This is a genomic window from Derxia gummosa DSM 723, from assembly GCF_000482785.1.
GTDB classification, from domain to species: Bacteria; Pseudomonadota; Gammaproteobacteria; order Burkholderiales; family Burkholderiaceae_E; genus Derxia; species Derxia gummosa.
Genome location: NZ_AXWS01000014.1, coordinates 113,268 through 170,938 on the forward strand (window position 1 = coordinate 113,268; position 57,671 = coordinate 170,938).

The following is a 57,671-nucleotide window of genomic DNA, read 5'->3' on the forward strand; positions in this document are numbered from 1 at the left end:
CGCGCCGGCAGCACGATCTCGAGCGTGTCGGCGAGCGGCAGATCGGCCAGTTCGGCGCGGCCCTGGCGCGTGGCGCCGCCGCGCTCGACGAGCGCGAATTCGAAGAGGGTCCGGGGAGGATCGCCGTGTTCCCAGGCTTCGGCGGCATCGGCCCCGAAGCGCAGTCGCAGTAACGCCATGTGATCAGTCCTCGCGGCTCCAGAGCACGCGTGTGGTGCGCGCGGAGCCGCTTTCGCGGTAGACGAGCGCCTCGGTGAGCAGCAGCGCGCGTTCGTATCGGACCCGGCCGGTCACGCGGAAGAAGCTCGACTTCACGTCGAGCGCCGCCGCGTTCTCGGGCGCCTTGTCGGGCAGCGTGCACTGGCTGGTCTGCACGAAGGGCGTGCGCTGGCGCAGTGCGACGAGCCGGGCGGCGTCCGAGGCCGAGTAGTTGTCGATTGTTGCATGCAGCACCTCGGCGCTCGCCGTATTGCAGTTGACCTGGGTGACCGCCTGGGTCATGCGCGGCAGCACCGTGACGAAGGGCCGCAGCTTCTCGATCGCCGCCGAATCGACGCCCGACAGCCGGCCCAGGTCGTCCACGCCGAGCCAGGGCAGCTGCGTCGGCTGGCGGGTCTGGCCGGTGCTGGTGTCGGTCACGGTCTGGGTCGCGGTGAGGGCCTCGGCGGCGGCGGCGGCCAGTCCGCCCGACAGGCCTTCCAGCACGAGCAGGCGCTGGAAGCGCGCGATCCAGGCGGTGTCGGGCCTGCCGGCCGCGTCCAGCAGATTGAGCAGGTTGAATTTCGCTTGTTCGTCCGCGATGGCGCCGGACAGCCAAGCTTCGCGGTCGCGCGAGCCCTGGGCATCGGAGATGCGCGTCTCGGCGATCGGCACCGCCCAGACCTCGCCGAGGTGGTCGTGCGAATTCTTGTTGTCTTCCTTCAGCACGAGGCGGGCCCAGTCGATCGCGGCGCGCGCGAGCCAGCGATCCTGGCCGAGCGCGAGATGGTTCTCGACCATGCGCGCCTGCACCTGCTGGCGCCAGAGCAGCCCGGTCACGGCGATGGTGGCGAGCGCGACGATGAGCAGCGCGGTGATGACGGCGACGCCGCGCTGCGACGCCGCGCGCCGCGCTCCGGCCGGGGTGCGCCGGCCCGCCGCGCGCATGCCGGCCATGTCCGCTCGCCGCCCGCTCATTCGCGCACCATGACCGCGCGCCGGAAGCGCTCGCCGTTGCCCAGCTCGATCGTCAGCAGCATCGCGCTGCCCTGCTGGCTCTGCTCGCGCGGGGTGAGTTCGCTCATCGCGGCGGCGTATTGCAGCCGACGCAGCAGATCGCCCTCGGGCTGGACCCAGAGCGAGGCATTCCAGACCTCGAAGCGCAGAAAGCTGACCGACCCGAGCAGGCGCTGGCGGATCGCGTCGGGCCAGTCGCTCGCCACCGCGACGCGGCGCGCCTCGTCGGGCGTCGCGACCGGCCGCGTCTCGCGCCAGACGGTGTCGCCATCGAGCCGGTAGCGCACGAACTGCCAGCGCACCGGCCCGCCGAGGGCGGCCGGCAGCTGGCGCAGGATGCGCAGCTCGCCGCGCCCGAACAGGATGCCCGGCAGCGTGCTGGCCGTGCCCGGCGTGGCGACGTTGCCGGTGTCGCGCGCCGCGAGCCGCAGATCGGTCTCGAACTGGCCGAACAGCGCCTCCAGCGCGCGCTGCTGGGCCAGCTCCTCGGTGAGCTGGGCACGCGCGCGCACGACCGAGTCGATCGCCCGCCACGACAGCAGCGAGATGACCGCGAGAATGGTGATCGCCACCAGCATCTCGATCAGCGTGAAGCCCGCGCGCCGCCTCACATGTCGCTCCCGTTGGCCAGCACGGTCGACACCGTGGTGAGCCATTCGCGCCGCGAGGCGTCGCTGTACACGGTGATCTCGACCCGGCGCATGTAGCGGTTGCCGGTCGCCTTGACATCCTCGTCGCAGACCAGCTCCAGCCGGCCCTGCGGACACTGGAAGCTGCGCTGGCCGATGGCCGGCTGGACCCGGGTCGCGCGCAGTTCGGCGATGCGGTTGCTCGCGCTCCAGCCGGCATAGAGCTTGGCGCGCAGCACCTCGTTCTGGCGCGCCATGCCGCCGACCGCGCGCAGGCTCGCGCCGAGCGCGACGCCCACGATCACGAGCGCGACCAGCACCTCGACGAGGGTGAAGCCGCGCGCGAACCCGACGGCGCGGCGCGTCATCGCGGCACCTCGTCCACCGAGAAGCCGCCGAGGCCGTCGCCGCGCACGGTGGCGGTGGCGCCGCCGTATTGCAGCGTGGCCACGATCGGCTCGGCCAGCGTCGCGCGCGAGAACTCGATGCGGATCTGGCTCGTCTGCGGGCCGTTGGCGGTCAGGCCCAGCACGCTCACGCGCAAGGGCGTGAACGGCCAGGGCCGCGCGCGCAGGGCGGTGTCGCGGTCGAGCGCGCGCCAGCGGCGGCCGTCGCGCACCGCGAATTCATAGCCTTCGGTGGTCGCCTGCCAGAGCACCGGCGTGCCGCGCACGACGGCCTCGTCCTGGGCGATGGTCCAGAGCTGGGCCAGCCGGTCGGCCTCCTCGCGCAGCTTGCTGCGGTCGTCGGGGAAGGCGCTGATGCTCACCATCGCGAGCATCACGCCCGCGAGCACGACCACGACCATCAGCTCGATGAGGGTGAAGCCGCGCGCGATCCGACCACCGCGGCCATGCGGCGCCGCCGGACGCGCCCCGGCGCCGCACGCGGGCCGGGATGCAAGCGCCTGCAGGAACGCGCGGACCTGCGCTGCCGTCATGGCGAACCGCCTCGCGCCCGCGACGCGTGGCGTCAGAGATCCCAGGAACCGATGTCGGCGTCGATCTCGGTGCCGCCCGGCTTGCCGTCGGCGCCGAACGAGAAGACGTCGATCTCGCCGCGCACGCCGGGGTTCAGGTACTGGTAGGGACCCTTCCAGGGGTCGGCGGGCATCTTCGACAGATAGCCGCCGCTGCGCCAGTTGCCCGGGATCGGGCCGCTCGTGGGCTTCTGCACCAGCGCCTTGAGGCCCTGTTCCTGCGTCGGGTAGCGGCTGTTGTCGAGCTTGTAGAGATTGAGCGCCTGCATGACCTGGGCGATGTCCTGCCTGGCGGCGGTGACGCGGGCGTCGTCGGCGCGGCCGATGACCTTGGGCACGACGAGTGCCGCCAGGATGCCCAGGATCACGATGACGACCATGATCTCGATGAGCGTGAAACCGCGGCTGCGCGAGTGGAAATGAACGGGCTTCATGATGGTGTCTGGGACGGCCGCCTGACGGCCGGATTTGGGACGATTCGCCGGCTCCGGGGCCCCGGAGCGGCGTGCAATACTCGCACGATCATGTTGACCGCCTTGTTTCGTGGCCTGACGCACCTGCTGGCCTTCTCCGTGCTCTGCGCCGCGACCGCGTACTGGTTCGTGCAGCTGCGCGCGCCGATGCCTCCCATCGTGGCCGTGCCGGCGCCGCCGATGCAGTCGGTGTTCGATACCGGCGCCCAGCCGCGCCTGTTCGGTGGACCGGTGGTGACGACCGCGCTGTCGAACGTGCAGCTCGTGGGCGTGATCGCGCCGCGCGAGGGCGAGCGCGGCGGCGTCGCGGCGCTGGTGGTGGATGGCCGTCCGGTGCGGGCCTACCGCGCCGGCCAGAGCGTGGCGCCCGGCCTGCTGCTGGCCGAGGTGCATGCCAACCGCGTGGTGTTCGACCAGAACGGCGCCCGCGCCGAAGTCGCGCTGGCGCGCGCCCCGGCCGCCGACAGCGGCGTACCGTCGGGCGACGGCGGTGGCATCGCCCGCACCATCTCCGATCCGCGCGTGGCGCGCGGCGCCGACGGCATCCTTACCTTCGAGAACCGGCCCGGTCCGGGCGGCACCTTCGTCGCGCCACCGCCGCAGCAGTTCATGCAGGCGCCGGGCAGCGTCGCGCCCCAGCCCATGCCGCCCGGCGCGGGCGAGGACGCGGTGATCGACGACCCGTCGGCGGGCGGCATTCCGCCGGGCCAGCGCGGCCCGGCCATGCGCGGCGGCCGCGCGCGGCCCAACTACAGCATGCCGCCGGGCGAAGACAGCAACTGAGCGCGGCGCCGGCCGCCGAACCCGCGCCGAATGTCGCCGCACCGGTCGCCCGGCCGGCGGCGGACCTCGTGTCGTCAGCCTCGCCGCCGCGCCGCGCCTTACTCCCGCACCAGCTCGTAATAGACCGTCGCGCCGTCGCCGGCGAGGTTGTCGAGCAGCACCGAGCCGTCCGCGCCCACCGGCCGCGCCTCGCGCCGGCTGCCGTCGAGGTTGAGCGCGTACAGCTTCCAGCCCGCGCCGTCGATGCCGAGCTTCAGCATCGCCACGCCGCCGCGCAGCGTGACCGGCCAGTGGCCCCAGTTCGTGACCGTCTTCTGGTCGGGGTCGGCGAAGCGCATGTCGGTCGGACGCGCGTCGGTCAGCTGCACCAGCAGCAGCCGCTTCGACGACGCGAGCGGCGCCGCATCCACCGCGAACACGCCGATCGTCTGCTCGGCCGTCGCCCGATCCACGCGCAGGAAGCGTCCGTCGAGCGGCCGGTCCCGGAACATCACCAGCTCCGACCTCGGCGTCACGACGCGCGCCCGATGTCCGGGCAGGTCCACCATCACCTGCCCGGTGTCGCTCTCGATCACGCCCGCCGCCGCGTCGGTGGCATTGGCCTTGTCGAGCAGGCCGCCCTCGCGCAGCCGCGCCACGCGCTCCAGCCAGGCGCCGTTCTGCGCGCCGGCCTTCATCAGCAGCTGCGCGCGCGCTGGCGGCGCCATGTCGGCGCCATTGCCGCCGAAGGGGTCGAGCACGAGGTCGGGCGTGGCGCCGGCCAGCTTCGCGGCGGCGGCCGGCTTGCCGGCGCCATCGACCGCCGCCTCGGGCATCCAGCCGACCCGGCTGATGAAGCCGAGCCGCGCCAGCGAGGGATCTGCATTACGCACATAGGGCACCCAGCCCGTCTGCGCCGGTCCCTCGCGGTAGACCATCGCCACCGCGCGCTTCGCCGGACTGACGTCGCCGCGCCGGAACAGCAGCGCGTTGATACGGTCGGAGGCCGCCGCGATCGGGTCGTCCCAGACGTAGAACGGGTACTGGGTGGAATAGCGGCCGAACTTCTTCTGCGCGTCGTAGCGCAGCTGGGTCGCGTTCTCGCCGTACTGGCAGATGCCGTCCCAGCCCTGGAGCGCGGCGTAGGCGCCGAACAGCACGTTGCCCTCGCGCCGGTTGCGGTTCCAGTACACATCGCCGAACTCGCTCACGTAGAAGGGCTTGCCCCACACGCGCGTCGGCAGCAGCTGGCGGATGAACTTGAGGTCGTTGTCGAACACGCTCTCGTGCTTCACCGTCATCGGCGTCTCGAACGAGCCTTCGGGCAGGTCGTTGTACATGTGCAGATCAACTGCGCTCAGCGCCGAACGCGAGGCCACCTTCTGCACCGCCGTCTCGTTGTTGATGGCGGTGATCAGGCCCTTGTAGCCCTTCGATTGCAGATAGGCCGTCATCCAGCCGAAGGTGGCGCGCTCCTGGTCGGTGAGGAAGCGCGCGAAGTCTTCATTGCGCGGATTGACGTTGCGCGCCATGTACACCGGCAGCTCGACGGTGCCGCGCTTCGGGTCCTCGTCATTGCCGGCCTCGGCCTGCCAGGCCTTCTTCAGGCCGTCGGCGTCGCCGTACTTCTTCGCCAGCCAGTCGTTGAAACGCGGGCGCACCAGCTGCGGAAAGGTCTGGCGGTTCATGAGCGAGGTGAAGGCGATGCCGCCCTCGTTCACCAGCGCCACCACCTTCAGGGCCGGATCTTCGAGCAGCGAGTGGCCGAGGTAGGGGTTCTTGCGCGCGAACACCTTGTCCACCAGCGTCTTCCAGTGCTGCCTGGCCTCGGGATCGTCGAGGTTGAGCCTGAGCTTGAGCTGGGTGTCGCTGCGCCAGCGGTTGGGAATGTTCCCGTAGGCGCCCGAATCGAGCGTGAGGATGTCGCTCATGATCCCGATGCCCGCCTTGCTCAGCTCGGCGGCGAAGCGGTCGAAGTCATCCTGCTTCTGCGGGTCGAAGTCGAAATCCTTCGTCGCCTTGTCCATGAGCGCCGCGTCCACCGCATGGAATCGCACGAGGTTGTAGCCGCTGCGCCGGAGCTGGGCCAGATAGGCCGGCATCTCCGCCTTCGACGGCGCGAGGCTGTTGAGCCCGCCCAGCACCGAGGTGGCGCAGAGCTGCCGCTGATCGGCGCCCGCCAGCGTGGCCGAGAAGTCGAGCGCGCTGCCCGCGACCACCGCCAGTTCGGGGCTGGCCGGCTCACGCCAGCGCGCGGCAGCATTTCTGAGATATGTCGCATCGGGCGCGGCCGGCTCCACCGGTGCCGCGTTCGTCGGCTCGCTGGTGGCGATAACCAGCGCGAGGGCCAGAATCGATTGGGTGTTCTTCATGCGATGAGTGCGCTCCGATGACGGTCCCAGACGGGTCATTGCCCGGCCGACAGGCTGGACAGACCGCGAAGATATGCGCCCCGGTCTTGCAAAGCCGCCACAGCCGGCGCGTGGACGGGGTGGCCCGCGACCAGGCTCGCGGTCGTCGCCCCCCGCCTGCCGTTGCGCCGGAAACCGGGCGTTTTACTGGTGGTCATTGCCAGCTTTCGCTTACTAGCGTTCGTGATTTCCTCCACGCTGCCACGGTGCCATACGGGATAAGCCTGTCCCATCCTTTGCCGTCAATGCAGTTGCCGGCGCTTGTCGCGCAACCTTGCGCGCATCCGGTTTCCGCCACTCGCCCGCCCCCGACATGACGCAAACGCCTTCGTCACCGCCCAGCCAGCCGACCGGTCCGGCCGAAGGTCCGCGCCTGCTGTACCTGATTCCCGACGGCTTTCCGACCCACCGGCCCGACGTGACGGTGCTGTTCGGCCAGGAGTTGCCGCGCCACGGCATCTCGACCGATCTCGTGGCCCAGCAGGCGCCCAATTCCGATCTGAACGCCGGCTGGGGCGCCGGCCGACTCGACCTCGCGCCGCGCTGCGGCAGCGCGGTACGCAACCAGGTCACGTCCTTCTTCCACGACCTGCGCCGGCTCTGGCGCGCCCGTCCTGGCGACTACGCCGCGATCCAGGTGCGCGACAAGGCCTTCGCCGGCCTGTTCGGGCTGATGCGCGCGCGCATGCTGGGCGTGCCCTTCTTCTACTGGGCCTCGTTCCCGATCTGCGAGAGCTTCGTCGCCATCGCGCGTCAGCAGGGGTTGCGCCTGGGGCTGCTGCGCTGGGCCTTCCTCACGCTCAAGGGCCATATCGGCAAGCGCCTGCTCTATCGCTGGCTCATGCCGCGCTGCAATCACGTGTTCGTGCAGAGCGACCGCATGAAGGAAGAGCTGGTCGCGCGCGGCATCCGCCCCGACCGGCTCACGCCGGTGCCAATGGGCGTCGATCTCGACCGCGCGACCCGCCGCACCGAGGTGCGCATCGACGCCTCGCGGCTCGCGAGCCGGCGCGTGATCGGCTATCTCGGCACGCTCGAACGCGCGCGCCGCATCGACTTCCTGTTCGAGGTCGTGGCCGAGCTGCGCAAGACCATCCCCGACATCTGCCTGCTGCTCGTGGGCGATGCCGAGGAGGCGGAGGACCGCCGCTTCCTGGTCGAGCGCGCCGCCGAGATCGGCGTGACCGACTGCATCGTCCATACCGGCTGGGTGCCGTCCGATGCCGCCTGGGCCTGGATGCGTCGCGCCGAGATCGGCCTGTCGCTGTTTCCGCGCGGCGAGCTGCTCGACAGCGCCTCGCCGACCAAGGTCGTCGAATACCTCGCGCTCGGCATTCCGGTGGTCGGCAACGACCAGCCCGACCAGCAGCAGGTGCTGCGCGACAGCGGCGCCGGCCTGTCGGTGCCGATGGAAGTGGGCGGCTTTGCCGAGGCGATCAGCAGCATCCTCGCCAGCCCCGAGCGCGCCGCCGCGATGGCCAAGGCCGGGCCGCCCTTCGTGCGTGCCCACCGCACCTACGCCGGCCTGGGCCGCGAACTGGCGGTCGTCTATCACCGTCTGCTCGGCACCAGCCTCGCGGTGCCCGGCTTCGGCGACACCGGCCTCGGCCGACCGACGCGCGCCGGCGGTGTGTCTACCGTGGTCGGCCCCAACACGCTGTCGGCCGCGAGCCTCGGACCGAGCACGCTGTCGGCGCCGAGCGTGATCGGGCCGTGCACCGTCGCCGCGGCCAGCGTCACCCCGACCGCCAACACTCACACCACGACGACACGGGTGCAGGTCGGCCCCCACTCTGCACGCGGCTGATCGGCGCCGCGCTGCGGCCGCTACCTCACGGCAGCCATTCATCGCCCCGAGCCCCCCTCCGGCGATGAGTGCGCGGGGGGCGTGTCTAGAATCGTTTCGCTTCCTGATCGCAGTGCAGCATTCCGGTAGATGAAAGTCGACTTTTCTCTCCGGAATTCGCGCGATCGGCGGCATACCCACAAGACCCGGCAGGCGCGTTCCGCGCCGAGCCCGCTTCCTCCTTCGGACCATCAGGATGACCCAGGCCAGCGCAGGCGCCTATTCGACCCAGCGGGTCAGGCGGAGCCTGCTCCATTTCGCGATCGGCAAGTCGGCGACCGCTGTGCTCGGCGCGGCGCTGCTGCTGGTGCTCGTGCGTGCGCTCGACCGCAACGACTACGGCATCTACGTAGCGCTGCTGGCCGCGTTCGAGATCGTGAACATGGTGAGCAATACCGGCGTGCTGCCGGCGCTCATGCGCTACACGCCCGAGTTGCGCTCGCGCGGCCAGGGCCGCGCGCTGCAGACGACGATCGGCGGCCTCTCCATTTGGCGGCTCGCGTCGCTGGTGATCGCGGCGGCGGCGCTGGTGCTGTTTCCGGGGCCGATCGCCGAGCTGATGGGCGTGCCCGGCCAAGCGACGGTAGTGGCGCTGTACGCGGCCGTGATCGTGGCCGAGGGCTTCGCGCGCTACACCGACCTCATCTTCGAATCGCTGCTGATGCAGGGCGCGACGCAGGTGTCGGTGCTGCTGCGCACTGGCATCCGCCTGGGCGGCTTGGCGCTGCTCTGGCACGCAGCCGCCGACAAGGTGGCGCTCGTCGACTGGGTGAAGGTGGAAATCGCCGCGAGCGGCGCGGGCAGCCTCGCCGCCGCCGTCATGATCTGGCGCCACCTCGGCCAGCTCGCCGCCGCCGAACCGGGCACCGAAGGCAAGCCCGACCGCGCGCGCGTGCTGCGCTACGCGCTGCCGAGCTGGCTGGCGCAATCGGTCTATCAGATGCAGGGGCCCGAGGTGGTGAAGCTGCTGCTGGTACGGCTGGCGGGCGCGGTCGAGGCCGGCGCCTTCGGCTTCGCGACGGCCATCGGCGGCATCGTCCAGCGCTATCTGCCGATGGTGCTGCTCATCGGCATGCTGCGGCCCATCTTCGTGGCCCAGCGCACCCGGCATGACGATCCTGCGCGGCTGGTGGCGCTGGCCAACCTGATCCTCAAGCTGAACGTGTTCGTGATCGCGCCGGCCACCACCTTCTTCGCGGTGGGCGGCAACACGGTGGCGTCGACGCTGTCGGGCGGCGCGTTCCCGGAAGCGGGGCCGTATCTGGTGGCCTTCGGCTTCCTGCTCGCGGGCCAGACGCTCAATCTCGTGCTCGGCCTGCTGGCGCTGGCGGTGGAAGACAGCCGCTCGGTGCTCGTTGGCACGATCTGGGGCCTGGGCGGCATCGTCGCCGGGCTGGTCGGCTACCGCGTCGCCGGGCCGCTCGCGCTGTGCGCGGGTCTGGTGCTGAGCGAGCTGCTGCGCGGCTTCGGCTGCTCGCGCGTGCTGCGCGGCCACGGCATCGTCTTCAGCTTCGACTGGCCGGGTCACGCCAAGCTCTGGGCTTTCGCCGGCATTTCAGCGCTTTGCGCGCTGCCGGTGGTGACAGCATTGCCGGGCAAGCCGGGCGTGCTCGCGGGGCTTGCGCTGGCAGCCGTCGTCTATCTGGTCGGCACGCGCATCGTGCGGCCGTTTTCGCAATTCGAGCGCGACACGATCAATCGCGCCCTGCCCAAGCCGCTGTTCACATGGTGATGACCGCTATCCGCCGCCGGCCGGAGGCCGCATGGCACTGAGCTTCTTCGACGACCTGAGCGTCTATCGCGAAGGCCTTCTTTCGCAGGGCTTCTGGGCGCTGCAGGTGTACCGCTTCGGCCATCTGCGCTTCCGCTACAGGAGCAAGCTCATCCGCATTCCGCTCGGGATCGCGCACGTGATCCTGTCGAAGCTGGTGGAAATCCTCTCGACCATCACGATCGGCGTGTCGGCCAAGATCGGCGCGCGGCTGATCATCGAGCACCCGGGCGCCATCGTCGTGCACGGTCATACGGTCATGGGTGACGACTGCATCATCCGGCAGGGCGTGACCTTCGGGATCAAGAACATCGACCGGCCCTTCGACGCGCCGGTCCTGGGCAACCGCGTCAATGTCGGCGCGGGTGCCAAGCTGCTCGGAAAGATCCACATCGGCGACGACGTCGACATCGGCGCGAATGCCGTCGTCGTCACCGACGTGCCGAGCAACCACATCGCGGTCGGCATCCCCGCCGTCATCAAGCCGAAGAAGACCCCTCCCATCACAGGAACGCCCACGAAATGAAGCTCTATCTCGCCGGCCAGAACAATTTCGGCAACCGCGGTTGCGAGGCGCTGGTGCGCTCGACCACGTGGATGCTGCGTCAGCGCATGGGCAACGACGTCAAGGTGGTCTGCCCCTCGTTCCGCCCCGACCTCGACGGCCCGCAATGGCCCGACGCCAAGGCCAACGGCATCGAGTTCACCCAAGCGCCGGTGCTGCCGGACGGCCTCGTGTGGTGGTGGCGCGCCGGCAAGATCCTGCCCTTCCTGCGCAATTCCAAGCCGCCGCTGTTCGACACCGATGCCAACTCGCGCGCCCGCGTGGCCGAGAGCGACGCGGTCATCATGACCGGCGGCGACGTCATCTCGCTCGACTACGGCCTGGTGTCGCTGTACGAGTGGAGCGGCTTCATCGAGAACGCCGCGCGCCAAGGCAAGAAGACCGTGCTGTGGGCGGCGTCGGTCGGCCCGTTCAAGGCCAATGCGGCGGTCGAGAAGATCATGGTCGATCACCTCAACGCCTATGACGCGATCACCGTGCGCGAGACCGAGACGCTGGCCTATCTGCGCGGCATCGGCGTCAACAAGTCGGTGCTCGTCGCCGACCCGGCCTTCAACCTGCAACCGCAGGCCGTCGATTTCGAGAAGTACCTGCCGCCAGGCGACCAGCCCGTGCTGGGCCTCAACGTCAGCCCGCTGATCCGCAAGTTCCGCCCCACGCCCGAAGCCGTCGAAAGCCTCGACGCCGACGTGGTGCGCTTCATCGAGAAGCTGGTGGACGAAGGCAAGTACCGCGTGCTGCTCGTGCCCCACGTCGATCCGCTCGACGGCGTGGCCGAGAACTCCGACTCGCACTACATGCGCGGCCTGAAGGCGCGCCTGGGCGACAAGGCGAACAAGGTCGGCATGCTGCCGCCCACCTTCAACGCCTCGCAGCTCAAGCATGTGATCTCGAAGCTGGCCGGCTTCATCGGTGCGCGCACTCACGCCACCATCGCCGCGATGTCGATGGGCGTGCCCTGCATCTCGATCGCTTATTCGGTGAAAGCAAAAGGTCTTAACAAGGACTTGTTTGGGAACACCCGCTACGTGCTGGAAACTCCCAAGGTCAGTCTCGCCACTTTGTGTGACGCAGTCGCTCTTCTGGAGCAGGACGATGCGGTGATCCGCGCCTGCCTGGCTGACCGCATCCCGGTCTGGCGGAAGAATGCGTTCGGTTCCATCGACGCGCTCCAGCAAGTGCTGGCCGTCACCGCCTGACCCCCCAGATCGCGAAGGACATACGAGGTAATCAGCCATGGTCCGTGTGAGCGTCATCATCAAGGCCCTCAACGAGGAGAAGGGCATCGCGCGCGCGATCGAAAGCGCGCTCGCGGCGGTCGCCCCGCTCGGCGGCGAGGTCATCCTTGCCGATTCGCTGTCCACCGATCGGACCGTGGAGATCGCCTCGCGCTATCCGATCCGCATCGTCCAGCTCGAATCGCCGTCCGACCGCTCCTGCGGCGTCGGCGCCCAGCTGGGCTACCAGTACGCGCGCGGCGAGTTCGTCTACATCCTCGACGGCGACATGATCATGAAGCCCGACTTCCTGGTCAGGGCCGTCGCGGCGATGGCCGACCGGCCCGAGGTCGCGGGCGTGGGCGGCATCGTGGTCGAGTGCAATACCGAGAGCCTCGAATTCCTGGCCCGCAAGAAGCGGGCGCCCAAGAACATGTCGCCCGGCGAAGTCGACCGGCTCGACATGGGCGGCCTGTACCGCCGCAGCGCGCTGGAGCGCGTCGGCTACATGACCAACCGCCATCTGCATTCGTACGAGGAGCTTGAGCTGGGCGTGCGGCTGCGCGCGCGCGGCTACAAGCTCATGCGCATCGACTGCGAGGCGGTCGATCATTTCGGCCATTCCACGCCGGCCTACCAGCTGCTGGTGCGCCGCTGGCGCAGCAACTACATCTGCGGCCTCGGCGAACTGGTACGCACCTCGCTCGGCCAGCCGCACATGACGCTGATCCTGCGCGAGCTGCGCGAGCTGTGGCTGTACGTCGCGGTGATCGGCTGGTGGGTGGCGCTGGCGGTGCTGCTGGCAACGGCGGTGGCAGTGCCCGACTACGCGATCGGCTTCGGCGCGGCCTTCATCGGCCTGCTGCTCGCACCGCTTGCAGCGATGACGATCCGCAAGCGGTCGGTGGTGGAGGCGTCGTATTCGGTCGTGTCGTGGAGCTTCAACGCGGCGGGGCTGCTGAAGGGCTTCTTCATGCGGCCGCGGCCGGCGGCGGATGCGATTCCGGCGAGCGTCATCCGCGATTGATCCGGCATCGGCTTCGGCTCTTGCTTGATGGCAGGGTCCGGTGCGGGGTGGGGATCGGCGGGGCGCGGGGTGACTGGAGCGCCCGCCGCCCACGGCGGCGGGTTCCCTCGCTGCCTTCGGTAGCCCGGTGGCCCGGCCTGCCAACTCAGCCCGCTGCGCGGGCTTCAAACAGGCAGGCCTGAACGCCTGCGGCGTTCACCACCGTCTACCTCGTTCGCTCGGCGCTCCAGACCCCCACGCCCCGCCCATCCCCACCCCGCACCTCCGCGCTGCGTTGACGCCCATTGGGCCGCTGTGCGGCCCTCGGGCTCGTAGCACGCGTAGGCCGATTGAGGAATGGGGTGCTCGCTCATGCGTCTGAGCCTGAGCCTGCTCGCCACGACTGCGACTGCGACTGCGACTGCATTCAACAGTCCCGCACATCGCCCAAGCCCACGCAAGGGTCGCGTAGCGGCCCCATCAGCCGTCGTACCTTAAAGGTGTCGCGGAGCGGGGAGTGGCGCGGGCGGGGCGTCTGGTGCGCCGAGCGAACGAGGTAGGCGCGGGCAAACGGCCGCAGGCCGTTTAGGCGTCGCTGTTTGAGCGCCACGCAGTGGCGCGAGTTGCGACGCCGGGCCGGCGAGCTACCGAAGGCAGCGAGGGAAGCCTCGCGCACAGCGCGAGGCCGCTCCAGCCGCCCCACCCGCGTCCCTCCCTGCTCCGCGACACAGCCAAGAAAAGGCCCTCACCCGCAGGCGCCGATGTGCCCGCAAGCCGTGCAGTACTCGCACCCATCCTTCTTGATGAGCGCCGCATTCCCGCATTCCGGGCACACCTTTCCGTGCATCGCCGGTCGCGCCTCGGCCTTGGCCTCCTCGGCGCGCGCCCGGGCCGCCGCCACGTCCACCAGCCCGGTCGGATTCAGCGGCTGACCGCGCTCGTCGAGGATGCCGAGCATGCGGTAGCGGTGCAGGATCAGCGCCGCCACGTAAGCGACCGTACTCGGCCAGGTCTGCGAGCGCGGATGCTTGCCGGTATCGCCCGGCACGCGCGCCATGAAGTCGCCGAGCGGCTCGGCGAACTTGAGCAGCTTGCGCAGCTTGAGCCCGATCCACGCCGGGTCGATCACATGCATGTCGATCGACAGCACCTTGCACAGTCCGTCGAGCGCGCGCGGATATTCGCCCGCGAGCCACATCGAGTACGGGCGGCGCAGGCCGTCGCCGAGGTCCAGCTCCTTGAGGCCGAGCACGAAGTCGTCGCCGGTGGCGTCGTTGCGCACGTCCACGGTCCAGCTCAGCGTCCCTTCGGTGCCGGTCTTGGGTTCGCGCGCGAACATGAGCGCGTCCATCAGCGGCGTCTCGCCGCCGGCGTCGTCCCAGGCGCTGAGCTTTTCGAGCCGCCACTTCACCAGATGCGCGAAGCCGGCGACGAGGCTGGGCATGCGGCGCAGCTCGCCGTCGGGCGGCATCGGCATCTCGAAATAGTCGTCGCCGCGCAGGCGCATGAGCGCCTCGATCTTGCGGCGCACCCAGGCGCGGTCCTGGCTGCGCAGGTCCACCGACAGCGTCTTGGCCAACGCGCCGAGCGCGCGCGGCTGCTCGCTGCCGTTCACCCACACCTCGAAGGGCTGCTGGCTGGTGTGGCGGCCGGTCTTCTTCGCCAGATGGCTGACGAACACCGCGAAGGCGCCCATCGGATGCTCGATGAACTCGCTCACCCAACCTTCGGCGCCGCGCGGCAGGCTCGGGCGGTCGGGCCATTGCAGCGTGCCGACCACCTGCTTCTGCGGCAGTTCGACGCGCAGGCGGCGGTCCACCTCGGCGGCGTAGGCGATGGGCGCGCCGGCCGGCGTGCGGCCGGGGCCGATTTCGGGGAAGGCCGAAGCTTCGCCGCCGGCGTCGATGCCGGGCAGCAGGCCGTCCGCGCCGCCGGCCGCCGCGTGTGCGGCATCGACCGGATGCGCGAGGCCGGACAGCAGCTCGGGCGCGACGGGCTGGGCGCCGGGCGGCACGGGCACGGTGGCGGTCGCCGGCTTGGGCGGCGCCTCGGCGGGCTTGGGCGTGTCGGCGACGAGCACCGCACCGAGCACGCTGTTGGGCCGGTAGGTGGTGATGCCCTTGAGGCGCCGCTTCCAGGCGTCGAAGTAGAGGCTCTTGAAGTCCTCGAACGGATAGTCCTCGGGCACGTTGACCGTCTTGCTGATCGCGGTGTCGATGTAGGGCGCGACGGTGGCGACCATCTCCAGATGGTCGGCGGCGCTCATCTCCAGCGCGGTCACGAACCAGGCGGGCAGCGGCGCGGGCTTGCCGTCGTGCGAAGGGTGCAGCGCCTGGTAGAGGCGGTAGGCGTGGTCCTCGACGCGGTATTCGCGCATCGAGTTGTCGGGCTCGCGCTTGCGGCGGGTGTACCACCACGAGAACGGCGGCTCGATGCCGTTGGAAGCGTTGTCGGCGAAGGCGAGGCTGATGGTGCCGGTGGGCGCGATCGACAGCAGATGGCTGTTGCGGATGCCGTGCTCGCGGATCTCGGCCTTGATGTCGTCGGGCAGGCGCGAGGCGAAGTTGCGGCCGCCCAGATAGTGCTCGGCGTCGAACTTCGGGAAGCGGCCCTTCTCCTTGGCGAGGCCGACGCTGGCGCGGTAGGCGGCGTCGCGCATCGCGGCGGAAATCTCCTGCGCCATCGCCCGGCCCTCGGCCGAGTTGTAGGCGAGGCGCAGCATCGGCAGCGCGTCGCCGAGGCCGGTGAAGCCGAGGCCGACGCGGCGCTTGGCGGCGGCTTCGGCCTGCTGCTGGGCAAGCGGCCACACGGTGGCGTCGAGCACGTTGTCGAGCATGCGGATCGCCACGCCCACCGTGTCGGCGAAGCGCTCGAAGTTGAAGCGCGCGAATTCGGTGAAGGGATTGTCGACGAAGCCGCACAGACTGATCGAGCCGAGGTCGCAGCAGCCGTAGTCAGGCAGAGGCTGTTCCCCGCAGGGGTTGGTGCTCTCGATCCGCTCGCAGTACCAGAGGTTGTTGTCCTCGTTGATGCGGTCGAGGAAGAGCACGCCCGGCTCGGCATGGTTGTAGGTGCTCTCCATGATCTGCGACCAGATCTCGCGCGCCTTGACGCGGCGGTACACGTACTGGCCGTCGGCGCGCTGCTCGGGCTGCTGGCCGGCCGGCACGCGCGGCGCGACCGAATGCACGAGCTCCCAGTCGCCGTCGGACTCGACGGCCTGCATGAAGCCGTCGGTCACGCCGACGCTCATGTTGAAGTTGGTCAGGCTGCCGTCGCGCTTGGCGTGGATGAAGTCGAGCACGTCGGGATGATCGACGCGCAGCACGCCCATCTGGGCGCCGCGCCGCGAGCCGGCGCTCTCGACCGTTGAGCAGCTCTGGTCGAACACCCGCATGTAGCTGATCGGGCCGCTCGCCGCGCTCTGGGTGCCGGCCACGAAGGCGCCCTTAGGCCGGATGCGCGAGAAGTCGTAGCCCACGCCGCCGCCGCGCCGCATCGTCTCGGCGGCCTCAAGCAGCGCGCCGTAGATGCCCGGCTTGCCATCCTTGGTGGACGACACCGAATCGCCCACCGGCTGCACGAAGCAGTTGATGAGCGTGGCCTGCAACTCCGTGCCGGCGGCCGAGTTGATGCGCCCGCCGGGGATGAAGCCGTCCACCAGCGCCTGGTAGAAGCGCTCCTCCCACGCGGGCGGATCGGCCTCGACGGCGGCGAGCGCGCGCGCCACGCGGCGGCGCACGTCCTGGATCGAGGTCTCGCCGTTCTTGGCGTACTTCTCGATCAGCACGTCGCGGCTGACTTCCTGCGCCGGCAGCTCGACGGGCGTGTCGAACAGCGGCGCCTGGGCGATCGTGGGGCGGCTGGCAGAGGGTGTTGCGGGGGCGTTCAGGCGGGCGTCACCGAGCTTCATGTGCGGGTCCGAAGTGCGGGGCAGGCGGGAAAAGGTCAGCCCGACATGCTACGCGCCCGCCGCCACCAGCCCGCGCTTCACCCCACCGTCCGCACCGGCGGCGCGCCCGTCCGCCACCGCACCGGACACACAGCGCCATGACGCCGACGGCCGGCGGGCAAGGCAGTGCGAACCACCTCCCACGAGGTGACAAAATTCACGATGCTGCAAGAAATCGTCACCGCGCGGCAGGCGTCGGCAGGCCTGAAGACACTGGCGATCGCATCAGGACAGACCAAGAACATGAGTACTCCCCAGCGCGCGACCGCCGCCGTCGCCGCGCCCGCGCTAGCGGGCTTTTCCGTCGGCTACGCGGCCTGGCTCGACCTCATCCGAGGCGCGATGGCGCTGGTCGTGCTGGCACATCACGTGGCGATCCTCGCGCTCGGCGTGCCCGAGCATGCCGATGCCATCAGCTATGCCGAGTGGTACCAGCAGGCGATGGTGCTGTTCGCCAACGCGGGCCACGGCGCGGTGATGGTGTTCTTCGTGCTGAGCGGCTTTCTCGTCGGCGGGCCAATGCTGGCGCGCGAACGGGCGGGCAGTTTCTGCTGGCGCCGCTATCTGGCGGCGCGCATGGCCCGCATCCTGCCGGTATCGCTGCTGGCGACGCTGACGGCGCTGATGGCGGCCTGGGCGATCGGCGCGCTCCAGGCCGGCGATCCGGTGCTGTTTCGCGCCGACTTCTACTGGGGCATGGCGACCGCCGACGCCTTCGAACCGCTGCGCGTGCTGGCCCACCTCTTCCTGCTCCAGCCCTTCACCGAGCTGATGCCGACCAACGCGCCGCTGTGGAGCCTGCCGAACGAGTGGTGGTACTACCTCGTCTTCCCCTGCCTGGTGATCGGCGTGGGCCGGCGCCGCGTCGGCTGGCTGCTGCTGGCGCTGCTCGCGGGCTGGCTGATGCTGCGCACGCGCCAGCACTGGATGTTCGTCGGCCGCTTCGGCGTGTGGATGCTCGGCGCCTTCGCCCACGCGGCGGTGCTGAGGCTGGCGGCGCTGCCGGCGGTGCGCTCGCGCGGTTACTGGTCGACGCTGATCGGTGGCACGGCGGTGCTGCTCGCGGCGGGTCTCGCCTGGCTGCCGGCGCGCTGGGAGGACGGCTATCTGCGCACAGACCTGCTCACGGGTCTGGGCACGACGCTCGTGCTGCTGCTGCTCGCGCGCTTCGGCCGGCCGCTGTGGACGCCGGTCGCGCACGCGGCCGAGCGGCTCGCGAGCGTGAGCTTCTCGGTGTACGCCTTCCATGTGCCCTTGCTGCTCGTGCTGCTGACCGCGGTCGGCTACGGCGACCGTTACGTGGAGTTCGACGCGGCGGGCGTGGCCTTCGGCTTCTCGCTGATGGGCGTGCTCATCGCCGCCTGCCTCGGCTTCTGGGCCATCGGCGAACGTCACACGCCGCGCCTGCGGGTCTGGCTCGAAGGCCGGCTCGAACGGCTGTCGACGCGCATGCGCGCGTCGCTGGCGCGCGGCTGAAACCGGACGGTCGGGCGGCGCGGCCGCGCCGACCCCGCTGCTAGACTCGCCCGCACCCGCCACCGGCGCGGGCCGATGCGCGCGGCGCGTCGCCCGCGCCGGCGCGCATTCCCCGCCGCCCTCGCGCGGCGCGCCTGCTCCACCTCCGCAAGCCTCCCGCCATGACCACCGCGCTGAACATCGTCGTCCTCGCCGCAGGACGCGGCAAACGCATGCACTCCGATCTGCCCAAGGTGCTGCACACCCTCGCCGGCAAGCCCCTGCTCGGCCATGTGCTCGACACCGCGCGCGGCCTCGCGCCGGGCCGGCTCGCGGTCGTGATCGGCCACGGCGGCGAGCTGGTGCGCACGGCCTTCGACGACGGCACGGCAAGCAGCCCGCCCGCGCCCGGCGCGGCCAGCGCAAGCAGCGCCACGCCGACCGCCGCGACCGACCCCACGCCCATCCGCTGGGCCATCCAGGCCGAGCAGCTCGGTACCGGCCACGCCGTCATGCAGGCCCTGCCCGAACTCGACGACGCCGCGCCCACGCTCGTGCTCTACGGCGACGTGCCGCTCACCCGCGCCGACACCCTGCTGCGCCTCGTCACCCTGGCCGGCAGCGACAAGCTCGCCATCCTCACCGCCCACCTCGGCGACCCGACCGGCTACGGCCGCATCGTGCGCGAGGGCGGCGCCATCGCCCGCATCGTCGAGCACAAGGACGCGAGCCCCGACGAGCGCGCCATCACCGAGATCAACACCGGCGTGCTGGTCGTGCCCACGCCCTTCCTGCGCCGCGCGCTCGCCAGCCTGCGCAACGACAACGCCCAGGGCGAGTACTACCTGACCGACGTGATCGGCATGGCCGTCGCCGAAGGCATCGCGATCGAATCGACCCAGCCCGACGACAACTGGGAGATCGAGGGCGTGAACTCGCGCGTCCAGCTCGCGACGCTGGAGCGCGTGCATCAGCACAAGCTCGCCGCCGACCTGCTGGAGCGCGGCGTCGCGCTGGCCGACCCGGCGCGCATCGACGTGCGCGGCACGCTGGTGTGCGGGCGCGACGTGTTCATCGACGTGGGCTGCGTGTTCGAAGGCGCGGTCAGCCTCGCCGACGGCGTGCGCGTCGGCCCCTACGCGGTGCTGCGCAACGTCACGGTCGGCGCCGGCACGCGCGTCGATGCCTTCTGCCATCTGGAAGACGCGGCCATCGGTGCAAGCGCTGTCATCGGGCCCTACGCGCGGCTGCGTCCGGGCACGAAGCTGAGCGACGAGGTGCACATCGGCAACTTCGTCGAGGTGAAGAACGGCCAGCTCGGCCACGGCAGCAAGGCCAATCACCTGAGCTACATCGGCGACGCGACCGTCGGCGCGCGCGTCAACATCGGCGCCGGCACGATCACCTGCAACTACGACGGTGCCAACAAGCACCGCACGGTCATCGAGGATGACGTGCACATCGGCAGCGACACGCAGCTGGTGGCGCCGGTGACGGTGGGGGCGGGGTCGACCGTCGCGGCCGGCACCACCGTCTGGCGCGACACGCCGGCGAATGCGCTGATCCTCAACGGGAAGACGCAGGTGGCGCGGGAGGGGTGGCAGCGGCCGGTCAAGAAGAAGGGCTGAGGGCTTTGTGAGGGGTCCGGCGCGGGGTGGGGATGAGCGGGGCGCGGGGTGACTGGAGCGGCCTCGCGCATCGCGCGAGGCCGCTCCAGTCACCCCGCGCCCCGCTCATCCCCACCCCACCCCACCCCACCCCTCCGCGCTGCGTTGACGCCCATTGGGCCGCTGTGCGGCCCTCGGGCTCGTGCCACGCGTCGACTGATTGGTGGGTGGGTTGCTTGCTCACTCGCCTGAGCCTGACGTTGAGCCTGCTCTTCGCGACTGCGACTGCGACTGCGACTGCGACTGCGACTGCGACTGCGACTGCATTCAACAGTCCCGCACATCGCCCGAGCCCATGCAAGGGCCGCGCAGCGGCCCCATCAGCCGTCGAACCTTAACGTTGTCGCGGAGCGGGGAGGGGCGCGGGCGGGGCGTCTGGAGCGCCGAGCGTACGAGGTAGGCGCGGGAGAACGGCCGCAGGCCGTTCAGGCTTGCCTGTTTGAAGCCCGGCTACGCCGGGCTGAGTTGGCAAGCCGGGCCCGCGAGCTACCGAAGGCAGCGAGGGAAGCCTCGCGCACAGCGCGAGGCCGCTCCAGCCACCCCGCCCGCGCCCCTCCCCGCTCCGCGACACAACCCAAAAAATCAGACCGCCGCGCGCCGCCCCGAAGCCGCCGCCGGATACCGCTGCACGAACCACTCCGCCGACTGCCGCACGCCAATGTCGTCGCTGGTCCACCGCAGCCCCAGCAGCCGCGTCGCCTTGTCGGGGCACAGCACGATGTCCTGCTGCCACACCGCAAACACCGACGGCGGAATCGGCTCCGGCCAGCCCGCCACCTTCAGCCCGAGCTTCTTGAACACGATCTCGCCGATCTTCAGCGGCGGGCCGAACAGCTTGCTGTCGAAGCGCACGCGCCGCGCCGAAAGCCTTTGCAACGGCGTCGCGCCGATCGCCACCGCGAGCCGCGCGAAGAAGCGGTTCCAGGTATCCGGCCCCGGCGCCGCGAGGTTGAAGGCCTCGCCGATCGCCTCGCGCCGCGTGAGCGAAGCCAGCACCGCCGCGCACACGTCGTCCACATGCACGAGGTTGCAGATGCCATCGCCCAGCTCGCCGATGTCACCCAGGCGGCCCGCGCGCAGCCAGCGGCCGGTGCGGCCGATCCACAGCTCGCTGCCCGGCCCGTACACGATGCCCGGCCGCAGGATCACCACACGCCCGCCCTTGTTGTGGAAGTCGCGCGCCATCAGTTCGGCCTTGACCTTCACTTCGGAATACCAGCCGATGTCCGCCTTGAGTTCGTCGCTCTCGCGCACGAGGCCGGTCGATGAGCCGTACACGGCCATGGTGCTGAAGTGCACGACGATGGGCTTGTGCTTCGCCGCGAGCGCCGCGTCGAACAGCACCCGCGCGCCCGCCTCGATCGAATGCCCATCGCCCGCGACGCAGTTCACCACCGCGTCCACGTCGGCGAGCGCCGCCGCCACCTGGGCGGGGTCGGTCGCTTCGAGCGTGATCTGCCTGCTCACGCGCAGCGAGGCGCGCGGCCTGCGCACCGCCGCCACCACTTCCCATTGCGGCCCCTGGAGCCGCATCAGTTCGCACAGCCGGCTGCCGATGTAGCCGCTGGCGCCAATCACGAGAACCCGCATCTGTTCTGCTCCTTCGGCCCGGCGCGGCCTTGCGCGCGCGGGCATGTGCATGCGCCCGGCGCGAGGCGGCCGGGCGGTCGGGCCGGCGTCATGCGCCGGCCGTTGTTGATCAGGCCAGCGCGCCCTGCCCGCCCGGCAGCGCGCCGCGCGCAGCCACCGGCAGCTCCACCGGCGCGGCCGTGGCGCGCGCGGGCTGGCCGGCGAGGGTCGCGCCGGCAACGCCGTGGCGCGCCTTGAGATGGTCGGCCAGCCGCAGCGTCATCGCGACGATCATCAGCGTCGGATTGGCCTGCGACGAGGTCGGGAAGACCGAGCTGCTCGCGATGAACAGCCCGTCCACGCCATGCACCTGGCAGTCGCGGTCGACCACGCTCGTGCGCGGGTCGTCGCCCATGCGCGTCGTGCCGACGTGATGGCCACCGTAGGCGCCGTAGCGCATCACTTCCTGCTCCAGCGTGGCCGGGTTGTACGTCAGCGTGCCGATGCCGGTGCGCTTGAGTTCCTCCGCGATCACGTCGAGCGTGATGCGCACGGTCTCGATGTCCTTGGGCGTGTAGCGCCAGTCGATGCGGATGCGCGGCATGCCGAAGGGGTCGAGCTGGTCGTCCATCAGCGTGACGCGGCTGTCGGGGTTGGGCTCCTGCTCGCCGTGCACTTCGAGGCTGAAGCGGTTGGTCTTGTTGCGCAGGATGACCGACGGGAACTTGCGCGTGGCCAGCGTGCGCTTGCGCACCCAGTGCCACAGGAAGCCGAGCGTGTCGAAGCTGTCGAACACGATGTTGCGGGCATGCGCGAGATAGCTGCCGACGGTGGGCTTGTCGCCGCCATGCAAACGCTTGCTGTACTCGTAGCTGATGAAGAACTTCGCCATGTACAGCCCCGACAGCACGCCGATGTGGTGCGACGGATCGATGATGGTCGGGAAGTGCAGCCGCGCGACGAGGTTGCCCACCTTGAGCCTGCGCTGTTCCTCGGGTCGCAACGCGAGCCGGCGGCGGCAGTAGATGCCTTCCGGCGACAGCTCGTAGCCGTGGCGCACGTCGCTCACGGGGCCGTTGATCTTCAGCTCGCCCACGTTGCCGGCGATGTGGCACTGGTAGTAGCGGCCGACCACGTCATGCGCGTTGCCGATGCCGTTCTTGTGCACCTCGCGGCTCGCGAGCAGCAGGCGCGGCGTCTCCAGCCCGCCGGTCGCGAGCACGACGGTCGTGGCCTCGACGGTGAAGCGCTTGCCCGCCAGCGTGCCGACGCGCACCGCTCGGATCTTCGTGCCCTCGGCGTTCAGGTCGAGGCCGATCGCGTTGGCGTAGGTGAACAGGCGCAGCTTCTTCGCCGCCGCGAGCTTGTGGCGGTAGCGCGCGCCGAAGTTGGTCGGCAGCGAGAAGCGCTCCAGCGTGTCGGTCGTGACGCGCTTGCTCTTGAAGCCCTTGAACATCTCGGGCGGATTGGCGCCGAAGGCGGTGCGGCCGTCGTAGTCGTTCTCGCCGGCTTCGGAGATGCGCGTGGCCGGGCCGAAATAGGGCGCGACTTCCTCGTAGCTCACGGGCCAGCCGCTGTTGGCGATCCACGGGCGGGCTTCGAGGTCGATCGGGTCGAAGGGAATGCAGCGACCGCCCCAGATCGTGGTCGAGCCGCCGAAGCGGCGCTGGCGGTACTTGTCGGGCGGGCAGTGCATGGCCTCGTCCACCGTCTCGCCGTTGTAGAGCGACTGGGTGTCGGCCTCTTCCTTGTCGCCGCCGGCTTCGAGCAGGATCACGTCGAGCCCGGTGTCGAGCAGGCTGAGCGCGAGGCTCACACCCGCCGCGCCGGTGCCGACGATGCAGACATCGGCCTTGAGCGTGCTGTCGTGTGCGACTGTGTTGGCGTTTTCGATCACGGCTCGGTCCTCAGACGGGAAGCGGCGCGGGCGGGAAGGCCTCGCGGTCGAAGTGGCGGCGGTAGATCGCGAGCACGTTGCGGAAGAACACGCCCATCGCATAGCGCTGCTCGTACAGCTCGCGGCCCGCGATGGCGAGCGCGATGCGCTTGTCGGCGTCGTTGATCAGATCGACCAGCGCCGCCGCGATGCCCGGCACATCGCCCGGCGTCACGAACACGGCGTTCTTGCCATCGGTGAGTTCATCCGGAATCTCGCCCACGGGCGTGCAGAGCACGGCGGTCGTGCGGCCGAGCGCTTCGAGAATCACCAGCGGCAGGCCCTCGTCATACGAAGGCAGCGCGAGCACGTCGGCAGTCGAGACGAGCGCGCCGGCCTGCTCCTGGTTGTGCCAGCCCGGAAAGCTCACGCGGTCCTGCAGGCCGCGCTCGGCCACGGCCGCGCGGTACTTCTCGACCTCGCCGCCGCCGGCAAAGGTGGCTTTCCAGTTCAGGTTCGCGAGTTCGGGCCGCGCCAGCGCATTGAGCAGGTCGGTCACGCCCTTGCGCTCCAGCAGGTTGCCCAGAAACACGATGTGCACCGGGCCGTCATGCCGGCGCGGCTCAGGCCGCTGCGCGGGGCCGGGCACGCCGTTGATGAGGATGCTGATGCGACTCTCGGGCACCTTGAGGTCTTCGACCACGAAGCGCTTGCCCGCATGACCGAGCACCACCACCTCGTTGGCGCAGGCGAACACATAGCGCATCAGCGCCTTGGCCCAGCCCGGCACGCCCCGGTAGAAGTGATGCAGCTGGGCCGCGTGCAGATGCAGCACCACCGGCAGGCCGATGTGATGCGCGACGACGATGATCAGCCCCTTGCGCACCACGCTGAGCCGCTCGGCCACGTTCACATGCACGCCGGCGATGTTGCCGAGCAGCCGGTTCCAGAACAGCTTGAGGAAGGCCTGGATCAGCACCAGCGGCGTGAACCACACCCGCCCGCCGCCGCGTGAATCGAGGATGCGCAGCTCGGGCGAGCCGGGATACTGGTGCTGGGCCTGGACGAGGTAGTCCATGACCTTGTACATGCCGCCGCCCATCGGGGCGTAGGGGCAGACGAGGTAGATGAAGGGGCGTTTTCCGCCGGCGCTCATGGGCGTGGATTCCGTGGGATCGGTGGAGGGAAGGAAGTGTTCAGGCCGGGCGCGAGCCGGGCTTGGGCGCGTCGCCCGAGGCGCGCGGCGTGTCGGCGGGCGCGCGGCCCGTCTCGGCACGGGCGTGACCGCCGTCGGGCGCCGGTGCCGAAGGCGGGCGTCGCGGCTCGACGCGGCGGCGCAGCCATTCGGTCATCGGCTGCTCGACGAACTTGTAGATGGCGACCGACAGCAGCACGCTCAGCAGCGAGGCCGCGATCAGCGCCGTGGCCGGCGTGCGCGCGCCCAGCTTCACGAACAGCGCGCCGCCCGCCATCACGAACGGGTGGAACAAGTAGAGCGCGAACGAGGCATCGCCCAGCAGCCGCAACCAGCGCGGAATGTGGCGGCCGATCAGCGGTTCGAGCGAGGTGACGCCGATCACCACCAGGAAGGCCCACACGCTGTTCTGGAGGTTGTGCCAGAAGCCGAGCGGCCCGATCACCCAGTTGTATGCACCGTAGAAGCCGAGCACCGCCGCGCCCAGCGCCAGCGGCGCCGGCAGGCGCCAGCCCGACAGCAGCAGCCGCGCCACGATCAGCCCGGCCGAGAACTCGAACAGCAGCGGCGAGAACAGCCGGAAGAAGGTCAGCTGATCGCGCAGGTCGAACACCTGGTCGGCCACGTTCATCAGGAAGAACAGCGCGAACGAGGTCGAGATCAGCGGCAGCCCGAGCGCCACCAGCGCGGCGAACACGAAATAGAAGAAGAACTCGTAGGACAGCGTCCAGCCCACGCCGAGCAGCGGGAAGGGCTCGCCGAAGGAATCCTGATGCGGCACCAGCAGATAGCTCAGCGACAGATGGCCGAAGCTCAGGTCGGTATGCAGGGCCGCCGCCGGCACCGCCAGCACCGAGGCCAGCTTGAGCGTGGTGGCGAGCCAGTACATCGGCAGGATGCGGATGACACGACGCACCATGAAGCGCTGGATCACGCCCGGCCCGGGGCGCCAGTCGCGCGTGCTCAGGGCCATCACCACGCCGCTGATCACGAAGAAGATGTGCACGCCGAAGGCGCCGAACACCCAGTAGTCATGCCGGCTGCCCTCGGCGCCGAGACGCTCGGCGGCCATCTGAGAGCCGTGCATCACCACGACCAGCATGGCCGCGACGAAGCGCAGCGCCTGGATGCCGATGAGGGTGGGAGCAGCGGTCTTGGCCCGGACGGAAGCAGCGGTCATTGGCGTGTTCTGGGGAAGGTCTGGCGCGCGCACCGACGGCGACGACAAGGGGCCGGCGCATTGTCGGTGCTGCACCGCAACGATTCGACCAAGCACCGGCCGCGCGCCGCTTGCCTCCGACGGACGGACGCTCAGCTCGCGCGACCGAGCGCCAGCCTCGGCTCGAACTTGCTCCGCCGCACGCTGAAGAAGCTGCGCACGTTGCGCACGTTGGCCTCCGCCGTGAACACCGAATGCACCAGAGCGTGATACGCGGCCATGTCCGGCAATTGGACGATGAGCACGAAATCGGGTCCGGTGGTCACGCGATAGCACTGCTGCACGGCAGGCTCGGCGGCAACGCGCGCCTCGAACGCTTCCCAGGCCTCGGCGGTCTGGCGGTCGAGCGTGACTTCGAGAATCGCCGTCAGCCCCGCGCCGAGCCTTTCGGCCGACAGCAGGGCGACGCGACGCTCGATCACACCCGTTTCCACCAGACGGCGCACGCGGCGCAGGCAGGTCGGCGGCGAAACATGGACGAGATCGGCAAGCGCCTGATTGGTCAGGGAGCAATCGTCCTGAAGCGCGCCCAGGATGCGGAGGTCGATTGCGTCCAGCGCGACGGCCGGAGGTTCCGGCGCGGCGGACGGTCGGGCCGGCGTAGGCGCGGCGAAAGGGGCAAGCGGCTGCTCGCCATCGGCGTCACCGGAAGTGTTGGCAGGCTCACTCATGAAATAATCTTTCTCTCGAAAACAGTAGCGGAACATTCTTTCATTCCAGCCGCTATTCAGAAAGCCTGTTTCCCGCCCGCCCAGATAGCATCCGCTATCGCTTTTCTTCCTGATGGAGTCTGAGATGTGCGGAATCGTCGGCGCGGTCGCGCAGCGTGATGTGGTGCCCCTGCTGGTCGAGGGCCTGCGGCGGCTCGAATACCGCGGCTACGACTCCTGCGGCGTGGCCGTGCACACCGGCAGCGGCCTGGAGCGCGCCCGCTCCGTTGCCCGCGTGGCCGAGCTGGACGAGCAGACCCGCGAGCTGCACGCCTTCACCGGCATCGCGCACACGCGCTGGGCCACGCACGGCGCGCCCACGCAGGACAACGCCCATCCGCACTTCAGCAACGGCCCGGCCGGCGCGCGGATTGCGCTCGTGCACAACGGGATCATCGAGAACCACGACGAGCTGCGCGCCCGCCTCAAGGCCGCCGGCTATGTGTTCGCCAGCCAGACCGACACCGAGGTCATCGTCCACCTGGTGGACAGCTATTACGACGGCGACCTGTTCGCCGCCGTGCAGCGCGCGGTGGCCGAGCTGACCGGCGCCTTCGCGATCGCCGTCATCTGCCGCGACGAACCGCACCGCGTGGTCGGCGCCCGGCGCGGCTCGCCGCTCGTGATCGGGCTGGGCAAGAACGAGAACTTCCTCGCCAGCGACGCGCTCGCGCTCGCCGGCACGACCGACCAGTTCATCTACGCCGAGGACGGCGACGTGATCGACGTGCAGCTCGGCCGCGTGTGGATCTTCGACGCCGAGGGCAAGGAAGTGCGGCGCGAGGTGCGCACCATCGCCGCGTACACGGCGGCGGTGGAACTGGGCCCTTACCGCCACTTCATGCAGAAGGAAATCTTCGAGCAGCCGCGCGCCATCGGCGACACGCTCCAGGCGGTCGAGCGCATCGGGCCGGAACTGCTCGGCCTCGCGCCGGACGCCGAGCCGTTCAAGGGCATCGAGCGGGTGCTCATCCTCGCCTGCGGCACGAGCTATTACGCCGGCTGCGTGGCGCGCTACTGGCTGGAATCGATCGCGCGCGTGCCCTGCAATGTGGAAGTGGCGAGCGAGTTCCGCTACCGCGACCCGGCCACCGACCCGGCCACGCTGGTGGTGGTGATCTCGCAATCGGGCGAGACCGCCGACACCCTGGCCGCGCTGCGCGAGGCCCAGTCGCTCGGCATGACGCAAACGCTTGCAGTGTGCAACGTCGCCACCAGCACGATGGTGCGCGAGACGAGCCTGCAATTCATCACCCGCGCCGGCGTGGAGATTGGCGTGGCCTCGACCAAGGCCTTCACGACCCAGCTCGTGGGCCTGTACCTGCTGACGCTGCTGTTTGCCAAGGCGCGCGGCCGGCTCGACGCGGCCGCCGAGGCCGAAGCGCTCAAGGCGCTGCGCCACCTGCCCGCCGCCGTGCAGAGCGTGGTCGCGCTGGAGCCGCAGATCATTGCCTGGGCCGAGCAGTTCGCGCGCAAGGAGAACGCGCTGTTCCTCGGGCGCGGCATGCACTACCCGATCGCGCTTGAAGGTGCATTGAAACTGAAGGAAATCAGCTACATCCACGCCGAGGCCTATCCGGCCGGCGAACTCAAGCACGGCCCGCTCGCGCTGGTGACGGCGGCGATGCCCGTCGTGACCGTCGCGCCCAACGACGCGCTGGTGGAAAAGCTCAAGAGCAACATGCAGGAAGTGCGCGCGCGCGGCGGCGAGCTGTACGTGTTTGCGGATGCGGGCACGCAGATCGAATCGAGCGAGGGCGTGCATGTGATCCGCATGCCGGAGCACTACGGGGCGCTCAGCCCGATTCTTCATGTGGTGCCGTTGCAGTTGCTGGCGTATCACACGGCGACGGCGCGGGGGACGGATGTGGATAAGCCGCGGAATCTCGCCAAGAGCGTGACCGTGGAGTGAGGGTCGACAAAGTTTTCGATGATCAATACAAAGGACACTAAGAATGAAATCTGATTTTCAAGATGCCCACACTCGTCATACCCATGATGCAGGCCTGTTGTTTGAACAGAGCCGTTGGGCCAATGCAGATCATCTGTACGGCGTAGCAGCAGAATGCGGCCTCAAAGCATTGATGCAAGCATTCGGAATGGAAATAAATCCACAAACCGACGCGCCTGCAAAAAGAGAGGATCGGGACCATATCAATGCGATATGGGCGCGCTTTGAAAGCTATCGGACAGGCCATCACGCCGGAACTGAATATGCTCTATCATCAGAAAATCCCTTCGAAAACTGGACCATTTCACAGAGATATGCAGGACAAGCAAGTTTTAATGAAGCCATTGCAGCCACACACAAATCCGGTTGCAATAGTGTAGCCGAATTAGTAAAAAAAGCGCGTACCGAAGGACTGCTTCCATGACTACATTTGACCAAACACTGGAAATTGTGAGCAATGTATTTATTGCCCACAGCGACTGGATCAACACACTCCCGTGGATGCTAGTCAACCGCGACCTTTATGGCCGCATACGACTAATCATTCCAGAAGACGCGCAAGAAACATATGACAATGGAGCGCAATCAATCACTCAAGAAGCGGAGGCTGTTGCAAGCGAGCTATCTAATGCTCTCGGACCGCACGCATTTACTCCAAGCAACATGCTCCTATATGAAACGACGCTCGAACAGGCAAAGCAAAATGCAACTGTATTTCAATTAACCAGCTTTGCAAATGTGTGGGTCGCCGATCGACTAGCCACAGAAAGCTGCTGGGAAAAAATTGCCCCGATTTCAAATGGCGCACCTCGCATAGTATTCTATTCAATCAAAGGGGGAGTCGGGCGATCTACCGCCCTTTCTGCACTCGCATGGTCTTTAGCACAAGAAGGCAAGCGCGTTCTCATTGTAGACCTTGATTTGGAATCCCCTGGCCTTTCTACCTCTCTACTACCAGAAGATCGCCAACCTAAATTCGGGGTGACCGATTGGCTTCTCGAAGATCTCGTAGACAACACCGAGATTGTTATTGAATCCATGATCGCGACGAGCGACTTAGCCAGAGATGGCGAGATATTTGTCACACCAGCACATGGAGCAGAACCCGGGGATTACATTTCGAAGCTGGGCCGCATTTGGATGCCCAAAATCTCCAAAACTGGAAAAAAAGAAGGTTGGTCTGAACGTCTTAATCGCCTAATCAACGAACTGGAACTCAAGACAAATCCAGATGTAATCCTGCTTGACTCTCGCGCGGGAATCGATGAGGTGGCATCCACCTGCCTAACAGACTTGGGCGCAAAGCTTATTTTGTTATTTGCGGTGGACGGCAGTCAAACTTGGTCTGGCTATCAAATACTCTTCGAGCACTGGTTGCAACGAAATGCAGCAACCACCATACGCGAACGTCTACAGCTAGTTGGAGCACTTATCCCTGAGACAGAAGAAGTTGAGTATGTGATCGGCCTGCGGGAACATGCAGCAGATCTATTCTCATTGCTTTATGATGCCGTACCAGCAGGTGAACCGGCAGCTAACAGGTTTCATTTCGAAGAATCTGACCCGTATGCCCCTCATTCACCTTGGGAAATAAGATGGCACCGGAGCTTTGCTGCTCTAAGTTCGCTAGCCGGCCGACTTGCGGTGATTGACAAGCAATTGATTAATCAACTCTTCGGCGCCATTATCACCGGTGTGAATGACACCTTGGAACTGACCCCTCCCCATGACTGATGCTACTGCTGTTCGAAAGGCCATTCTCGACGCACCTCTCGAGACCAGCAATCACGGCGAAACCCCACAACCTGACACCATTTACGCGCCACTGTCTCATATGAAGGCGCTTCGATTAGACGCGCATGTCGTTGTTGGTGGCCGCGGCGTCGGCAAGTCTTTTTGGACAGCAGCACTTCAGTCTGACAGCCTTCGAAAAACTCTTCGATCGAGCCTGCGCGAGCTTGATAACGTTGTTATTCACACCGGATTTGCAAGCAAAGAATCCCCTGAATTTCCAAATGCAGATGCACTCGCCAAATCGCTTGCCGCCGGAACAGAGCCTTATGACATATGGCGAGCCGTTATTTTGCGCTGGGTCAGCAAGGTTTCCAACATATCAATTCCAATGGAAAATTGGAATGCCACTGTCACATGGCTAAAAGAAAAGCCAGAGGCCGCAGTCAATCTCATGCAGCAACCTCGATCTTGGCGAGGATTAATTATTTTTGACGCACTGGATCGCACCAGCGCCGATTGGCAACAAATGGACAACATCGTCAGGGGCTTATTGAGAGCTGTTCTGTGGCTTAAGACGCATCCTGGGTTGTATGCGAAAGTATTCTTGCGCGAAGACCAAGCTGAGAGAACCGTCTTCAATTTCCCAGACGCATCAAAATTGCTTGCAACCAAAGCAGAACTATCATGGGCAAGACACGATCTTCATGGACTACTCTGGCAACGATTGGCATCAGCACCTGACCCTGGGGGGCAAATAATCAGAGAGATTTGCTCCGCAAGCTTCTCCGATGGCCGATGGCAGCTTCCAGACGATATGAAGAGAGAGTCTGGCGCCCAAAAAATAGCTTTCGAAAAAATTGCGGGGCCATGGATGGGGCGAGACAGAAGACGCGGCATCCCTTATACGTGGTCAATCGGTCACCTAGCAGATGGGCGAGGCCAAACCTCGCCGCGATCTTTTCTTGCTGCGATCCGCCAGGCGGCAGAAGATTCCGAGGAACGCTATCCAAGCCATGAGTTCGCGCTACATTTTGAGAGCATTAAGAGAGGTATACAAAAGGCCTCAGACATACGGGTAGCAGAAGTCGCCGAGGATTATCCTTGGGTCACCGATATTTTGAATACACTGCGGGCGCTAAATGTGCCTTGCAACTACTCAGAACTGGTTACCCGCTGGTCGGAAAAGTTCCCTCACGGGCTCAGCAGCGCCGACTCGGACCGACTTCCGGCACAGCACACTGACAGAGGCTGGGATGGAATTCGGGACGACCTGCAACGACTGGGATTAATTGAGACAAAGAAGGATGGAAGAATTGACATGCCAGATTTATACCGAGTCGGATTCGGCCTGGGTCGAAAAGGCGGCGTTGCGCCTAAGGCGTGAAATATGAGCATCCCTTACGTTTGAGGCTGCATAAGAGCTTTATCAAGACCAAAGGTGATGCTCAACTCCTCAACCGAAGACAATCAACTCTTTCTAAGCCGTCATAGAGGTAGGTGTAATTAGTGGAGGCGTCATGATTTCAATAGCCTGTCTGCGTTCACCTACACCACTTAAAGTGGCCGAAGTCCGTGCCCTGACACTCCCATCTACAGCAGCATTGCATCGACCTCCACAAGATCGACGCTATCGGCACTGGCACCAGATCACGACTGACAGCGTTTTAACTGGCAATTGGCGCAGCCTATTCCGCATCCCGACTACCAACCGGTTACACGCTCTCATCAACCCCACTGCGAAGCTCAGATCCGCAATCTTCGCATCGCTAAAAGGCGCCTTCAGCGGCACGAAGTCCTCGCCGGGCGCATGCGTGCGCGCCACCGTCGGTGAGCGATTCGGCCAAGGCCAGCGCGGCACACTCGCGGCGCTGTGTTTACCGACGCGGCCACACAGATCGAATCGAGCGAAGGCGTGCATGTGATCCACATGCGGGTGCGCTGCGTCGCGCTCAGCCCAATCTTGCATGCGCTGTCGTTGCCGCCCATCCCCGCCGGCAAGCCCGACTATCCCGTTTTATCTCGATCTGGATAAAGCATCCCCATCAGAGACAAGAAGAGGCAATCGCCTGATCACGTACCACCGCGCCGACCTCGCGCAACAGTTCGTGCTGGCCTTGCAGGGCCGCTCCCTGCTCGGCGACGCGCACAACGGCCTGTTCCTCGCCGCGCCCCGCCGCACCGGCAAGAGCACCTTCCTGCAAGGCGATCTGGCGCCTGCCCTGCAACAGGCTGGCGTCGAGGTGGTGTACGTGGACCTCTGGGCCGACACCCGCCGCGACCCCGGCACCCTGATTGCCGAGGCCATCGCCCGGGCGCTGGAGGCGCATCTGGGGCTGGTGGCCCGGACGGCCAGAAAGGCCGGCCTGAAAGCCGTGAAGGTCGCCGGCGCGCTTGAAATCGACACCGGCAAGATCGGCCAGATCGACGGCCTGAACCTGGTGGACGCCCTGCGCAGCCTGCAACAGGCGGCGGGCAAGCCGGTGGCGCTGATCATCGACGAAGCCCAGCACGCTCTGACCAGCGAGGCGGGCGAGGCGGCGATGACGGCGCTCAAATCGGCGCGCGACCAGATGAATCAGCCGGGCCGGGTGAACCTGATGCTCGTGATGTCCGGCTCCGACCGCGACAAGCTGCTGCGTCTGGTGGTCAATGCGGGGGCGCCGTTCTATGGCTCGCAGATCCAGGCGCTGCCGCCGCTCGACACCGGTTTCATCGCCCACGTGGCCGGGCTGGTCGAGGCCCAGCGGCCCGATCTTGTGCCGGTGGACCGGGCGGCATTGCAGGAGGCGTTTGCCGCTTTCGGCCATCGGCCCCAGTTCTTCATGGCGGCGATGGGGGCGGTGCTCAGCCCCCTGTCGGGTCACAGCGGGCGCTTCGAGCCGGCGCTGCAACAGGCGGCGCGCGACCAGCAGGCCCAGGATGAAGCGCAGATGGAATCCGACTATCTGGGCCTCAAGCCGACCGAGCAGGTGCTGCTGTGGCGGATGCTCGACCAGGGGCCGCGCTTTCGCCCGTATGACGCCGAGGCGCTGCGCTTCTATCGTGACAAGCTGGGGCGCCCGGTGAGCGTGCAGCAGGCGCAGAAGGCGCTGGAATCGCTCCGGCAGCGCACGCCGGCCCTGGTGTGGAAATCGGCGCGCGGCGAGTACGCGGTCGAGGATGCGGCCATGCATCGCTGGTTTCAGGCGCGCCGGGATGCCGGGACGTGGCCGCCCGATCCGCAGCAAGGCAGGCTGCTGCCGGACGATGCGTGAGGCGCTGGCGGAATCGACCCGAGGTTCGGGGCGCTGGCGGCGAGCCGGCCAGCTATTGCCGCATCCCGATCGCCAGCCGGTTGAACGCACCCATCAGCGCGACCGCGAACGTGAGGTCCGCAATTTCCACATCGCTGAAATGCGCCTTCAGCGGCGCGAAGTCCTCGTCGGGCGCATGCGTGCGCGCCACGTCGGTGAGCGATTCGGCCCAGGCCAGCGCGGCGCGCTCGCGGTCGCTGAAATGCGCGCTCACGCGCCAGCCGGCCACGCCGTCGAGCTTGGGCGCGGGCATGCCGCCCTCGCGCAGCGCGGCGCTGTGCATTTCGAGGCAGAAGGCGCAGCCGTTGATCTGCGAGACGCGCAGGTACACCAACTCGACCAGCGGTCGGCCGAGGCTGCTGTGCGCGAGCGCCTTCTTGGTGGCGATGAAGCCCTGATAGGCCTCGGGCGAGAGGGTCGGATAAGGCAGGCGCAGCGCGGTCAAGGTGGTCTCCAAGGGCAGGCGCGGCGGCTTGCTGCGCTGCGGGCACTCTAGGAAGCTCATGTCCCGGCCGACAGGGCCAAGAAACGCACGAATGACCAGGACATGCCGATGCCACAGGCGCCACTCGCCCCCGCCGCCGGCGACGGGCCGATCCATCTGCGCCTTTGCCGGCGCATCCGCGAGGCGATCGCGGCCGGGCAGCTCGCGCCGGGCGCGCGTCTGCCGTCGGTGCGCAGCCTCGCGAGCGAACTGCACCTGTCGCGCGGCACGGTCGAGCTGGCCTATCAGGTGCTGGCGACGGAGGGCTTCGTCGCCGCGCGCGGGCCGGCGGGGAGCTTCGTGGCGCCGGGCGTGGCGGGTTGGGCGCGGGCCAATCGGGGCGCGGCGCGGGCGCCGGGGGCCATCGCCGCCCCCGGCGTGACGGCCACCGGCACGGCCCTCGACCCGACGCCGCCCGATGCGCCTGCCCCGGCTTCGCCGCTTCCGATCGCGCCCGCACCGGCTTCGCCGCGCCTGATCCCGTCCGTCGAGCCGCGCATCGAATCGGCCACGCTCCTGCCCTTCCAGCTCGGCCTGCCGGCGCTCGACGCCTTTCCGCGCAAGACCTGGGCGCGCATCGCCGGCCGGCAGGCGCGCGCGCTCGACGTCGCGGCCATGGGCCATCCCGATCCGGCCGGGCATGCGCCGCTGCGGCGCGCGATCGCCATCCACGCGGGCATCGCGCGCGGCATCGCCTGCGCGCCGGAGCAGGTGTTCGTGACGGCGGGCTATCGCGCCGCGCTCGACCTGGTCTGCCGGGCGCTGCTGCGGCCGGGCGAGGGCGGCTGGTTCGAGGACCCGGGCTATCCGTTCGCGCGGCGGCATCTGGAACTGGCCGGGCTGAAGCTCGCGCCGGTGCCGGTCGATGCCGAAGGGCTGGACGTGGCGGCCGGCGAGGCGCTGGCACCGCGCGCCCGCTTCGCGGTGGTGACGCCCGCGCACCAGAGCCCGACCGGCGTGGCGCTGAGCCTGCCGCGCCGACTCGCGCTGCTTGCCTGGGCGAGCCGCGCGGGCGCCTGGATCATCGAGGACGACTACGACAGCGAGTTCCGCTACCACGGCCGGCCGCTGCCGGCGCTCACCAGCCTCGACCGCGACGGGCGCGTGCTGTTCGCGGGCAGCTTCAGCAAGCTGCTGTTTCCGGGGCTGAGGCTGGCCTATCTCGTGGTGCCGGCGGCGGAGGTCGGGCGCTTCGCGGCGGCGGCGCAGACGCTGCACGGGCCGGGGCCGGTGGCGACGCAGGCGAGCGTGGCCGACTTCATGGCGCAAGGGCATTTCGCGCGGCATCTGCGGCGCATGCGGGCGCTGTACGCCGAGCGGCGCGGCTGGCTGGCCGAGGCGCTGGCTGAGGCTGAGGCGGTGGTGCCGGCGGACGAGCCCGCTTCGGCTGGCCCGGCGGTGCCGACCGACACGCCGGCGCCGACCGGTGGCCCGGGCTGGCGGGTGGCGCCGCAGGCGGGCGGGCTGCATCTGCTCGCGCGGCTGGCGGCGGGGCGGGACGACCGGCGCATCGCCGCCGAGGCAAGGGCGCGGGGGCTGGCGGTGCAGGCGCTGGGGGACTGGCGCGTGGGTACGGGCGACACGGACGACGGAAGCGGCGCCGAAGACGGCGGCCTGCTGCTCGGCTTCGCGAACTTCACGTCGGCGGAGGAAGCGCGGAAGTCGGTGGCGCGGCTGGCGGAGGTGGCGGGCCTGCGGTGATGCCACCCATCGCCATCTGCACGACCCTGCCGGGATCAGGGCACCACGTCGGCCGTCATGGCAGCATCCCCGCTCCTCCCCCGCTCCGTGCGAGAACATCCATGGCAGCCCGCACCAGCCTCACCCACCCGCTCCAGATCGCCGAAGTCCGCGCCTGCGCCGATCACGGCCGCATCGGCATCACCTTCTGCCCCGGCAAGCACGACAAGGCCGCCGCCACCGGCGCCTGGGCGCGCGATCTCGGCCTCGACCTCGACGTGATCGAGGCCTGGGGCGCGCGGCTCGTGCTCACGCTGGTCGAGCCGCACGAGCTGCTCGAACTGCGCGTGCCGCTGCTCGGCCAGGAAGTGCGCCGGCGCGGCCTCGACTGGCGCCATCTGCCGATCGCCGACTACGGCGTGCCGACCGAGCATTTCGAGCGCGACTGGCTCGTGCACGGCGCCCACATCCGCGCCCTGCTGCGCGCCGGCGACAGCATCGTCGTGCATTGCAAGGGCGGCCTCGGCCGCGCCGGGATGATGGCCGCGCGCCTGCTGGCCGAACTGGGCATGGAGCCCGAGCAGGCGATCCGCGCCGTGCGCCGCGCGCGCCACGGCGCGATAGAGACGCCGGGCCAGCTCGCCGTCGTGCGCCGCGCGCGGCCGCTGCCGTGAGCCGCGCGCCCGCTTCCACGCCGCGCGCGCCCGCCGCGCCGGCAGCCGCCACCGGCACGACAGCGCCCGCAACCGCGACGACGCCCACGTCGGCCATCGTCCCGCCGCCGCTCGACGCCACCCGCCTGCGCCGCGTCGGCCGCCAGCTCGGCAGCAATCCGGCCGCCGTGTTCGAGGCCGACGACGGCAGTCGCTACTACATCAAGACGCTCGACACGCCCGCCCACGCGCGCAACGAATGGCTCGCGGCCCAGCTCTACCGCCTTGCCGGCGCGCCGACGCTCGACTACGTGCAAACGCTTTCACCGGACGAGATCGCGACCGTGTTCGTGCCGCTCGACAAGAAGACGATCGCCCAGCTCGACGAGGCCGAGCGCCGCGAGGCGCAGCGCTGGCTCGGCGTGCACGCCTGGACCGCCAACTGGGACGCCGCCGGCTTCAATGGCGACAACCAGGGCGTCGCGGGCGGCCGCGTGCTCACGCTCGACGTCGGCGGCGCGCTCGAATTCCGCGCCCTCGGCGACCCGAAGGGCAGCGCCTTCGGCACCACGGTCGGCGAGCTGGACAGCCTGCGCGCCGATCCCGACAACCGCCACGCGCGCCGCCTGTTCGGCGACATGAGCGAGGACGACCTGCGCGCCGCGATCCGCGTGGTCACCGCCATCCCCGATGACGCGATCCGCGCCGTCGTGCGCGATTGCGGCGGGCGCGAGGCGCTGGCCGACAAGCTCGTCGCGCGCAAGGCGGACATGGCGGCGCGGCTCGCGGCGGCATGACGCGGGAGGCGCCTGCGCCTATCGTTTTAGTCGTCAACAACCGTTTTGCGAACAGAATGGCAGCCGATTTAACGGATCCGCCGCCATGCCCGACATCCTTTTCGGTTTTCAGCGCCTCGCCGAGCTGCATGACATCCGTCCCGTCCAGCCGCTGCTCACGCGCAGCTGCCTGGGCAAGGTGCGCCAGCGCAGCAGCGTCGATGGCCGGGAGTTGCTGCGCTGGCCCGCGCAATACCGGCCGGAGGACTCCTTCCGGGGGCATTTCGAGTTCGGGCTGAAGTACGAGCGGCTCAACTTCGAGTTCCTGTCGCGCCTGTTCGAGCGGGTCGATCCGGCCGACGTCGCGGCCTGGGTGAGCGACGAACCCACCGGCCGCTATGCGCGCCGCGCCGGCTTCTTCTACGAATGGTTCACGCAGCGGCCGCTGCCCGTGCCCGACACCGCCGCCAACGTCGGCTATGTCGATGCCATCGATGCGAACCGCTATCTGGCCGCTCCCTCGGCGGAGCCGGTGCGGCGCTGGCGCGTGCGCGACAACCTGCCGGGCAAACGCGTGTTCTGCCCGCTGGTCTGGCTGGGCGAGCCCGAATGGCGTTATGACCTGGCCGGCGCGGTGGCGGGGCTGGATGCCCGCTTCGGCCCCGAACTGCTGCTGCGCAGCTCGGCCTGGCTCACGTTCAAGGAGTCGCGCGCCAGCTTCGCCATCGAGCACGAGGCCGACCGTCAGGACCGGGTGCGGCGCTTCGCGGCCACGCTCGCCGAGCACAGCGGCCGCCTGCCCGATGCGCTCTGCGCCGAGAGCCTGCTGACGGTGCAGCGCGCGGTGCTCGGCGAGGCGGCGCTGCGCGTCGGCATCCGGCGCTCGCCGGTGCACGTGGGCCAGAGCGCGTTTGCCGGCGAGACGGTCCATTACATCGCGCCGCCCGAAACCGCGATCGACGCCCTGCTCGCCGGCCTGCGCACCCTGGAGCAGCGCACTCGCGGCGCCGACCCGGTGCTGCGCGCGGCGGCCGTGGCCTTCGGCTTCGTGTATCTGCACCCCTTCGCCGACGGCAACGGGCGGGTTCACCGCTTTCTCATCAACCACCTGCTGGCGGCGGACGGCGCGGTACCGGCCAACATCATCGTGCCGGTGTCGGCCACCATCGCCGGCAGCGCCCAGGGGCTGGCCGACTACGACCGGGCGCTCGAAGTGTTCTCGCGCCCCTTCATGCACCGCTATGCCGGCGACTACCGCTTCGGCGCGCGCCGCGTCTGCCCAGACGGCATCTCGACCAACCTCGAATTCACCGCCGCCGGCGATGCGCTGCATGCCTGGCGCCATCCCGACCTGTCGGCCCATGTGCGCTATCTGAGCGCGCTGCTGCGCCAGACCGTCGAGCACGAAATGGTGGACGAGGCGCTCGCGCTGGCCCGGGTGGATGCCGCCCGCGCCGCGATCAAGCGGCTGCTGGAAATGCCCGATCCCGAGGCCGATCGCATCATCCGGTCGCTGCGCGACGGCGACTGGAGCATCAGCAACAAGCTGCGCCGGGAGCTGCCGGAAATCTTCGCGCCCGACGGGCGCTTCCATGCGTTGCAGGACCGCCTGGTCGAAGCGGTGCGCATGTGCTTTGAGGAAGGCCCGCCGGACGAACCGGCGGCCTGAATGCCTCGGCCCGCGCCCGGCGCGGGTTGAAGGGCGCGGCTCAGGCCGCCCTGGCGCCCGTCTTCACCAGCGTGCCCACATGCTCGCCGCGCAACGCCGCCGTGAGCTTGCCCGGCACGAGGCCGTTGATGACCTGCACGCGCTCGATGTGGCGCGCGTTGAGCATCACCTCGGGCAGGGCGCGGTCGAAGGGCAGCGTGCCTTCGTGCTTCACCAGCTCCTCGGCGCTCGTCTCGGCGATGAACTTGGCGCCGCTGTCGGCCTTGGGATCGGCGCTGTACACGCCGTCCACGTCCTCGACGATGGTCAGGCCGGCGGCGCCGAGCGCGTCGGCGAGCAGGAAGGCGCCGGTGTCGGCACGGTGCTGCGGAATGCGCTGGCCCGGGAACTCATGGTGGTGGTAGGGCGGGAAGGCGCTGCCCACGACGGCGCGCGTCGCCATCAGGTGGATGGCGAGCTGCTTGGCGATCGTCGGGTGCTCGACATACGACACGCCTTCCGACGCCAGCAGCGAGGCCAGGATGTGGCCGTTCTGGCCGGCTTCGCTCGCCGCCAGCGGCGCCAGCGAACCCACCGGCAGGCCGAGGTCGAGGCCGACGCTGTAGAGGTGGCGCGCGCGGATGCCGGCGCCGGTCAGGATGAGCAGGCGGTGCTCGGGCAGCAGGCGGCGGATCTCGTCGACGATGGGCAGGATGGCCTCGGCGCCGCGATCCATGATCGAGCGGCCGCCGATCTTGATGACCTGGAGCCAGGGCAGCAGCCGGATCGGGCGCTTGCCGGCGATGGGGGCGGTGAGGCTGCCGTCGAGCAGGGTCTGGCGCGCGAGCGGCGAGGCGACGTGCTTGATGTCGTTGGTGGTATCGGTCATGGCCGTCCTCATTGCGCGGTGATGATGGTGCCGACGTGCTCGCCCGCGAGGGCGCGCGTCAGGTTGCCGGGCACGAGGCCGTTGATGACCTGCACCTCGCGCACGTGCTGCGCCTTCTTGAGCAGGTCGAGCATCGGGAATTCGAGGATCGAGTCGTGCAGGCCCTTGGCCAGCATCTCGTCCACGCTGATCTTCGGGATGAAGGTCGCGTGCTTGTCGGTCTTGGGGTTGCCGGTGAAGAGGCCGTTCTCGTCCTTAACGTAGATCATCGCCTTGCAGCCGAACTGCTCGGCCACGAGGTAGCAGCCGGCGTCGGTGCGGTAGGGCGGGATCACGCCGTCGGCCGACGGGCGCATCCACAGCGTGTAGGGCGGCATGCCGCTGAACACGACGGCGTTCACTTCCTTGAGGAACAGCGGCACCGACGACATGCCCGCGCCGTCCACGGCCGAGATGCCGTGCTTGGCCAGAAGCTGGCCGAGCATCGCGGCGTTCTGGTCGGCCACCGAGGCGCCGAGCTGGGACAGCACGCCGGCCGGCAGGTTGAGGCCGGCGGCGATCGAGTACAGATGGCGCGCGCGGGTGCCGGCGCCGGTGCCAATCAGCAGCTTGTGCTTGCCGCGCGCCGCGACGATTTCATCGACGAGCGGATAGACCGCCGCGCGGCCCCGGTCGATGACGCTCTGGCCGCCGATCTTGATGACGGTGGCGTCGGGAAGGATGCGGTAGCTGGACGCCTCGGCAGCCTTGTCGAGCAGCTGGGCGTCGGTGAGCGAGCGCTGCATGAGCAGCGCTTCGAGCCCGGAGGTGGTGTCGGTCATGGGGAGACCCTTCTTCGTTGATCCGGCGCCGGAAACTACGCCGGTCCGTGGGGTCTTGCGATAGGCAGCGGCTTGCAGATCGGCAGCGCCCTCGGAGGCGGCCGGCGGCGCGGCGGGCCTTGCCGGTCGGTGACGGGCGGCTGCATATCGGCACCGGACGGAGGCGCCGGCGGGCCGTCCCGCGCCGCACGCTTCTTGCCTCGCTGACTGCATCCCGGCCGTTCGCGCAGGCGCGCGCGGCATCGGGCGCGGGTTGTGGCGGTTTTGTCGGCCCGCGCCGCGACATTCGCGCCACGCGGGCGGCCATTCCTTCCCCACTCAGGCGACACAGGCTCATGAACAAGATCGGCATCTTCTTCGGCACCGAAACCGGCACCACGCGACTCGTCGCCAAGAAAATCCACGCCCGCCTCGGCGACGAGCTGGCGGCCAAGCCCGTCAACGTCAATCGCATCGGGCCGGACGAACTGCTCGCCTACGACGCTCTCGTCCTCGGCACGCCGAGCTATGGCGTTGGCCAGATCCCGGGCGCGGGCGCCGGCTGCCTCGAAAGCAACTGGGAGGAGTTCCTGGCCAAGATGCCGGCCGGCGGCAAGCCGCTCGCGGGCAAGCGCGTGGCGCTGTTCGGCCTCGGCGCGCAGGAGCGCTATTCGGAGCGCTTCGCCAGCTCGCTGCGCCGCCTGCATGACGTGCTGGTGGAGTACGGCGCCGAGATCGTCGGCGGCTGGGGCACCGAGGGCTACACCTTCGAGCATTCGGCGTCGGTGGTGGACGGGCGCTTCGTCGGCCTCGTCATCGACCAGCGCACGCAGGGCATGCACACCGACGCGCGGCTCGATGCCTGGGTGGCCGAGGTGAAGCCGCTGCTGGTCGAGAAGCTGGCGCAGGCGGCCTGAGCCCGAAGGCGGGCGTCGCGCGGTACCGTCGCGGGGCCGCCAGCCGATCGACCCGGACCAGGCTGGCGGCACCGCCTCAACCCGGCCAGCCCGCCACCGCCAGCCCCAGCGCGCCCAGCACGCGCAGCACCGCATATCCCGCCTCGGCGCGTGCCAGCAGCGCCAGCAGCGCGGTGAAGGGCAGCAGCAGCCCCGCGAGCAGCGCTCCGCCACCGAGCGCGAAGGCCGTCACGCCGGCCGAGGCCGCGCCCGGCATGAAGGGCGCGCCCAGACCGCTCGCGATCATCAGTCCGTGCGTCAATCCGCCGACGCCGGCGAGCAGCGCCTCGCGGCCCGCCAGCAGCGGGCGCCAGGCATGCAGCGCGGCGCCGCACAGCAGCAGCCCGGCCGCCACCCGCGAGGTCAGGAGCGCCGGCCCCGTGTCGGCGCGCACCAGTCCCAGCGCCGCGAACAGCAGGCCGAGCGCCAGCCCGGTCACGAGCGCCGCGATCACGCGGGCCGCGCGGCCGACGGCCGTGCGCATTCCGGCCTGTCCGGCCCAGCCGCCCGCCAGCGGCGGCAGGCAGCGCTCGGGCAGCAGCAGGCCGCCGAGCAGCGCCAGCCCTTCGAGCCAGCCCAGCGCCGGCCCGATCACCGTGGCCAGCCGGCCCTGACGCCAGCCGAGCGGATTGCCGCCCAGCCGCAGCCGCAGGGGTGCCGGCAGCAGCAGCAGCGCCGCGAGCGCGCCCGGCGCCGGATGCTGCAGCAGCCGCGCCGTGCCGAGCATGAACAGCTCGGCGCGCGCGCCGTCCGCGCCCGGCACCGCCAGCGCCGACACGCCGAGCATGCCGAGCGACAGCAGCGCGAGCACGGCGGCCCGCGCCTGGCCACGCGGCCGCCTGCGCATGGCCGGCGCGCCGCTGCCGCCGCCGAGGCGGACATGGCCCGCCGGAGTCGCTCTCCTTGCCCGGACCGGCACTCGCGCCACTCCTGCCCGCGGCCGCGCCGCCCTTGCTCCCGTTGCCATCTCGTCGTCCCGTTGCCTGCCCGCATTCCGGATGCGCGCCCGCGCGGCACGCACTTCCCGCCGGGCAAGCTGCGGCATGAAAGCCTTCCGGAATGTTTCGACGCGCGCCGACGGCCGACGACGGGCGGGCATGCGCGGGTGACCGGCGAGCCCCGGGCGCGGTCGCCGCCCGGCGCGCGCCTCGGCGCCGGGCGCACGCCCCGCCTCGGCCCCGCCTGCTCAGCGCCGGAAATAGCGCGACGAATCGGGCACGGTGCCGGCCTCGGCCAGCCGGATGAACTCGGCCGCGTCGCGGTCGCCCTTGTCGCTCGCGCGCGCAAGCCAGTCGAGGCCGGCCGGCTCGTCGCGCGTCACGCCCAGCCCGTAGTAGAGGACGAGGCCGTAATAGAACATCCCGTTCGCGGCATAGGCCTCGGCCTTGCCGGTCGCGATGCGGTGGAAGATCTCGGCCGCCTTGGCCGGGTCGCGCGGCAGGCCGCCCACGCCGACCTCGTAGTACACGGCCAGCGACAGCAGGCTGAAGTTGTCGCCGTGCGCGGCGCAGTCCGAATAGATGTAGACGGCCGACTCGTGATCGCCCGAGCTTTGCGCGACATGGCCGACCATGCAGCGCATCGGATGCTTGGGGTTCTCGTCGTAGAAGCGGCGGTAGTTGAGGTCGCCGACGGCACCGCCGTCCTCGCCGTCGGCGGCGACCGGGCTGGCGGTCGGCCGGGACGCGGCGATGACGGAGCGGGACGTCGGCGTCGGTCGTGGCCGCGCCGGCCGCCGGGCGGGCGCGGCCGGCTTCGCGGCGGGATGGCTGGCCGGCTTCGCGGCGGCGCGCGGCTCGGGCGGCGGCTGGGCCGGCGGCGGCGCGAGCAGGCGCACGACGATCGGCGCCGGCCGCTCGGCTTCGGGCGCGGCCGGCCGCGGCGGCACGCCGAACACGAACAGCGCCGCATGCAGCGCGAGCGACACCGCCAGCGCCACGTTGCGCGTGGCGTCGGCGCCGGGCGCCGGCCAGCCCCGGCGCGGCGTCAGCGCGAACCCGTCGCCGCCCTGCATGGCGCGCCGCGCGGGCTTACCTGGCCGCCTCGCCGAGCGCCTTGCGCAGCCCGTCGAAGCCCGAGGTGTAGATGCCCGAGATGATCTCGCGCGCCTTCTTGTCGTCCACGTCGGCCGGCGCGCTGGCGGCGCGCACGAAGTCGCCCGACCACACCACGCGCGAGCCCTTGCCGTCGGGCAGCACCTTGAGCGTGGACACGTAGTCGCTCACGGGCAGCGGCCATTCGACGACGCGGTAGCGCATCGAGTGGCCCGAGGCGCTGTAGTCGAGCAGTTCCTCGACCAGCTTGGCGCCGTCCTTGGTCGTGATGCTGCGCACCGCGCCCTTCTTGTTGTTGCTGCCGGCGGTGATGTCGACCTTGGCCACGACCGGATGCCAGCCCGCCAGACCGTCGAAGCTGCCGAGCGTCTGCCACACCTTCCCGACCGGCGCCGACAGCGCCACGCTCTCTTCGACATGCAGCTTGGGCTGAGCCTGGGCCGAGGGCGCGGCGAAGACGCCGGCCAGGGCGGCGGCGCAGGCGGCGACGCGCAGGGCGGCCGGGGTGCAAACGGCCGGGGTGCAAAGGTTTGCAAGCATCGATGGTCTCCTCCGGCCTCGTCGGGCCGTGATGGTGGAACGGGGCGCGACGCGTCCCGCTTGAAAGATTGCTCCGCCGGCCGCGACGCGCGCCCTGCGGTGATGCGGCGCCGACACCGGCGCGGCCCGCCGGCGCCCGGCGCCGTCAGCGCAGCACGCCGCTCGCGTCGGCCTGGGCGATCAGCCGCTCGGCATCGGCCGGCAGCAGGAAGCCCTGGCGCTGGAGCCGCGCCGCCGCCGCGCGCACCGCGTTCACATAGCCGGCGTGATCGCCGTAGCGCTCGGCCAGCGACAGGCGCGGATCCTGGTTCGCGGCGCGCTCGGCGGCGCTGGCGGCGAAGGGGAAGTAGCCGCCCTGAAGGCCGCACAGCTCGCCGTCGCCGTAGCCGGCCTTGCGCAGGTTCCAGCCGGTATGGGTGGCGATCGGCGCCTGCAGGCTCACCGAGCGCACGCCGTCGATCTCGTTGCCGTCGACATCGACGCGCGGCACCAGCAGCGTGAAGCGCTGCGGCAGCACGCGCGGCGGCTCGACGCCGATCACGCCGCTTTCGTTGTCGGCATCGAAGCGCCCGCCGAACCACAGCGCCTGCATCTCGTTGATGAGGCCGGTGTAGCTCACGCCCGGAATGGCGGGCCAGCCGACCGAGGCCGCGTCGGGCGCGACCAGCGTGCCGGCGCGCACGCGCGGATAGCGGCTCGCCGGCGGCTGGGCGCGGCCCGCGACCCAGTCGTGCAGCGCCACGAGCAGCGCGCGCTGGCCTTCCTGATAGCTGTTGGGATTGTTGGGATGACGGCAGTTGACCGCCTGGCCGCCGCCCGGCACGTGCTGGGTGCCGGCAAAGTGGTACAGCCGCACCTCGTCGGGCAGCAGCATGTCGTGCAGGCCGTTGCGGCTCGTGGTGTTGAGCGACATGCGGCCCTGCCAGTACTCGATCGAGCTGACCGTCTGGACGATCTTCGGGCAGGTGGCAGTCTGGCGGCAGACGTCGAGGAGGCCGTCGGTCTCGCCGAAACGCGCGTTCTCGGCCCCGCCCCAGGACAGCGGACCTTCGGCCGCCGGGTAATCGTGATCCTCATGCTGGCCATAGGCGCGACCGGGCTGGCCGAATCGCACATTCAGTGGAATCAATTCGGGCGCGATATGCGGATTCATTCCGTCGAATACGCGCCGCCCCGATTCATCGGCATTGAATCCGAGTTGCAGATAGCTGCGCATGAAGCGCCCCGCCTGCGAAAGACCATAGGCCAGCGTCGTATTGATGCGGCCGGCCAGGGGATTGGCATTGCCGTAATCGTCGGTGATTTCGTTTCGCAGGAATGACACGAAATCGCGCGTGGCCGCGAATCCCACGCCGAGCACCTTGGGATCGCGCGCGGTGTAGATCAGCTCGTACAGGTAATCGGGGTCGAAACCGTCACGCAGGCAGATGCGCGTGGCATCGGGCGTGCCCGGAAAGGCGCTGGCCAGACAGTCGGCGAAGCGCCATTGCCCGGCCGGCACCGGCTCGCGCGCGTCGGACTCGCGGCGGCGCCGCGTCAGCGTGGCGCTGGCCGTGTCGAGCGACACGCTCGGATAGCTCGCGTGCGTCATCCCGGTGAAGGAACCGCTGCTGAGGTTGAGCGTGCTGGTCGCGGCGGTGACGATGAACTCCGACCTCACCTTGCCCGTGACCACCGCGCCGCCCGGCGCCGTCGCCACCGGCGCGTCGAGCCGCAGGCGGTTGGCGGCGGGCAGCAGGTCGCCCTGCCAGCCGGCCCAGGCCACGGTGTAGCCGCGCGCCTGCAGGAAGCCGTCGCCCGCGCCGTCGAGGCTGGCACCCGGATCGGTGGTCGATACCGCCGGCACCGTGCCGACGTTGAACGAGAACTGAGCGTACTTGTTGCCCCGGTTGGGCATGTCGAACAGCAGCGCGCCGTTGCCGCGGGCCGCGTCGCGCGGGCGCAGCAGATACACGTCCATCGCGTACTCGACCGTGCCGCGCGCATTGCGCGGCGCCAGCGCGATGTCCTGGATCACGCGGTTGGCCGGCAGCCTCGGATCGATCTCGCCAAACACCCGGCCCGTGATGCGGTCGAACTGGCCGACGCCGCCGAAGCCGGCATCGCCGAAGGCGGCACTGCTGGTGAGCTCGACGCGCGTGATGCGCGCCTCGGCTTGCGGACCCGCCGCGAGCGCCGTGACGGCGAACGCGAGCGCGCCCGTCACCCGGCGGACCGAGTGTGGGTGCATGGCTGTCTCCCTGACCTTTGTTCTTTGGTGCTGCTGGCCGGCGGCGTCTCGTGCGGATTCCTGTCCCGACCCGCCGCCAATACGGCAATCGGCATGCCATTCGTGTAATCCCTCGGTTTCTACGGGAATACGCGAATTCGGTCCGATCCGGATGGGACAGATTCGCGGGCGGATGGCGCCAATCCCCTGTTGCAGCCGGCAACACTTGCCACAAGGCGAAGCAAATGCGATTTGTTTCAGCTTGCCAATTGTCATTCCTATATCGCGCGCGATTTGCCCGGAGATTCATGGGCAATCTGCCCGCAATTCCCGGCAATGGCATGCATGCTGCTTTTCAACGGGAATTACAGACGGCCCGGGATCGAATCGTTCGAATTGATCAATTCGAAATGAACGATCACTTTCAACAAGGCCGCAATTCCCCTTTCTCCTCCCCGGAATTCCAACCATGCGATCGCCGCCGCAATGCGCGCGGCGACGCCGTCACGCCAGGGAGAAACGCGTGTCCGACCACTGGAGCGCCGTCGAGCGCCGTATCGCCGGACTGCTGGCCGAAGTCACGGGCATCGACGCCGCGACCTTCGCCGCGCAGGCCCCCTTCGACGAACTGGGCATCGACTCGATCACGATCAACCAGTTCAACGCCGCGCTCGCGCGTCATGTGCGGGGCGTGCCACGCACGCTGCTGTTCGACTGCCGCTGCCTCGGCGACGTGTGCGACTGGCTCGGGCGGCATCACCGCGCGGCGCTGCTCGCGGCCTTCGCGCCGACGCAGGCGCCCGAGGTGCCGGCGCCGCAGGCTGCGCGCCCGGTCGGCGCCGCGAACGGGTCGCCCGTGCCGGACGGCGTGCAAACCTTTGCAAACGACCGCGCCGGCGCGCCGGCCGCGTCCACCACGCCCGCCACCGCCACCGCCGCCGACTGGCCGGTACTGCGCAGCCGCGCAGCCGCGCCGCGCGCCGGCGCCGCCGCCTTGCGCGCCACCGATTCCGCTCCTCGCAAGGCAGCCGCCCGCCTCTCCTCCACCCCTTCGACCGACGACATCGCGATCGTCGGCATGGCCGGCCGCTATCCCGACGCGGGCGACGTGGCCGCCTTCTGGCGCAATCTCGAGGCCGGCCGCAACAGCGTGCGCGAGGTGCCCGCCGCGCGCTGGTCGCTCGACGGCTTCTGGGAGCCGGGCGAGACCGCCGGCGCGCGCGGCCGCAGCTACTGCAAGTGGGGCGCCTTCCTCGACGACGTGAATGGCTTCGACGCCGACTTCTTCGGCATCGCGCCGCGCGAGGCCGAGACCATGGACCCGCAGGAACGCATCTTTCTCGAAGTCGCCTGGCAGGCGCTCGAAGACGCGGGCCTCGCCCTGCTGCGCCAGCGCGCCGACGCGCGCGACGGCCTGCCGGTGTCGGTGTACGTGGGCGTGACGACCCAGACCCACCAGCTCGCCGGCCCGGCGCTGTGGCAGCGCGGCCAGCCGGTCTTCCCCACGTCGCTCGCCTGGTCGGTGGCCAATCGCGTGTCCTTCCTGCTCAACCTGCGCGGCGCCAGCCTGCCGGTGGATACCGCCTGTTCCGCGTCGCTGAGCGCGCTGCATCTGGCCTGCGAAGGCCTGCGGCGCGGCGAGGCCGAGATGGCGCTGGTCGGCGGCGTGAACCTCTACCTGCATCCGTCCAAGTTCGTCTGGCTGTCGCAGCAGCGCATGCTGACCGCGACCGGCCAGTGCCATGCCTTCAGCGACGACGCCGACGGCTTCGTGCCCGGCGAAGGCGCGGGCGCGATCGTGCTCAAGCCGCTCGGCGCCGCGCTGCGCGACGGCAACCGCATCCTCGGCCTCGTGCGCGCCACGGGCGTCAACCACGGCGGTCGCGCCAACGGCTACACCGTGCCGACGCCGGCCGCCCAGGCCGCGCTCATCCGCGCCACCTTCGAGCGCGGCGACGTGTCGCCCGCGAGCATCGGCTATGTCGAGGCCCACGGCACCGGCACCCGCCTCGGCGACCCGGTGGAAATCGACGGCCTCGCGCGCGCCTTCGCCGAAGCCGCCGAGGCGCGCGGCGAAGCGCCGCCGCCCGCCGCCAACTGCGCGATCGCGTCCACCAAGACCAACATCGGCCATCTCGAATCGGCCGCCGGCATCGCCGGCCTCACGCGCATCCTGTTGCAGCTGGAGGCGCGCCGCTTCGCGCCGCTGCTCAACTTCCGCGCGCTCAATCCCAACATCGATCTCGGCCGCACGCCATTCCGGCTCCAGACCGAGGCCGCCGACTGGCCCGCGCCCGCCGACGGCGGCCCGCGCCGCGCGGCGATCAGCTCCTTCGGCGCCGGTGGCGCGAATGCGCATGCGGTGATCGAGGAATGGCTGCCGGCAACAGGATTGGAAACGTTTGCAGATTCCGGCCGCGCGGGCACGCGGGCAGGCGCGCACGCCGGCCCGGAAGCTGCCGCCGCCGGCCCGGAAGCCGGGACCGCGCCGCCGCTCGCGCTGTTCCCGCTGTCGGCGCGCACGCCGGCCGCGCTCGCCGCGCGCACCGCGCAACTGCTGGCCGAGATCGACGCCGGCCGCATCACCGACCGCCAGCTCGCCGCGCTCGCCCGCACGCTCCAGCAGGCGCGCGAGCCGCTGCCGGCGCGCATCGTCATCGCCGCGCGCGATTGCGCCGGCCTGCGTGCCGCGCTCGCCGCGCCGCCCGCCGCGACCGTCGTGCGCCGCCCGCTGCCCGGCGCCGCCCTCGCCGCACCCGCGAGCGCCGACGAAGTCGCCGCCGCCTGGCTCGAAGGCCGCGCGATCGACTGGGCAAGCTGGTGGGGCGAGCGCCGCCCGACGCTGCTCGCGCTGCCGCCCTATCCCTTCGAGCATCAGGACTGCTCGCTCGCGCGGCATGCGGCGGCCGCGCCCGCGCCGGCCTTTGCGTGGAGCGGGCTGGACCCGATCACCGCCGGTGCCGGCATGACCGACGGGCCGCGCGCTCTGACCGGCACGACGCCCGGCATGGCATTGGGCGCGACGTCGCCCGATTCCAGCGCCAGCGCGAGCGCGCCCGCCGCCCGGTTCGACCTCGTCGCGCCCGGCACCGTCGCGATCACGCCCGCGCCCGACGCCTTCTTCCTGGCCGACCATCCGATCCACGGCGAGCCGGTGCTGCCCGCGACCGGCTGGCTCGAACTCGCGCGCGCGGCCGCCGGTATCGCGCTCGGCCGGCCGGTCGGCGCGATCCACAACGCCGGCTTCGGCCGGCCCTGGCGCGCGGGCCGCGACGGCGCGATCACGCTCCACCTCGACGCGCCCGACGCAAGCGGCGCCGCCAGCTTCGAGCTGCGCTCCCAACCCGCCGACGGCGGCGCGCCGCTCATGCATGCGCGCGGCCGCGCCGAGCCGCTCGCCGCCTCGGCCGGCAAACTCGCGCGTGGCCTGCGCGAAGCGGGTGGTCTGCGCGACGCCGCCGGCGCGACGCCCGGCGCGAACGCCGCCGACGGCGCCACGGCCACCGACTCATCGCCCACCACCCGTCCCGCCGACCACCTCGACCACGCGACGATCTACCGCCGCTTCGCCGACTGCGGCTTCGGCTACGGCCCGGCCTTCTCGGCGCTGCAAACGCTTGCAGTGCATGACGGCGGCGTCAGCGCCAGCCTCGCGCTCGCGCCCGTCGACTGGCAGCGCGCCGCCGGCTGCGCCTGGCATCCGGGCCTGCTCGACGCCTGCCTGCAAGCCGTCGTGCCGCTGCTCCAGCGTCACGGCGCGCCGGCCACGACCACCTACGTGCCCTTCGCGATCGGCGCGCTCGACATCGCCGGCGACCTGCGCCACGCACGCCGCCTCGTGCTGCGCCCGCGCGCCCCGGCCCGCGCCGCCGGCGTCGCGCATCACGACGCCTGGCTGCTTGACGACGGCGACGCGGTCGTCGCCGCGATGCGCGACATCGTGCTGCGGCCGCTCGACGCGACGGCCGGCGCGCCCGCCGGCTCGACGAGCACCGCCGCGCAACCCGCCGGCCACAGCGACGCCGCACCCGACCGCCTGCGCTGGCTCCAGCCGCGCTGGCGCGACCGACCGCTCGCCGCCGAAACCCTCGCCACCACCCGCGCTCCGCGCCTCGCCGGCCCGGCCGACGCGCGCTGGCAATCGGCCTTCGACGCGGCCCTGCGCGCCGCCACCGCGCAAACCGCCACGCCGCAGCCGACGGCAGCCGCCACGGCCACGCAAGCCGACGCCACCCACCCCGCCCCGCTCATCGTCCTCGACGCCCTGCTCGCCGCGCCCGCCGCCGACCTCGCCACCGCCCGCCGCCACGGCCTCGAAGCCCTCTGGCGTCACGCCCGCGACGCCATGCGCGCAGCAGCCGGCAAGCCGCTGCGCATCGTCTTCGGCTGGCGCGACGACGGCAGCCTCGCGGCCGACGCCCACGCCGCCGCGATCGGCTTCGCGCGCAGCCTGCACCGCGAGAACCCGGCCACGCTCGTGCGCCTCGTCGCGCTCGCGCCGGCCCTCGCCGACGCGCCCGAACGCGCCGCCGCCGCCCTGCTCGCCGAAGCCCGCGTGACGGCCGACCGCCCCGCGCTGCTGCGCCTGCATGCCGACGGCCGGCGCGAGATCGAAACCCTTGCCGTCCTGCCCGGCAGCGACGCGCCGCCCGCCACCGCGCCGGCCGCCCTGCCCGCGCGCTTCGTGCGCGACGGCGCGGTCTATCTCGTCACCGGCGGCGCCGGCGGCCTCGGCCTCGACTTCGCGCGCCGGCTCGCCGCCTCGGCGCGCGGCATCACCCTCGTGCTCTGCGGCCGCAGCGCCGCCGACGAGCGCATCGAGAGCGCCCTCGACGGCCTGCGCGCCCTCGGCGCCCGCGCGCTCTACCGCGCCGCCGACCTCGCCGACCCCACGGCCGTGCGCCTGCTCGTCGCCGACTGCCGCGCCCACGGCCCGGTGGCCGGCGTGCTGCACGCGGCCGGCGTGCTGCGCGACGCCTTCGTGCTGCGCAAGGACCTCGCCGACATCGACGCCACCTGCCGGCCCAAGATGGAAGCCGTCGTCGCGCTCGACGCCGAACTCGCCGCCGACCGGCTCGACTGGTTCGTCCTCTACTCCTCGCTCGCCGGCGTGCTCGGCAATGTCGGCCAGGCCGACTACGCGGCTGCAAACGCTTTCATGGACCGCTGGGCCGCGCGCCGCAATGCCGAGGCGCGCGCCGGCCGCCGCCACGGCGCCGCGCTCGCGATCGCCTGGCCGCTCTGGCATGACGGCGGCATGCAGGTGGACGACGCCACGCGCGAACGCCACCGCGCGCTCGGCATCGCCACCGTCGGCCGCGCCGACGGCGCCGTGATGTTCGACCTCGCGCTCGCCGCCGCGCTCGACGGCCGCGCCGACGGCTGCGTCTTCCCGCTGCGCGTGCGCGCCGACGCCGAACCCGCGCTGCTCGCCGCCGAAGGGCCTTTGGCAGGGCAGTTCGCCGGCCAGCCCGCGCCGGCAGCGCAAGCCGCGCCGGTCGCGCCGACGGCGCGCACGGCACACACGGCGCAGCCGACGACGGCCCATCCGACCACGGCCGTCACCGCCGCCGCGACCGCCACCACCGACCCCGCCACCCTGCGCCCCGCCCTGCTCGCCCACCTGCGCGACCTGCTCGCGCGCACCACCGGCCGCGCCGCCGACCGGCTCGACAGCGGCGTCAGCTTCCCCGACCTCGGTCTCGACTCGGTCATGGTCATGGAGCTGAACGCCGCGCTCGACGTCGACTTCCGCGACCTGTCGCGCACGCTCTTCTTCGAGTGCGACAACCTCGACGAGGTGGCCGACCGCCTGCTCGCCGACCATGCCGGCGACGTCGCGCGGCGCTTCGGCGCGCCCGTGGCAGCGCAGGCACCGGCGCCCGCCTGCATCGCTACGGCAGCCGCGCCGACCACCGCGCAATCAGCGTCGACCGCACACTTCCCGCCGGCCACGACCCCGGCCGCGCCCGCCGACGCCTCCCCCCCGGCCCCGCAACCCCAACCGGTTACAAGCGTTGTCAACACCCCCGCCGCCACCGACATCGCCATCATCGGCATCGCCGGCCGCTACCCCGGCGCCGACAGCCTCGACGCCTTCTGGACCCTGCTTGCCGACGGCGTCGATGCCGTCACCGAAGTCCCGCCCGAGCGCTGGGCGCTGCCGCCCGCCGACGCGACCGCCGGCCGCGCCAAGCGCGGCGACTACGCGCGCTGGGGCAGCTTCCTCGACGGCGTCGACCGCTTCGACCCGCTGTTCTTCGGCATCGCCCCGCGCGAGGCCGAGCGCATGGACCCGCAGGAACGCCTCTTTCTCGAAACCGCCTGGCATGCGGTCGAGAACGCCGGCCACACGCCGGCCTCGCTCCAGCAGCCCTGCGCCGGCGACGCGCGACAGCGCATCGGCGTGTACGCCGGCGTGATGTACAGCGAGTACCAGTTCCTCGGCGTCGAGGCGATGGCGCGCGGCGAGCGCGGCCTCGGCATGTCGTCCTTCGCGTCGATCGCCAACCGCGTCTCGTACTGCCTCGACTTCGACGGCCCGTCGATGGCGGTGGACACGATGTGCTCGTCGTCGCTCAGCGCCATCCACCTCGCCTGCGAGGCGATCCGCGCCGGCAGTTGCGACGCGGCCATCGCCGGCGGCGTCAACCTCTCGCTCCATCCCTACAAGTACCGCACGCTCAGCGAACTCAAGTTCGCCTCCACCGACGGCCGCTGCCGCAGCTTCGGCGCCGGCGGCGACGGCTATGTGCCAGGCGAAGGCGTGGGCGCGGTCGTGCTCAAGCCGCTCGCCCGCGCGCTGGCCGACGGCGACCGCGTGCTCGCCGTCATCAAGGGCAGCGCGGTCAACCACGGCGGCCGCACCAACGGCTACACCGTGCCCAACCCCAAGGCCCAGGGCCGGCTGGTGGGCGACGCGCTCGCCCGCGCCGGTGTCGATCCGCGCGCCGTCAACTACATCGAAGCCCACGGCACCGGCACGCCGCTCGGCGATCCGATCGAGGTCAGCGGACTCGTGCAAGCCTTTGCAGGCGCCGAGGGCCAGTGCGCGATCGGTTCGCTCAAGAGCAACCTCGGCCATCTCGAATCAGCCGCCGGCATCGCCGCGCTCACCAAGGTGCTGCTGCAACTGGAGCACCGCACCCTCGCGCCGACGCTGCATGCCGATCCGCCCAACCCCGGCATCCGCTTCGCGGGCACGCGCTTCCATGTGCAGACGGCGCTCGCCCACTGGCCGGCGCCGCTCGCCGCCGACGGCACGGCGCTGCCGCGCTGCGCCGGCATCAGCTCCTTCGGCGCGGGCGGCTCCAACGCCCATCTCGTGCTGGAGGAAGCACCGCCGCTGCCGGCCCCGCCGGCCCGCGCGGAAGGCGAGGCACGGCTGTTCGTGTTCTCGGCCGGCGACGCCGCCGGCCTGCGCGCCCAGGCGGCCGACTTTGCCGACTGGCTGCGCGCCGACCCGACCACGCCCGAACTCGACGCCGCCGCGCTCGTGCTGCGCGCCGGCCGCATCGCGCGGCCCGAGCGGCTTGCGATCGTCGCCGCCAACGGCATCGCGCTGCTCGCCGCGCTCGACGGCTGGCTGGCGCGCGCCGACCACGCCGCCGACCGGCTGCGCACCCCGTCGCCCGACCTCAGCGCCGTGCTCGCCGCGACCACCGACATCGCCACCGGCCGCGCGCCCGACGGCCGCCGCGCCGACGCCAGCCTGCCGGCCGACATCGCCGGCCTCGACGCCGCCGCGCTCGCCGATGCCGCCGGCGCCTGGGTCGAGGGCAGGCTCGACTGGTCGCGCCCGCGCGCCCCGTTTGTCCGCGTCGCCCTGCCCGGCACCCGCTTCGCGCGCCGCCGCTGCTGGATCGAGACCACGCCCGACGTGGGCGCCCCGTCCGTGACGGCAAGCCCGCAGGCCGCGCCTGCGCCAGCGACCGCAGCCACGACGCACATGCCGCCGGCAATGCCCGCGCCTGCCACCACGCAGGCCGGGCCGGCCACCGCGCCCGCCACCCCCGCCGAAATCCTCGCCGAGGTCCGCGCCGGCCGGCTCGGCATGGCCGAGGCGACGGCTTTGCTGCAAAGGCTTGCATCCCGCGCCGGCGTCACCGCCTGACCGGCGCACCCAACCGCGACACACCCACCACAAGAAGCAGGCTCGGCCGCGCAGACGGCCCGCCACCATCAGGGAGAGGAAGACACATGAACCAGAACGCACCCGTCTGCATCATCGGCGCCGGCGCCTCCGGCATCACCGTGGGCAAGACGCTCAAGCGCGCCGGCATCGGTTTCGACATCGTCGATTCGGCGCAGGACTTCGGCGGCAACTGGCTGCCGTCCGGGCCGTCGTCGAAGATGTACGAATCGACTCACCTCATCAGCTCGCGCACCAACACCCAGTTCTCCGATCTGCCGATGGACAGCAGCTGGCCGGCCTATCCGCGTCATTCGCTGTTCTGGCAGTACCTGCGCCAGGTCGCGGCGCATCACGACCTCGGCCGCCATGCGCATTTCGGCCTCGGCGTCGAGCACATGGAGGCCGCGCCCGGCGCCTGGGACGGCGCCGACGGCTGGCGTCTGCGACTGTCGGACGGCAGCAGCCGGCTGTATCGCGACGTGGTCGTGTGCAACGGCCTGCTGCGCAAGCCACGCCGCATCGCCTACCCCGGCGAATTCACCGGCCAGCAGCTGCATTCGGGCGACTACAAGACGGCCACGATCTTTCGCGGCAAGCGCGTGCTGGTGATCGGCGGCGGCAACTCGGGCTGCGACATCGCGGTGGACGCGGGCCAGAACGCGAGCGCCGCCTTCCATTCGACGCGGCGCGGCTATCACTACCTGCCCAAGTTCATCGACAGCCGGCCGACGCAGGACTGGCTCATGTCGGAGGCCAAGCGCTTCGACACGCCCGAAGCCTACTGGGCGCATGTGAAGGCCACGATCCGCCTCGCCGGCTATGACGGCACGGCCTACGGCCTGCCGCAGCCCGACCACGACATCGACCAGGCGCATCCGATCATGAATTCGCTGCTGCTCTATCACGTGGGGCATGGCGACGTGCTGCCCAAGCCCGATGTGGCGCGCTTCGACGGCGGGCGGGTGCATTTCAGCGACGGCAGCAGCGAGGAGATCGACATCGTCGTGCATGCGACGGGCTTCGAGGTGTCGCTGCCCTTCATGGACAAGTCGATCGTGGACTGGACGCGCGGGCTGTCGGGGATCTTCCTGCACATGGTCCCGCCCAGGCACGACAACCTGCTGTTCTTCGGCTACCTCAACGCGCCCTCGGGCTACGGCAACGTGGCCAACACCACGGCGCGCTTCATCGACGGCTACTTCAAGGCGCGCGAGCGCCAGTCGCGCGGCTGGCGCGTGCTGAAGGAACTCAAGCTGCGCTGGAACGAGCTGGACCTGGGCCAGGACCGCTACATGCGCACCGAGCGCCACGCCCACGAGTTCGACCTGTGGAAGTACCTCGCCACGGTCAACTTCCTCGCCTCCAAGCTCTCGGCCGCCTGAGCCGCCTTCACACGGAACGATCGCCATGAACGACTTCGTCCTCGACGGCGCGCCGCGCGCCGACCTCAGCGCGCAAGAGGCGCTGGAAATGCTTCTTCAGCTCAAGGCGGCGGAAGCCGCGCCGGCCGGCGGCATGAACGGCCCGGCGGCCGGCGCCACCGCCGCGACCGCAGGCGCCGACGCGCTCGTCGCCGCGCTCTGCGGCGTGCTCGCCGAACTGACGGCCGATGTGCTCAAGCTCGCCCTCGCCGAAGTGCCCGCCGCGCGTCCGCTGGTGGAGCTGGGACTCGACTCGGTCGGCGCGACCGACCTGATGGGCCGCTTCAACGAGCGCTTCGCCCTCGACGTGCCCTCGACCGTGCTGTTCGAGTTCGACAACCTCGCCGACCTCGCGCGCCATCTCGCGGGCGCGCATGGCGCCGAGCTGCGGACGCAGCTCGGGCTGGCGGCGGCCGTTGCCGCCACGCCGTCGCTCGCCGCCGCGCCGACGGCCGTCATGCCGGTGGTTCCGGTGGTTCCGGCCGTTGCCGCGCCGGTCGCCGCCACGCCTGCCGTCACCACGTCGCCCGTCACCGTCGCGCCGGCCATCGCGCCCGTCGCGCTCCAGCCCCCGCTCTCCGCCAGCCAGCCCGCCATGACCACCGCCGCCACGTCCCAGCCCGTCGCCCCCACGGCCACCGTGCCCGCCACCGCGTCGCGCCGCCGCGAAGTGCAGGCGCTGTGGGCCGAGATCGAGGCGCGGCTCGACGCCGAGGACGCGCTCGCGAGCGCCGCGCGCAGCGCGCCGGCCGCCACCTTCGCCGCCGCGCCGACCATCGTCGCCGCCCCGGCCACCGCCGACACCGATCCCGCCTGGACCGACTGCCGCGCCCGCCTCGCCCGCCTCGGCGGCCGGGGCCGCGCGCTCGCCTTCCCGGCGCTCGCGCTGGCCGAGGCCGCGCTGCCCGCGCTCGCCGGCCTCGCGCGCCATGCCGGCGTGCTGCGCCTCACGCCCGAGGCCGGCGCCGGCGAGCGGCTCGATCCGCATCACGAAGCCGCGCTCGAAATCCTGCTCGCGCGCGCCACGCCGGCCGGGCCGCTGCTGCTCGTGCTCGACGCGGCGCGACGCGGCGCCGGCACGCCCACGCACCTGCTGCGCGCCATCGAACGCCTGCGCGCGAGCGGCGCGCTGCTGCTCGGCCTGCTCGACGACCAGCTCGCCGACGTGGCCGCGCTCGCCGGCCTGGCCCGCGCGCTCGAACCCGACTTCCTGCTCGTCGGCGCCGAGCCCTTCGTCGCGCTCCACCTCGGCGCGCCGCTGCTCGCCTCGGCCGACACCGGCGCGCTCGACCGCCATGCCGCGCGCTACCGCAACGACTACGCCGCCGCCGCCCTCGCCGGCCGGCTCGCCGCGCTCGACGCCGCCGGAGCGGTCGCATGAACGGCGACGCACCCCGCGACGACCACCGCGCCGCGCCGGCCCCGGCCGTTGCGTCCAGCGCCATCGCCATCATCGGCATGGCCGGCGCCATGCCCGGCTCGCTCGACCTCGCCGCCTACTGGTCACACCTGCTCGCGGGCGACGACCTCGTCACCGAAGTGCCGGCCGACCGCTGGGACTGGCGCGACTTCGACGGCGACCCGCTCGGCGACGGCAACCGCACCCGCTCGCGCTGGGGCGGCTTCACGCCGCTGGTCGATGGCTTCGACGCCGCCTTCTTCGGCATCTCGCCGCGCGAGGCCGCGTCGATGGACCCGCAGCAGCGCCTCATGCTCACCGCCGCCTGGGAAGCGATCGAGAACGCCGGCATCGCGCCGGCCGCGCTCGCCGGACGCCGCGTGGGCGTGTTCGTGGGCGCGAGCGGCAGCGACTGGAAGGCCAACATCGAGCAGCCCGGCCGCGCGCGCGAACCGCACCAGGCCTCGGGCACGCACCAGACGATGCTCGCCAACCGCATCTCCTACACGCTCGACCTGCGCGGCCCGAGCGAG

41 protein-coding genes and 1 pseudogene (2 of these 42 cut by a window edge) are annotated in these 57,671 nt (G+C 70.3%); 22 read left to right on the forward strand and 20 right to left on the reverse strand.

Annotated elements, in window-relative coordinates:
- The 6 genes in view from gspL to gspG are tightly spaced (at most 32 nt apart) and all read right to left on the reverse strand, a layout consistent with a single transcriptional unit that may run on beyond the window.
- Window positions 1-179, reverse strand: the 5' portion of a protein-coding gene (gene gspL / locus H566_RS0114020) for a type II secretion system protein GspL (protein ID WP_028311928.1). The gene continues 1,096 nt to the left of window position 1, outside the view; 179 of the gene's 1,275 nt are visible here — the first part of the coding sequence; its start codon is at window positions 177-179; the stop codon falls past the left edge of the window.
- A gap of 4 nt (window positions 180-183) precedes the next feature.
- Window positions 184-1,155: a type II secretion system minor pseudopilin GspK gene (gene gspK, locus H566_RS0114025; RefSeq protein ID WP_051378771.1), complete on the reverse strand. Its 972-nt coding sequence runs from the start codon at window positions 1,153-1,155 to the stop codon at window positions 184-186.
- Window positions 1,156-1,172: 17 nt separating this feature from the next.
- Entirely contained in the window at window positions 1,173-1,826 is a 654-nt protein-coding gene (locus H566_RS25180) for a PulJ/GspJ family protein (RefSeq protein WP_051378772.1), read from the reverse strand.
- Entirely contained in the window at window positions 1,823-2,212 is a 390-nt protein-coding gene (gspI, locus tag H566_RS0114035) for a type II secretion system minor pseudopilin GspI (protein ID WP_028311930.1), read from the reverse strand. The genes H566_RS25180 and gspI overlap by 4 nt, the downstream gene beginning before the upstream one ends.
- Window positions 2,209-2,784, reverse strand: a complete 576-nt coding sequence (gspH, locus tag H566_RS25185) for a type II secretion system minor pseudopilin GspH (protein WP_051378773.1) — start codon at window positions 2,782-2,784, stop codon at window positions 2,209-2,211. The genes gspI and gspH overlap by 4 nt, the downstream gene beginning before the upstream one ends.
- 32 nt (window positions 2,785-2,816) lie before the next feature.
- The gene (gene gspG, locus H566_RS0114045) at window positions 2,817-3,257 is read right to left on the reverse strand and encodes a type II secretion system major pseudopilin GspG (RefSeq protein WP_034411823.1); all 441 of its coding nucleotides are present in this window, start codon (window positions 3,255-3,257) and stop codon (window positions 2,817-2,819) included.
- Between the two features lie 90 nt (window positions 3,258-3,347).
- On the opposite strand from gspG, the gene H566_RS27530 reads away from it, so the two are divergent.
- The gene (locus H566_RS27530) at window positions 3,348-4,079 is read left to right on the forward strand and encodes a type II secretion system protein N (protein WP_051378774.1); all 732 of its coding nucleotides are present in this window, start codon (window positions 3,348-3,350) and stop codon (window positions 4,077-4,079) included.
- 98 nt (window positions 4,080-4,177) lie between these two features.
- On the opposite strand, the gene H566_RS0114055 is transcribed toward H566_RS27530, so the two are convergent.
- Window positions 4,178-6,430: a beta-galactosidase gene (locus H566_RS0114055; RefSeq protein WP_028311932.1), complete on the reverse strand. Its 2,253-nt coding sequence runs from the start codon at window positions 6,428-6,430 to the stop codon at window positions 4,178-4,180.
- Between the two features lie 352 nt (window positions 6,431-6,782).
- Here H566_RS0114055 and H566_RS25195 point away from each other — a divergent pair, with 352 nt between their 5' ends.
- The 5 genes from H566_RS25195 to H566_RS0114080 all read left to right on the forward strand — a co-directional run bounded on the left by H566_RS25195 (window position 6,783) and on the right by H566_RS0114080 (window position 12,895).
- On the forward strand, window positions 6,783-8,276 hold the full coding sequence (locus H566_RS25195) for a glycosyltransferase (protein WP_051378775.1): 1,494 nt from the start codon (window positions 6,783-6,785) through the stop codon (window positions 8,274-8,276).
- A gap of 235 nt (window positions 8,277-8,511) precedes the next feature.
- Entirely contained in the window at window positions 8,512-10,047 is a 1,536-nt protein-coding gene (locus H566_RS0114065; protein WP_028311933.1) for a lipopolysaccharide biosynthesis protein, read from the forward strand.
- A gap of 31 nt (window positions 10,048-10,078) precedes the next feature.
- On the forward strand, window positions 10,079-10,612 hold the full coding sequence (locus H566_RS0114070) for a serine O-acetyltransferase (RefSeq protein ID WP_028311934.1): 534 nt from the start codon (window positions 10,079-10,081) through the stop codon (window positions 10,610-10,612).
- Window positions 10,609-11,850 carry a polysaccharide pyruvyl transferase family protein gene (locus H566_RS0114075; protein WP_028311935.1) on the forward strand — a complete coding sequence of 414 codons (1,242 nt, stop codon included), beginning with the start codon at window positions 10,609-10,611 and terminating at the stop codon, window positions 11,848-11,850. The genes H566_RS0114070 and H566_RS0114075 overlap by 4 nt, the downstream gene beginning before the upstream one ends.
- Before the next feature lie 37 nt (window positions 11,851-11,887).
- Window positions 11,888-12,895, forward strand: coding sequence for a glycosyltransferase family 2 protein (locus H566_RS0114080; protein WP_028311936.1), 1,008 nt, complete (start codon window positions 11,888-11,890; stop codon window positions 12,893-12,895).
- A gap of 1,984 nt (window positions 12,896-14,879) precedes the next feature.
- On the opposite strand, the pseudogene H566_RS30580 reads toward H566_RS0114080, so the two are convergent.
- Window positions 14,880-16,787 (reverse strand): annotated as a pseudogene (locus H566_RS30580) (adenosylcobalamin-dependent ribonucleoside-diphosphate reductase); the annotation flags it as partial.
- Between the two features lie 282 nt (window positions 16,788-17,069).
- Here H566_RS30580 and H566_RS27535 point away from each other — a divergent pair.
- Together H566_RS27535 and glmU are read left to right on the forward strand one after the other, a co-directional pair.
- Window positions 17,070-18,302, forward strand: coding sequence for an acyltransferase family protein (locus H566_RS27535; RefSeq protein WP_169732538.1), 1,233 nt, complete (start codon window positions 17,070-17,072; stop codon window positions 18,300-18,302).
- Window positions 18,303-18,475: 173 nt separating this feature from the next.
- The gene (gene glmU / locus H566_RS0114095; protein WP_028311939.1) at window positions 18,476-19,909 is read left to right on the forward strand and encodes a bifunctional UDP-N-acetylglucosamine diphosphorylase/glucosamine-1-phosphate N-acetyltransferase GlmU; all 1,434 of its coding nucleotides are present in this window, start codon (window positions 18,476-18,478) and stop codon (window positions 19,907-19,909) included.
- 621 nt (window positions 19,910-20,530) lie between these two features.
- Here the strand turns inward: glmU and H566_RS25205 are convergent.
- The 5 genes from H566_RS25205 to H566_RS0114120 form a co-directional block, all read right to left on the reverse strand.
- A complete protein-coding gene (locus tag H566_RS25205; protein WP_051378776.1) occupies window positions 20,531-21,538 on the reverse strand; it encodes an NAD-dependent epimerase/dehydratase family protein in 1,008 nt (335 codons plus the stop codon).
- Between the two features lie 109 nt (window positions 21,539-21,647).
- Entirely contained in the window at window positions 21,648-23,414 is a 1,767-nt protein-coding gene (locus H566_RS25210) for a GMC oxidoreductase (protein ID WP_084545116.1), read from the reverse strand.
- A 10-nt stretch (window positions 23,415-23,424) separates the two neighbouring features.
- Window positions 23,425-24,549, reverse strand: coding sequence for a glycosyltransferase family 4 protein (locus tag H566_RS25215; RefSeq protein WP_051378777.1), 1,125 nt, complete (start codon window positions 24,547-24,549; stop codon window positions 23,425-23,427).
- Between the two features lie 40 nt (window positions 24,550-24,589).
- Entirely contained in the window at window positions 24,590-25,768 is a 1,179-nt protein-coding gene (locus H566_RS0114115; RefSeq protein ID WP_028311940.1) for an acyltransferase family protein, read from the reverse strand.
- Between the two features lie 131 nt (window positions 25,769-25,899).
- On the reverse strand, window positions 25,900-26,514 hold the full coding sequence (locus H566_RS0114120; RefSeq protein ID WP_342668729.1) for an Lrp/AsnC family transcriptional regulator: 615 nt from the start codon (window positions 26,512-26,514) through the stop codon (window positions 25,900-25,902).
- A gap of 88 nt (window positions 26,515-26,602) precedes the next feature.
- On the opposite strand from H566_RS0114120, the gene glmS reads away from it, so the two are divergent.
- The 5 genes from glmS (at window position 26,603) to H566_RS25220 (ending at window position 33,456) form a co-directional block, all read left to right on the forward strand.
- Complete coding sequence (glmS, locus tag H566_RS0114125; protein ID WP_028311942.1) at window positions 26,603-28,429, forward strand: glutamine--fructose-6-phosphate transaminase (isomerizing); 1,827 nt, start codon at window positions 26,603-26,605, stop codon at window positions 28,427-28,429.
- Between the two features lie 43 nt (window positions 28,430-28,472).
- Window positions 28,473-28,892, forward strand: a complete 420-nt coding sequence (locus H566_RS28440) for an SAM-dependent methyltransferase (RefSeq protein WP_084545118.1) — start codon at window positions 28,473-28,475, stop codon at window positions 28,890-28,892.
- Window positions 28,889-30,202 (forward strand): ParA family protein, encoded by a 1,314-nt coding sequence (locus H566_RS28445; RefSeq protein ID WP_084545165.1) that lies wholly within the window; start codon window positions 28,889-28,891, stop codon window positions 30,200-30,202. The genes H566_RS28440 and H566_RS28445 overlap by 4 nt, the downstream gene beginning before the upstream one ends.
- Window positions 30,195-31,586 carry a hypothetical protein gene (locus H566_RS28450; protein ID WP_084545166.1) on the forward strand — a complete coding sequence of 464 codons (1,392 nt, stop codon included), beginning with the start codon at window positions 30,195-30,197 and terminating at the stop codon, window positions 31,584-31,586. The genes H566_RS28445 and H566_RS28450 overlap by 8 nt, the downstream gene beginning before the upstream one ends.
- A 721-nt stretch (window positions 31,587-32,307) precedes the next feature.
- The gene (locus H566_RS25220; RefSeq protein ID WP_235840020.1) at window positions 32,308-33,456 is read left to right on the forward strand and encodes an AAA family ATPase; all 1,149 of its coding nucleotides are present in this window, start codon (window positions 32,308-32,310) and stop codon (window positions 33,454-33,456) included.
- A 52-nt stretch (window positions 33,457-33,508) separates the two neighbouring features.
- On the opposite strand, the gene H566_RS0114135 is transcribed toward H566_RS25220, so the two are convergent.
- Window positions 33,509-33,940 carry a carboxymuconolactone decarboxylase family protein gene (locus tag H566_RS0114135; protein ID WP_028311943.1) on the reverse strand — a complete coding sequence of 144 codons (432 nt, stop codon included), beginning with the start codon at window positions 33,938-33,940 and terminating at the stop codon, window positions 33,509-33,511.
- Between the two features lie 108 nt (window positions 33,941-34,048).
- Here H566_RS0114135 and pdxR point away from each other — a divergent pair, with 108 nt between their 5' ends.
- From pdxR to H566_RS0114155, 4 genes are all read left to right on the forward strand, one after another.
- Window positions 34,049-35,680 (forward strand): MocR-like pyridoxine biosynthesis transcription factor PdxR, encoded by a 1,632-nt coding sequence (gene pdxR / locus H566_RS0114140; protein WP_028311944.1) that lies wholly within the window; start codon window positions 34,049-34,051, stop codon window positions 35,678-35,680.
- Window positions 35,681-35,781: 101 nt separating this feature from the next.
- The gene (locus tag H566_RS0114145; protein ID WP_028311945.1) at window positions 35,782-36,333 is read left to right on the forward strand and encodes a cyclin-dependent kinase inhibitor 3 family protein; all 552 of its coding nucleotides are present in this window, start codon (window positions 35,782-35,784) and stop codon (window positions 36,331-36,333) included.
- Complete coding sequence (locus H566_RS0114150; protein WP_211238094.1) at window positions 36,330-37,109, forward strand: hypothetical protein; 780 nt, start codon at window positions 36,330-36,332, stop codon at window positions 37,107-37,109. Before H566_RS0114145 ends, H566_RS0114150 begins: the two co-directional genes overlap by 4 nt.
- Window positions 37,110-37,194: 85 nt before the next feature.
- Window positions 37,195-38,757: a Fic family protein gene (locus H566_RS0114155; protein WP_034411826.1), complete on the forward strand. Its 1,563-nt coding sequence runs from the start codon at window positions 37,195-37,197 to the stop codon at window positions 38,755-38,757.
- Window positions 38,758-38,797: 40 nt separating this feature from the next.
- Here the strand turns inward: H566_RS0114155 and H566_RS0114160 are convergent, their stop codons facing one another.
- Together H566_RS0114160 and H566_RS0114165 are read right to left on the reverse strand one after the other, a co-directional pair.
- Window positions 38,798-39,625, reverse strand: coding sequence for an amino acid kinase family protein (locus H566_RS0114160; protein ID WP_028311948.1), 828 nt, complete (start codon window positions 39,623-39,625; stop codon window positions 38,798-38,800).
- An 8-nt stretch (window positions 39,626-39,633) separates the two neighbouring features.
- Window positions 39,634-40,446, reverse strand: a complete 813-nt coding sequence (locus tag H566_RS0114165) for an amino acid kinase family protein (protein ID WP_028311949.1) — start codon at window positions 40,444-40,446, stop codon at window positions 39,634-39,636.
- Window positions 40,447-40,781: 335 nt separating this feature from the next.
- Here H566_RS0114165 and H566_RS0114170 point away from each other — a divergent pair, with 335 nt between their 5' ends.
- Window positions 40,782-41,342: a flavodoxin gene (locus H566_RS0114170; RefSeq protein ID WP_028311950.1), complete on the forward strand. Its 561-nt coding sequence runs from the start codon at window positions 40,782-40,784 to the stop codon at window positions 41,340-41,342.
- A gap of 76 nt (window positions 41,343-41,418) precedes the next feature.
- On the opposite strand, the gene H566_RS0114175 is transcribed toward H566_RS0114170, so the two are convergent.
- The 4 genes from H566_RS0114175 to H566_RS0114190 all read right to left on the reverse strand — a co-directional run bounded on the left by H566_RS0114175 (window position 41,419) and on the right by H566_RS0114190 (window position 46,205).
- Window positions 41,419-42,228 (reverse strand): hypothetical protein, encoded by an 810-nt coding sequence (locus H566_RS0114175; RefSeq protein ID WP_028311951.1) that lies wholly within the window; start codon window positions 42,226-42,228, stop codon window positions 41,419-41,421.
- Between the two features lie 339 nt (window positions 42,229-42,567).
- Window positions 42,568-43,395 carry an SEL1-like repeat protein gene (locus H566_RS27540; RefSeq protein WP_051378778.1) on the reverse strand — a complete coding sequence of 276 codons (828 nt, stop codon included), beginning with the start codon at window positions 43,393-43,395 and terminating at the stop codon, window positions 42,568-42,570.
- Between the two features lie 16 nt (window positions 43,396-43,411).
- Window positions 43,412-43,975: an SRPBCC family protein gene (locus H566_RS0114185; RefSeq protein WP_051378779.1), complete on the reverse strand. Its 564-nt coding sequence runs from the start codon at window positions 43,973-43,975 to the stop codon at window positions 43,412-43,414.
- Between the two features lie 145 nt (window positions 43,976-44,120).
- Window positions 44,121-46,205 carry an alpha/beta hydrolase domain-containing protein gene (locus tag H566_RS0114190; RefSeq protein ID WP_034411829.1) on the reverse strand — a complete coding sequence of 695 codons (2,085 nt, stop codon included), beginning with the start codon at window positions 46,203-46,205 and terminating at the stop codon, window positions 44,121-44,123.
- A gap of 502 nt (window positions 46,206-46,707) precedes the next feature.
- Between H566_RS0114190 and H566_RS25230 the strand changes: the two genes are divergently transcribed.
- The 4 genes from H566_RS25230 to H566_RS30400 form a co-directional block, all read left to right on the forward strand.
- The gene (locus tag H566_RS25230; protein ID WP_034411831.1) at window positions 46,708-54,297 is read left to right on the forward strand and encodes an SDR family NAD(P)-dependent oxidoreductase; all 7,590 of its coding nucleotides are present in this window, start codon (window positions 46,708-46,710) and stop codon (window positions 54,295-54,297) included.
- An 86-nt stretch (window positions 54,298-54,383) separates the two neighbouring features.
- Window positions 54,384-55,700 (forward strand): flavin-containing monooxygenase, encoded by a 1,317-nt coding sequence (locus H566_RS0114200; RefSeq protein ID WP_028311954.1) that lies wholly within the window; start codon window positions 54,384-54,386, stop codon window positions 55,698-55,700.
- Window positions 55,701-55,725: 25 nt separating this feature from the next.
- Complete coding sequence (locus H566_RS30395) at window positions 55,726-57,120, forward strand: acyl carrier protein (protein WP_028311955.1); 1,395 nt, start codon at window positions 55,726-55,728, stop codon at window positions 57,118-57,120.
- Window positions 57,117-57,671 carry the 5' end (the start) of an SDR family NAD(P)-dependent oxidoreductase gene (locus H566_RS30400; protein WP_051378780.1) on the forward strand. 4,239 nt of this gene lie beyond the right edge of the window, so only the first 555 of its 4,794 coding nucleotides appear in the window; the start codon lies at window positions 57,117-57,119; its stop codon lies beyond the right edge, outside the window. Before H566_RS30395 ends, H566_RS30400 begins: the two co-directional genes overlap by 4 nt.

Coding starts and splice junctions, on each gene's coding strand:
- H566_RS25215 (WP_051378777.1), bottom strand. CDS start 24,549: ATGAGCGCCGGCGGAAAACGCCCCTTCATCTACCTCGTCTGCCCCTAC.
- glmS (WP_028311942.1), top strand. CDS start 26,603: ATGTGCGGAATCGTCGGCGCGGTCGCGCAGCGTGATGTGGTGCCCCTG.
- H566_RS28450 (WP_084545166.1), top strand. CDS start 30,195: ATGACTGATGCTACTGCTGTTCGAAAGGCCATTCTCGACGCACCTCTC.
- H566_RS0114065 (WP_028311933.1), top strand. CDS start 8,512: ATGACCCAGGCCAGCGCAGGCGCCTATTCGACCCAGCGGGTCAGGCGG.
- H566_RS0114055 (WP_028311932.1), bottom strand. CDS start 6,430: ATGAAGAACACCCAATCGATTCTGGCCCTCGCGCTGGTTATCGCCACC.
- H566_RS0114070 (WP_028311934.1), top strand. CDS start 10,079: ATGGCACTGAGCTTCTTCGACGACCTGAGCGTCTATCGCGAAGGCCTT.
- H566_RS0114185 (WP_051378779.1), bottom strand. CDS start 43,975: ATGCTTGCAAACCTTTGCACCCCGGCCGTTTGCACCCCGGCCGCCCTG.
- H566_RS27530 (WP_051378774.1), top strand. CDS start 3,348: ATGTTGACCGCCTTGTTTCGTGGCCTGACGCACCTGCTGGCCTTCTCC.
- H566_RS28440 (WP_084545118.1), top strand. CDS start 28,473: ATGAAATCTGATTTTCAAGATGCCCACACTCGTCATACCCATGATGCA.
- H566_RS27540 (WP_051378778.1), bottom strand. CDS start 43,395: ATGCAGGGCGGCGACGGGTTCGCGCTGACGCCGCGCCGGGGCTGGCCG.
- H566_RS0114155 (WP_034411826.1), top strand. CDS start 37,195: ATGCCCGACATCCTTTTCGGTTTTCAGCGCCTCGCCGAGCTGCATGAC.
- H566_RS0114075 (WP_028311935.1), top strand. CDS start 10,609: ATGAAGCTCTATCTCGCCGGCCAGAACAATTTCGGCAACCGCGGTTGC.
- H566_RS0114165 (WP_028311949.1), bottom strand. CDS start 40,446: ATGACCGACACCACCTCCGGGCTCGAAGCGCTGCTCATGCAGCGCTCG.
- gspG (WP_034411823.1), bottom strand. CDS start 3,257: ATGAAGCCCGTTCATTTCCACTCGCGCAGCCGCGGTTTCACGCTCATC.
- H566_RS0114120 (WP_342668729.1), bottom strand. CDS start 26,514: ATGTTCCGCTACTGTTTTCGAGAGAAAGATTATTTCATGAGTGAGCCT.
- gspH (WP_051378773.1), bottom strand. CDS start 2,784: ATGACGGCAGCGCAGGTCCGCGCGTTCCTGCAGGCGCTTGCATCCCGG.
- H566_RS0114170 (WP_028311950.1), top strand. CDS start 40,782: ATGAACAAGATCGGCATCTTCTTCGGCACCGAAACCGGCACCACGCGA.
- H566_RS0114080 (WP_028311936.1), top strand. CDS start 11,888: ATGGTCCGTGTGAGCGTCATCATCAAGGCCCTCAACGAGGAGAAGGGC.
- H566_RS0114190 (WP_034411829.1), bottom strand. CDS start 46,205: ATGCACCCACACTCGGTCCGCCGGGTGACGGGCGCGCTCGCGTTCGCC.
- H566_RS0114115 (WP_028311940.1), bottom strand. CDS start 25,768: ATGACCGCTGCTTCCGTCCGGGCCAAGACCGCTGCTCCCACCCTCATC.
- H566_RS0114175 (WP_028311951.1), bottom strand. CDS start 42,228: ATGCGCAGGCGGCCGCGTGGCCAGGCGCGGGCCGCCGTGCTCGCGCTG.
- H566_RS25195 (WP_051378775.1), top strand. CDS start 6,783: ATGACGCAAACGCCTTCGTCACCGCCCAGCCAGCCGACCGGTCCGGCC.
- H566_RS0114160 (WP_028311948.1), bottom strand. CDS start 39,625: ATGACCGATACCACCAACGACATCAAGCACGTCGCCTCGCCGCTCGCG.
- H566_RS0114145 (WP_028311945.1), top strand. CDS start 35,782: ATGGCAGCCCGCACCAGCCTCACCCACCCGCTCCAGATCGCCGAAGTC.
- H566_RS0114200 (WP_028311954.1), top strand. CDS start 54,384: ATGAACCAGAACGCACCCGTCTGCATCATCGGCGCCGGCGCCTCCGGC.
- H566_RS30395 (WP_028311955.1), top strand. CDS start 55,726: ATGAACGACTTCGTCCTCGACGGCGCGCCGCGCGCCGACCTCAGCGCG.
- pdxR (WP_028311944.1), top strand. CDS start 34,049: ATGCCACAGGCGCCACTCGCCCCCGCCGCCGGCGACGGGCCGATCCAT.
- gspK (WP_051378771.1), bottom strand. CDS start 1,155: ATGGCCGGCATGCGCGCGGCGGGCCGGCGCACCCCGGCCGGAGCGCGG.
- H566_RS25205 (WP_051378776.1), bottom strand. CDS start 21,538: ATGCGGGTTCTCGTGATTGGCGCCAGCGGCTACATCGGCAGCCGGCTG.
- H566_RS28445 (WP_084545165.1), top strand. CDS start 28,889: ATGACTACATTTGACCAAACACTGGAAATTGTGAGCAATGTATTTATT.
- gspI (WP_028311930.1), bottom strand. CDS start 2,212: ATGACGCGCCGCGCCGTCGGGTTCGCGCGCGGCTTCACCCTCGTCGAG.
- H566_RS27535 (WP_169732538.1), top strand. CDS start 17,070: ATGAGTACTCCCCAGCGCGCGACCGCCGCCGTCGCCGCGCCCGCGCTA.